We start from the raw sequence: 56,449 nt of genomic DNA, 5'->3' as shown, positions 1-56,449 counted from the left end.
GCGGTTGTCGTAGCGCAGGATGCGGAAGTCGTCGGCGAGCAGGGGTGCGACGCGGTCCCACAGGGCGTGGGTGTCGGGCCAGCCGTGGACGAGGACGAGGGTCGGTCCGTGCGGGTTGCCTTCTTCGACGACGTGGAGTCGGACGGGCCCGTTGGTGACGGTGTGGGTGGTCATGGTCGTCCTGTGGTCATGGTTGTCCTGGCGTCTCGGGGGCCGGTGGGTGGTCGCCGGTGGGCCGGGTGAACAGTGTGCGGCGGCGCAGGCTGCTGGCGATGGCGAAGAGGGATTCGGAGACGGAGGTGGGCCGGCCGTGGCGGCGCTGGACGAGATGTCCGAGGGCGGACAGCAGTCCGGCGCCGAGGGGGACGGCGAGGACGAACAGGATCCGATGTCGGAGTGGGCTGCCGCGCAGCATCGACATGGGAGGCCTCCTTCGATACCGGCCACTGTATTTGTGACCAACGGTAACACTATTTCCGGTGATGGGAACCACTCCTGATGTTTCGCGACGGTCCCGCGCGTGCATCCCTCCCGAAGGCGACAAGGGACGGGACAGCGCATGAGAGTTCTCGTGATCGGTGCCTCCGGCTACGTCGGCAGCCGGGTCGTCCCCGCCTTCCTCGCTATCGGCTGCACCGTGCGCGCCGCCGCTCGGAACCCGACGGCCTTGCGACGCTTCTGGTGGCACGACCAGGTCGAGACCGCGCGAGTGGACGTCACCGCCGCGCACACTCTCCCACCGGCGTTCGACGATGTCGACGTCGTGGTCTATCTCGTGCACGGGATGCGCTCGGCGCACTTCCGGGACCTCGACCTGGCAGCGGCCCGCACCGTCCGGCACGCGGTCGATGCCTCTCCGGTGACGCGTGTCGTCTACGTCTCCGGGTTCGTCCCCGAGTGTGCGCCGGACGCGCTGTCCGAGCATCTGCTCTCGCGTTGGGAGGTCGAGCAGGAACTGTCCCGCTCCCGCCGCACGGTGATCACGCTGCGAGCCGGGATGGTGCTCGGCTCCGGGTCGACGAGCTTCGAGGTGCTCGGCCAACTCGCGGGGCGCCTACCCGTCACCGTGGTACCGGATTGGATGGAGTCGCGGGTCGAGCCGATCGCGGTCGTCGACCTGGTCGCCGCGGTGCTCGGGGCGGCCGTCGCGGACACTCCCACGGACTCGTTCGATGTGGGCTGCGGACAGTCGCTGCGTTATCCCGAGTTGCTCCGCCTCTACGGGCAGGTCACCGGCATGCCGCGCGCCCAGGTCACCGTCGCCGGATTGCCGGGCGCGGTGATCCGCCGGTTCGGCTCGTGGTTGACGGAGGTGCCGTCGGGAACCGTGGCGGCGTTGATGGAGAGCCTGCGGCACGACATGACGGCCCGCGATCGTCGGTGGATCGGCCGCCTGGCCCCGGCTGCTCATCGGCCGTTGGGGATCGTGCAGGCGTTGCAGCGCGCGGTGCTGCCCACCGATGCGGGTGTGCCGTGCGCGCAGCGGGACCCGATGGGTGCGCTGCCCGGAGACCCGGAGTGGGCGGTCGCCGCCGCGGAGGCGCGCCGATACTCCGCCGTGGGGATCCCCCCACGCCGCCGTCCGTCGGTGTAGCTTCACGACATGCCCCGTCCGGATCCGGCGTCACCGAACGATTCCCGCAGGCGGCACGAGGACCGCGAACCGCACACCGCCGGGTTGGCGAGCAAACTCAACTGGCTGCGGGCGGGTGTGCTCGGCGCGAACGACGGCATCGTCTCGACCGCGGGACTGGTCGTCGGTGTCGCGGCCGCGACGGCGAACGAGTCGGCGATCCTCACCGCCGGTGCGGCCGGGCTGGCCGCGGGGGCGGTGTCGATGGCGCTGGGCGAATACGTGTCGGTGAGCGCCCAACGCGACACCGAGCGCGCGGCGCTGTACACGGAACGTCGCGAACTCGCCGCCATGCCGGAGGCCGAACTCGCCGAACTGGCCGCGCTGCTCGAGGGGAAGGGCTTGTCGGCGGTCACGGCGCGTGCCGCGGCGGAGGAGTTGACGGCGCGGGACCCGCTGGCCGCGCACGCCGAAGTGGAGTTGGGGATCGACCCGACCGAACTCGCGAATCCGTGGGTGGCGGCGTTGTCGTCGGCCGTGTCGTTCACCCTGGGGGCGCTGGTGCCGCTGCTGATGGTGGTCGCGGCGCCCGACACGGTGCGTATCCCGGTGACGTTCGTGGCGGTGTTGTGTGCGCTGGCGGCGACGGGATCGATCAGTGCGTGGCTCGGCCGCGCCCGGCGGGGCCGGGCGGTGGTGCGGGTGGTGTTCGGTGGTGCGCTCGCGATGGTGGTGACCTACGGGGTCGGCCAGTTGTTCGACACCGTCGTGTAGCGGTGCGCAAGCCCGGCGTCCCCGCTCCGCGGCCCGTGCCGGTCCGCGGGGCGGGGTGTACCGAGCGGTGCGTCAGTCGACCGGGCCGAGCGCGGGAGCGGTCACGAAGCTCAGCGCGTCGTTGCCGGCGAGATGGTTGTCGATGATGCGCTCGATGGCCTGCCGCCATTCCTCCCGCACCGTCCCGGCGTCGTCGCCGGCATCGAGTCTCTGCAGGATGTTGTGCTGCGCAACGTGATAGGCCATGGGCGTGTCGATGTCGAAGGTCGGTAATGCCATGGCCCAGCACCCTACGTCCGAACCACCTGTGGCCCAAACCTCCGGTTCCGGCCGTGCACAACGGCCGGAACCGAACCCACCCCCGATCCATACCATCGGATAATCGACTATCCGATGGTATGTTCCGGGGATGGCATCGGTTGACGTCGCGTCCGGCTGGCCCGCGGTCACCTACGAACAGCACCCGTGGGTGAGCAGCGATGCCTACGGCTCGCGGCGGGAGAAACGCCTGACCACCGGCCCCTACCGCGCCGCGGTCCCCCCGCTCATCGCCCACCGGCCCCTCCCGCTCGACGGCGAACTGCAGGCCCTCACCGAGGAAGCCGCGACGGAACTGACCCGCTTCGATGTCGAGGTCGGGCACATCACCGCCCCGTTCGCCTCCATCTTGCTGCGCACCGAGAGCGCGTCGAGTTCGGAGATCGAGAACCTCTCCAGCGGGGCGCGGCAGATCGCGCTCGCCGAACTCGGCGAACACGCCTCCCGCAACGCTCGCCTGATCGTCGGCAACGTGCGGGCGATGCGCGCGGCGCTCGAGCTGTCCGATGCGATCGACGCCGCCGCGATCCTGCGGATGCACCACGCGCTGCTCGAGTACGACGATCCGACCATCGCGGGACGGTGGCGCACCCAGCAGGTGTGGATCGGCGGGGGCAGCCTGGGCCCGCACACCGCACAGTTCGTGCCCCCGCACCACGCGCGGGTGCCCGAGCTGATCGACGACCTGGTGGCCTTCGCCCACCGGGTGGATCTGCCGGTGGTCGCGCAGATCGCGGTCGCGCACGCCCAGTTCGAGACCATCCACCCGTTCCCGGACGGCAACGGCCGGGTGGGCCGCGCGCTGATCCAGGCGATGTTGCGCGGCGGGCAGCTCACCCGCAGTGTCGCCGTGCCGGTCTCGGCGGGCCTGTTGCACAACACCGGGGAGTACTTCGATGCGCTCGGCGCCTACCGCGCCGGGGACATCGGGCCGATCGTGCACTCGATCGTCGACGCGTCGTTCGCGGCGGTCGCCAACGGCCGCACGCTCGTCGCCGATCTCGAGGCGGTACGCGAGCTGTGGCGGTCCCGGGTGACGGCGCGGCGGGATTCGGCAGTGCACCGGCTCTCGGACGTACTGCTGCGCCAGCCGGTGATCGACAACCGGTCGGCCGCCGCGGCCTTGTCGGTGACCGGCGCCAACGCGCAGATCGCCATCGATCGGCTGGTGGACGCGGGGATCCTCACGCAGATCACCGAGGGGCGCCGCAATCGCATCTGGCAGGCCAAGGATGTGGTGCGGGTGCTCGACGAGTTCGCCGCGCGCGCCAAACGCCGCCGCGACTGACCTCCTCGGTATCGATCGCCCCGGCGACGGTCGGTTCGGGGTCGATCAGCCCGGGATGTCGCGCGGGTCGTGACCGTAGGTGTTGCGTTCGCCGATCGTCCCGTCGAGGTTGTGGACGAGGTGTTCGACCTTGCGGCGGCGCGCCTCCTCGCGGCCGGCGGCGACGGCCTCCTCGCGGGTGGGATAGGTGCCGAGCAGGTCGCTCGAGCCCTCGATGCGGTTGTGCCAGGATCCGTCCTGGTGGAACGTCTCGACATCGCCTGCGGGCATGGGGTGCTCCTCTCCACGAACGGTCGGTTGTCCATCGCGTACCCGGCGCCGGTCTCCCCGAATCCGGACGCGGTCCCTGCTGTCCCGTCGGTCCCTGCTGTCACACTGGACTCGCACATCTGTACGAGCGGATCTTCACGGGAGGGGCATCGTGGTGGGCAGCGCGACCGAGCCGGGATTGTCGGACTGGATCGGGTCGTATCTGGAGACCTTGCAGACCGCGAAACGGTCTCCGCACACCATCAAGGCCTACCGGCTCGACCTGCACGCGGTGCGCGCGCATCTCGCGGCGACTGCCGCCGTGCCGGAGGACGCGTTGACACTCGGGGACGTGACGGTACGCGGGCTGCGGTCGGCGTTCGCGGCGTTCGCCGCCGAGCGGCAGCCGGCGTCGGTGCGCCGCGCCTGGTCGGTGTGGAACAACTTCTGCAACTTCCTCGTCTCCGAAGGGGTGTCGGAAGGCAACCCGATGGCCTCGATCGCGCAGCCCAAGAAACCACAGCACACCCCGAAAGCGTTCTCCCCCACCGCGATCAACCAACTCGTCGACACCGTCACCGTGGAGGCGCAACGCCCCGCGGAGTCGGCGCGGGACTGGCCGCAACGCGATCTCGCGCTCATCGCGACCCTGCTGCTCACCGGGATCCGCTCCGACGAGTTGATCCGGCTCGATGTGGGCAGCATCCTCGGTGGCTGCCGGGCACCGGTGCTGCGGGTGCTCGGCAAGGGCGCGATCGAACGGGAGATCCCCCTCGAAGACAGCTGGACGGCGATCGTCACCGCCTATCTCGAGGAACGCTACGCCCGCTTCCCCGCCGCGCGGCGCCGCACCCGCGACCGCGACGAGTTGCCCGTGTGGGAGCGGCACGACCCGGCCGACCCGCTGTTCGTCGGCGCGGACGGCAAACGCATCACCCGCGGCACCCTGCAGTACCGGGTGCGGCGCATCTACCGCCGCGCGGGTATCGAGTCCGAACGCAAACGCGGTGCGCTCGCCCACGCGCTGCGGCACACCTTCGCGACGAGCCTGGCCGACAGCGGCGCAACGATGGTCGAGTTGCAGCAGCTGCTCGGGCACCGGTCGTTGCAGACCGTGCAGGTGTACACCTCGGCGACCAACGATGCGGTGCGGCACGCCGCCCGGCACAACCCCGTCTACGGGCTGCTCGGGTCGCTCGGCGACGGGCCGGGCTAGCTCGTCGGTTGCGCTGTGGGCGGGCGCGGCAACTGCAAGACTGGGGACAAGATCCATCCGGCAACGTGAAGGAGCATCCATGAGCGTCGAGCAGACCGAACCCCGCCGTCATCGTGTGGTCGTGATCGGATCCGGTTTCGGTGGGCTGTTCGGGACCCAGGCCCTGGCTCGTGCCGATGTGGACGTCACGCTCGTGGCGCGCACCACCCATCACTTGTTCCAGCCGTTGCTGTACCAGGTGGCCACGGGCATCCTGTCGGTCGGCGACATCGCCCCCGCGACCCGCATGGTGCTGCGCAAACAGAAGAACGCGCAGGTGCTGCTCGGGGACGTCGAGAGGATCGACCTGGAGAACCGGACGGTGACCTCCCGGTTCCTCGAGCGCTACACCACCACGCCCTTCGACAGTCTCATCGTCGCCGCCGGCGCCGGCCAGTCCTACTTCGGCAACGACCAGTTCGCCGAGTTCGCGCCGGGCATGAAGACCATCGACGACGCCCTCGAGCTGCGCGGCCGGATCCTCGGGGCGTTCGAGCAGGCCGAACTGTCCCACGATCACGACGAACGCGCCCGGTTGCTGACCTTCGTGGTGGTCGGTGCCGGTCCGACCGGGGTGGAGCTGGCCGGGCAGATCGCCGAGCTCTCACGCCGCACCCTCAAGGGCACCTTCCGCAACATCGATCCGACCGAGGCGCGGGTGGTGCTGCTCGACGGCGCCTCCGATGTGTTGCCGGTCTACGGCGGCAAACTCAGCCGCAAGGCCCGTAACACCCTCGAGCGGCTCGGGGTGGAGATCCAGCTCGGCGCGATGGTCACCGATGTCGACGCCGACGGTCTCGTCGTCAAGGAGAAGGACGGTTCGCAGCGGCGCATCGAGTCGCAGTGCAAGGTGTGGTCGGCGGGCGTGTCGGCCAGTCCGCTCGGCAAGCAGCTCGCCGAGCAGTCCGGGGCGCAGGTCGACCGGGCGGGGCGGGTGGAGGTGCTGCCTGATCTGACATTGCCGGGGCATCCGAACGTGTTCGTCATCGGCGACATGATGTCGCTGAACAAGCTGCCCGGTCTGGCGCAGGTGGCGATGCAGGGCGGCAAGTACGCGGCCCGGCAGATCATCGCCTCCCTCGACGGCGCCGACCCGACCCATCGGGAACCGTTCAAGTATTTCGACAAGGGCAGCATGGCGACCATCTCGCGGTTCAGTGCGGTCGCGAAGGTCGGCAAACTCGAGATCAGCGGGTTCCTCGGCTGGGTGGCGTGGTTGTTCATCCACCTGCTGTATCTGGTGGGGTTCTCGTCGAAGCTGTCGACGCTGTTGTCGTGGGCGCAGGCGTTCTTCTCCACCGGCCGCAACGAGATGGCCGCGACCGAACAGCAGGTGTTCGCGCGGATCGCGCTCGAGCACATGCGCGCGGACGAACCCGACGGCGACTCGCAGAACGGCGAGAGCGCGACGAAGGACGGGGACCGCTCCGCACAGGCGCCGGCCGGGCAGGGCCGCGGCGGGACGCAGGCTGCGGGCTGACCGTCGGCGCTCCGGCCGGGCGCGGTGTCCCGGCCGGAGCCGCCCGGCTACAGGGTCAGTGCCCGATGCGGTCCGCGTTCGTGATGTTCGCCAGGCGCACCTGTCCCTGCGCGACGAGACGGTCCTGCTCGTCGACGATCTCCACCCGCCACACCTGCTGGGTGCGGCCGCGGTGGACCGGGGTGCCGGTCGCGGTGAGGACCCCTTCGCGGGTGGCGCGGAGGAAGTCGGTGTTGTTGTTGACCCCGACGACGTTGCCCTTGTCCCCCAACCAGTTGGCGCCGGCGACGCTGGCGACGGTCTCGATCACCGCGCAGTACACCCCGCCGTGCACGATGCCGTAGGGCTGGTGCTGCGTGGGGGTGATCGTCCACCGGGCTCGCGCGAGATCGGGGCCGAGTTCGACGAACTCGAGGCCGAGGGCAGTGTTGAAGCCGGTGTCGTTGACGGCGTTGATCGCCTGCACGTCGTGCTGGGCCGGGGCGGAGGTGGACTGGTCGCTCATACGGGCTTCCCTTGTTCGTGCGTGGTCTCGACCGGCCGCCGGGACAGGTGGCCGTCGAACGATGGTAGGACATGGCGGTTTTCGGCCGGCCCACCTCCGACCGTGGCAAGCGGGGTGGTCACTGCAGGGTCACCAGCAGCGCGTAGGCGACGATCGAGTGGCCGTCGGGGATCGGCCCGAACCGGTGCACGGTCCGCGGGCCCTCGTACTCGACGCCGTACCAACCCGCGTCCGCGGTCGGAATCCTCCTGGTTCGTTGGATCACCGGATGCCGTTCGGCGACCCGGGCGCGCCCGTGCGGGCGGGTGCGGTACAGCATCCACAGATAGCGGTCCCACACCAGATGCCCCGTGAGCACGACGTCGCCGAGGGTGTCGAGCTGCGGTGGCAGCACGGTGGTGAAGCCGTGACCGAGATGGGCGAGCAGCTCGACCCGATCGTCGACGGTGACCTGCTCGACCCGGGCGGGCACGTGCCGCGCGAGTTCGCGGATGCAGTCGCTCGCGCCGGGGGTGGTCCAGGAGGTGGTCGGTTCACACACCTGGCCGGGAGCAGGCGGGTCGGGCCACGGTTCGAGGTCTTCGATCATCCACAGGGTGGTCATCTCTCGGTGCTTCCCAGGACGCGGTCGAGAAGATGCTCGACGAGTTCGAGCGGCGTCCGTGAGGTCGAGTATCCCTGCAGCATGCCCTGCGCCAGCCCTCCCGCTGCCATGACGACGAGATCGGCGTCCGCTTCCGGATCACCGGCGTCCTCGCCGGTGCGTGTCCGCCGGAGTTGGTCGGCGACGATGGTCGCCAGGGCGCGCGGCGCCGCGAAGGTGTCCTCGGCGGTGATGCCCTCGCCGGTGATCGCGGACCATCCGAACGCGCCGAGCACCGGGGTCTCCTCGCGTCGTTGCTCGTCGAGGGCAGCAGTTCCGTCAGGACCGCGCGGATCGCCTCACGGGGGGTGGCGTCGGGGCCGAGTTCGCTCCGGCGTCGTGTGAAGCGGGCACCGGCGTCGTCCATGACCGAATTGCCGTGCACGCCGGGCGCGGGGTGCTCCGGACACACGACGGCGGGCCCCACATGGATGTGAGGCCCGCCGCGGGAAGGGACCGGGAGTCACTGCAGCCCTCAGGACTCCGCTGCGGTCCGGCAGTCGGAACGGATTCGATTATAGGGAAGGCTGCCCTAATCCGGCAAGGCCTCGGACCGGATAGCCGGCGGCGACGAAGGCGTCGAGCAATGCCTGACCGCGGCGCGCGGCGGTACGGCGGGAGGCACCACCGAGCACGGGTAGCTGGGCGGCGCCGGTGACGACGGTGCGCCCGACGATCGCCCAGAAGCGGTTCCGGTCGAGCGGGACGAGGGACCGCAGCGCGAGATGGACGGCATCGAGAGCGGTCGCGGCGCGGTGCGCGGTCCACACCGCCATCGCCTGCTCGCACGGCAGCACCACCACGTCGCGTTCCCCGACGGCGCGGTCCTCGGGCAGCACCCGCAGGGTGTCGTCGGCGAGACCGGCCCAGTCGATGCAGCCGTCGCTGTCCTGGTGCAGCCACAGATTATCCAGACCCGGATCCCAGACGCGGCCCTCGAGGGCGTAGGGGGCGAGGACGCGGCCGACCACGGCGTGGATGAGGGCGCCGGCGACCTGCTCGACGGCGATGCGCGGGTCCTCGGTGTCGAGCAGGGCACGGTCGTAGAGCGCCTCGATGCGCTGCTGGCGTTCACCGCCGCCGAGGAACCACCAGCGGCGGCGGGGTTCTTCGTCGATACAGGCCACCGCATACACGCGCGGGGCTCCCGCAGCGAGTGCGCGCAGCCGAGCGCGCGTGTCCTCGAACGGGCGGACGGGTGCCGCCGTGGGCGGCAGCAGCAGCGTCGTCATCCGACACCTCCTGATCGACGGTGAATCTTGATTAGGTAAGCCTAACCATTGCATCCGGGGGTGGTGTGCGCAACCCCATCCCCTACTCCCGTCGGCACATAGGATTCCGTAACCTAACTCCGAAGGCCTTCGCGTTCCCCACGATCCGCGACGACCCGAACCGCACCACCGCCTTCCCGAGGAGCACCCCGCGCCCGTGACCGTCACCCCACACGCCCCACCGGACGCCGACCCGACCGCTCCGCCCCGCCCGGGACGCCGGATCGCCGCCGTCCTGTGCGACCTCGCGCTCCTCGCCATCCCCCTGCTCATCGGCGCCCTCGTCGTCGACACCCTCGCCGACGCCAACGGCGGCGGCCAGACCGACCGCATCGTCTTCGGCGGCGCCGCCCTGGCCGCCGCCGCCGGACTGCTGTGGTGGAACCACGGCTACCGCGCCGGCCGCACCGGCCAAAGTCTGGGCCTGCAGTGGACCGGGCTCGTGCTGCGCGACCGCGCCACCACCGGACCGGCCGGCACCCGCCGTGCCCTGCTGCGCCGCGGCACCGAGATCGTCACCGAACGCCACGCCCGCCACGACGAGTTCACCCCGCGCCCCACCGACGGCAACGTCGCCGCCCTGCGCCGCCGGCGCCTGCTCGGCCTGGCCGCGCTGCTCGTACTGCTGGTGCTCGGCGCGCTCGCCAGCATCGCCGTCGGCGCCCGCCCGATGACCTTCGCGGAGGTCTTCCACGCCCTCGTCGTCAACGACGGCTCCGAAACCGACGTGATCGTGCATTCGCTGCGCATCCCCCGCACCCTGCTCGCGCTGCTGGTCGGCACCGCGCTCGGCGTCGCCGGCGCACTGATCCAGGGGCACACCCGCAACCCGCTCGCCGACGCCGGTCTGCTCGGCATCAACGCCGGCGCCGCCTTCCTGGTGGTGCTGTCGATCTACCTGTTCGGGCTCTCCACCCCGGCGCAGTATCTGTGGTTCGCCTTCGCCGGGTCCGCGCTCGCCAGCATCGTGGTGTTCGGATTCGCGTCCATCGGCAACGGCGGCTCGAGTCCGCTCAGTCTCGCGTTGGCGGGCGCGGCGGTGGCGTTCTTCCTGCAGGCGATGATCCAAACCATCGTGCTGCTCGACCAGACCAGCCTCGACGGCTACCGCTTCTGGGTGGTCGGCTCCGTCGCCGGCCGCGGCATGGACGTCTTCTGGCAGGTGTTGCCGTTCATCGTCGTCGGACTGCTCGTCGCGCTCGCCTCCACCCCGGCCCTGAACCTGCTCAGCCTCGGCGAGGACGTCGCCCGCTCGCTCGGCACCAACGTCGTCACCACCCGGGTGATCGGCATCGCCGCGATCACCGTGCTCACCGGCGCCGCCACCGCCGCCTGCGGACCCATCGCCTTCGTCGGATTGATCGTCCCGCACATCGCCCGCGCGGTCACCGGCCCCGACTACCGCTGGCTCGTGCCCTATGCCGGGCTGCTCGGCGGGGCACTGCTCGTCCTCGCCGACGTCGTCGGCCGCATCGTGGTGCGCCCCGGCGAACTGCAGGTCGGCATCGTGCTCGCCCTCATCGGCGCCCCCTTCTTCATCGCCCTCGTCCGTCGCCGGAAGCTGGTGGCCTTGTGAACGACACCCCCACCCCGTCCCTCGACACGAACGAGCCGACGACGGACAAGCGCCGCTCACCCGTGCAGGTCTCCACCCGCGTCCCGGGCCGGCCCGCCTTCCGGCTCGGCTCCGTCTCCGTCGTCTGGCGTGCCCGCATGGTCATCGTGTGCGCGCTGATCGTCGTCGCCACCGCGGTGCTGCTGTCGATCTCCCTCGGCCGCGGCGACTACCCGCTCAGCCCCCTGCAGGTCGTCGAGGTGCTCCTCGGCGGCGGGGAACGACTCGACCGGTTCATCGTCTTCGACCTGCGCCTGCCGCGCGGGATCGCCGCCGTGGTCGTCGGCGCCGCCCTCGCGGTCTCCGGCGCCATCACCCAATCGGTGTCCCGCAACGCCCTGGCCAGCCCCGACATCCTCGGCATCACCGCCGGCGCCTCCGCTGCCGCCGTGGCCCTGATCGTCGTCACCAGCGGCGGTTCCATCGTCGGACTGCTCGCCACCCTCGGATTGCCGATGTCGGCGCTGCTCGGCGCGCTGCTCACCGCCACGGTCATCTATCTGCTGGCCTGGCGGCGCGGCGCCGACGGCTTCCGGCTCGTGCTCATCGGCATCGGCATCAACGCCATGCTCATCGCCCTGACCCAGTGGATGCTCGTCTCCGCCGACATCAACGACGTCAGCCGCGCCCAGGTGTGGCTGACCGGCTCGCTCAACGGTGTCTCCTGGAGTCAGGTGGTGCCCGCCGCGATCGCGCTGCTGCTCGTCGGCGGCTGGGCCGCGACCGCCTCCTTCACCGTCGGGGCGCTGCGCCTCGGCGACGACACCGCCCGCTCCCTCGGCGTGAAGCTGCAGACCCAGCAGGCGCTGCTGCTCGTCGCGGCGTGCGCGCTCGCCGCCGTCGCCACCGCCGCCGCCGGCCCCATCGGCTTCGTCGCCCTCGCCGCCCCGCAGATCGCCCTGCGCCTCGTCGGCTCGGCGGGCAGCCCGATCATCGCCTCCGCCCTGACCGGGGCGCTGTTCGTCGTCGCCGCCGACCTCATCGCCCGCACCATCCTGCCGGTGCCGCTGCCCGTCGGCCTGGTCACCTCCGCACTCGGCGGCCCCTTCCTGCTGTACCTGCTGGTGCGTTCCAACCGAAAGGTCTCCCGATGACCGACACCCATCTGCCTGCCGTCCCGGCCCCCGGCCCGATCGAGCACGCGGCGCCGCGACTGGTCGCCGAGCACATCAGCCTCGGCTACGGCGAACGGCTCATCGTCGACGACCTGGACCTGTCCATCCCCACCGGGGTCGTCACCACCGTCATCGGCCCTAACGGCTGCGGCAAATCCACCCTGCTGCGCGCGCTGAGCCGGCTGCTCAAGCCCCGCACCGGCACCGTGCTGCTCGACGGGCACGACATCACCACCATGCGCACCCGCGAGGTCGCCCGGGTGCTCGGCATGCTGCCGCAGGCCCCCGTCGCGCCCGAAGGGCTCACCGTCGCCGATCTGGTCTCCCGCGGCCGGCACCCGCACCAGTCGTGGTTCCGGCAGTGGTCCTCCGACGACGAGGACGAGGTCGCCATCGCCCTCGAACGTACCGGCATCGCCGACCTCGCCGACCGGCCCATCGACGAACTGTCCGGCGGGCAACGGCAACGCGCCTGGATCTCCATGGCGCTCGCACAGGGCACCGACATCCTGCTGCTCGACGAACCGACCACCTATCTCGACCTGGCGCACTCGGTGGAGGTCCTCGACCTCGTCGACCGGCTGCACAGCGAACTCGGTCGCACCGTGGTGATGGTGCTGCACGACCTGAACCTCGCCGTGCGCTACAGCGACCACCTCGTGGTGATGAAGGACGGCCGCGTCGTCGCCTCCGGGGTGCCCTCGGAGGTGATCTCCGTGGAACTGCTGCGCGAGGTGTTCGACCTCGACGCCTCGGTCATCGACGATCCGGTGTCCGACCGGCCGCTGATCGTGCCCATCGGCACCCGCCACGTCTACGGCGCCGCCGGAGGTCCCCACCGGAGGTGACGATGGTCCCACCGCAGGTCAGAACCTACGACTAGGGGTAGTACGCACATTCGTCGGAGAAATCCGTAGAATCGACCCATGGCAGCACTCGGCGAACTCGAACGCGCAGTGATGGACCACCTGTGGTCCACCCCCGAACCACAGACCGTCCGGCAGGTCCACGAAGCCCTCTCGGCTCGACGCAACCTCGCGTACACCACCGTCATGACGGTCCTGCAGCGCCTCGCCAAGAAGAACCTCGTCATCCAGCAACGCGACGACCGCGCCCACCGCTACCTGCCGGTGCACGGCCGCGACGAACTCGTCGCCAGCCTCATGGTCGACGCCCTCGACCAAGCCGACGAGACCGCCGGCCGCGCCGCCGCCCTCGTCCACTTCGTCGGCCGCGTCGGCGCCGACGAAGCCGCCGCCCTGCGCGCGGCGCTGGCGAAACTCGAAGCGCAACACGGCGACGACAGCACCGGCCACGACACCGAGCGGGCCGGCTGACACACTCGATGTCATGAACGCGACCACGGCGCTGTTCTTCGGAACCACAGCGCTTCTCCTCGCCGGTCCGGTGCCGGGGCTGCTCGCCCGCGCCACCTGGCCGCACCGCAACCCCCGGGCCGCCCTCGTGCTGTGGCAGTCCGTGGCCCTGGCGGCGGTGCTCTCCGCGTTCTCCTGCGGCCTGGCCATCGCCGCCCGCCTCCTCGCACCCGGCGCCGACGGCCGACCCACCACCGGGCCCCTCGAAGAGATCGACGCCCTCGGTCTGCCCCTGTGGCTGACCTACGTCATCGTCTTCGCCCTGACCGTGTTCATCGGTGCCCGCCTGACCTTCTCCATGCTGCGCGTCGCGGTACGCACCCGCCGCCGCCGCTCCCGCCACCGCATGCTCGTCGACCTGCTCGACCGCCGCGAGAGCGGCGCCGCCGTCCGCCACCACCCGCACGTGCGGATCCTCGACACCGCCGACCCCATCGCCTACTGCCTGCCCGGGCTGCGGCACCGGGTGGTGCTCAGCGAAGGCACCCTCGACAACCTCGGCGACGACGAACTACGCGCGATCCTGCGCCACGAACACTCCCACCTGCGCGCCCGCCACGACCTCATCCTCGAGGCGTTCACCGCCGTCTACGAAGCGTTCCCCCGCGTCGTGCGCTCCGGCTCGGCGCTCGGCTCGGTCAAACTGCTCGTCGAGCTGCTCGCCGACGACTCCGCCGTCCGCAAGACCGGCCCCGCACCGCTGGCCCGCGCCCTCGTCGCCTGCGCCGGCGCCCACACCCCCACCGGCGCCCTCGCCGTCGGCGGACCGAGCACCGTGCTGCGCGTGCAGCGCCTCACCGGACCGGGGCCCAACCTCGGCATTTCCGCCGCCGCCTACACCGCCGCCGCCGCCATCCTCGTCGTACCCACCATCGCCGTGGCGGTGCCCTGGCTCACCGAACTGTCCCTGCTGCTCGGCCTCTGAGCCGCGACACGCCGCGCCGTTCGGCCCGCCCCGATTTCGATCGGCCCCCGTTTCGGGGGAAGCTGTAGACCATGACCGTCGAACGCACCGAAACACCGCAGGCCCAGATCGGCGTGACCGGACTGGCCGTGATGGGCTCGAACATCGCCCGCAACTTCGCCCGCCACGGCTACACCGTCGCCCTCCACAACCGCAGCATCGCCAAGACCGACGCGCTGCTCGCCGAGCACGGCAGCGACGGCACCTTCGTCCGCACCGAAACCATCGACGAATTCGTCGCCTCCCTCGAAAAGCCGCGCCGCGTCCTGATCATGGTCAAGGCAGGCGACGCCACCGACGCGGTCATCAACGAGCTCGCCGACGCGATGGAACCCGGCGACATCATCATCGACGGCGGCAACGCCCTCTACACCGACACCATCCGCCGCGAAGCCGCCCTGCGCGCCCGCGGCCTGCACTTCGTCGGCGCCGGCATCTCCGGCGGCGAGGAAGGCGCCCTCAACGGCCCGTCCATCATGCCCGGCGGCCCCGCCGAATCGTACGAGGCGCTCGGCCCGCTGCTCGAAACCATCGCGGCCCAGGTCGACGGCACCCCCTGCTGCACCCACATCGGCCCCGACGGCGCCGGCCACTTCGTGAAGATGGTGCACAACGGCATCGAATACGCCGACATGCAGCTCATCGGCGAGGCCTACCACCTGCTGCGCGACGCCCTCGGCTACGACGCCGGGCAGATCGCCGACGTCTTCGCCGACTGGAACACCGGCACCCTCGAGTCCTACCTCATCGAGATCACCGCCGAGGTGCTGCGCCAGACCGACGCCGCCACCGGCAAACCCCTCGTCGACGTCATCGTCGACGCCGCCGAACAGAAGGGAACCGGCCGCTGGACCGTCAAGGCCGCCCTCGACCTCGGCGTCCCCGTCACCGGCATCGCCGAAGCGGTCTTCGCCCGCGCCCTGTCCGGCTCCCGCGACCAGCGCGCCGCCGCCCGCGGCCTTGCCGCCGGCAACCTCGGCGCCGCCCCCACCGACGCCGCGCAGTTCACCGAGGACATCCGCGCCGCCCTGTACGCGTCGAAGATCGTCGCCTACGCGCAGGGCTTCGACCAGATCGCCGCCGGCAGCGCCGAATACGGCTGGAACGTCGACCGCGCCGCGCTCGCAACGATCTGGCGCGGCGGCTGCATCATCCGCGCCCAGTTCCTCAACCGCATCAAAGAGGCCTACGACGCCGACCCGGCCCTGCCCAGCCTGATCCTCGCACCGTACTTCCGCGACGCCATCGAGATCGGCATCGACAGCTGGCGGCGCGTCGTGGTCACCGCCACCCAACTCGGCATCCCCGTCCCGGCCTTCGCGTCGTCGCTGTCCTACTACGACGGGCTGCGCGCCGACCGGCTGCCCGCCGCCCTCACCCAGGGCCAGCGCGACTTCTTCGGTGCCCACACCTACGAGCGCACCGACAAGCCCGGCAAGTTCCACACCCTGTGGAGCGGGGACCGCTCCGAAGTGCAGGCCTGACCCGATGACGGGCACGGCAGTCGCCGTCCTGTGCGCACTCGCCGCCGCCGCGCTCATCGCGGTCGGCAGTGTCGCGCAACAGACCTCGGCCGCTGCCGTGCCCGACACCGACTCCTTCGTCGGCTCGCTGCTGCGCAGCCCCCGCTGGTGGGCGGGCATCCTCGGCGACGGCGGCAGCTACGTACTGCAGGTGATCGCGCTCGTGTTCGGGTCGGTGCTGCTCGTCCAGCCCCTGCTCGTCGCGTCGCTGCTGTTCGCGTTGCCGCTCGCCGCCGCCACCACCGGCCGCCGCGTCACCCGCACCACCTGGCTACTCGCCGGCGCACTGTGCGCGGCGCTGGCGATCTTCCTGCTCGTCGGCAACCCCAACGAAGGCACCGGAGATGCCGCCGCCGTCCGCTGGGCGCTGCCGCTCGGGGCGGTACTCGCCGTCACCGCCGCCGCCGTCGTCGTCGCCCTGCTCTCACCGCGGTTACGGGCGCTGTCGTTCGGGATCGCCGCCGGCATCCTCTACGGGGTGACCAGCGCGTTCACCAAACACGTCACCGACCTCGCCGAAGGCGGCATCGGCCCACTGCTCACCTCGTGGCAGACCTGGACGCTCGTCGCCGCCGGCGCCGCCGCGATCTACCTGCAGCAACGCGCCTTCCAGGCCGGATCGCTCACCGCATCGCTGCCCGCCCTGACGGTCGGGGAACCGCTCGCCGCGATCGTGCTCGGCATGACCGTGCTCGGTGAACACCTGCGCACCGACGGCCCCGGACGGATCCTCGTCGGCGCCGCGGTCGTCGTGATGCTCGTGACCACCGTGGCGCTCTCGCGCGCCCAGGCCGCCGACACCCCCGCCGAGACCGCGGCTACGCCCGACCCAGCACCGCCACCAGAAACTCCGCGTCGTCGCTGAACGGCCGCAGATCCCAGGTCGAGAGCCGCACCTGCACCGCCAGACCCGCCTGCTGCGCGTCGGCGAAGAACTCCTCGAACGGATACTCGCGGCCCGCCCCGAAACCGATCACCGCCCGGCCCTGCGGCGCCAGATGCGCCGCGAAATTGCGCAGCACCGCCACTCGGGTCGACGGCGCCACGAAGGTCATCACATTCCCCGCGCACACGATCACATCGAAGTCGGCGTCGACACCGCGGGCCGGCAGATCCAGCTCGGCCAGATCCCCGACCAGCCATTCCGGCCCCGGATGATCCTCCTCCGCCGCCGCGATCAGCACCGGATCGACATCCACCCCCACCACACGGTGCCCGGCCCGGTGCAGATAGCCGCCGAGCCGGCCCGGTCCACACCCGGCATCGAGGATCCGTGCCCCGCGCGGCACCATCGCATCGATCAACCGGGCCTCCCCGACGGTGTCCTGCCCCTGAGCGACCATCGTGCGGAACCGTTCGACGTACCACGACGAATGCGCCGGATTCTCCGCCACGATCTCCTCCCACCGGCTCGGCACCCGCTCGCCGCTGCCGCCGTGTTCCGGACCCTCGCCGCCGCTCATCCACGCTCCTTCGTTCCACTGCCACACCTGCTCGACCCCCACCGTAGGCGCCGCGCCGTCGCCTGCACCGCGACACACGGCAACCCCGCTCAGTAGAATCGGTACCCGTCGAAACCACTTCCGGCAGGCGGACACCGTCCGCGACCGGACCCGACGAGAGGACACCGGTGCCCGCGGCACCCACCACCAGCCCACCACCCGACACCAGCTCCCCCTGCCCGGAGTGCGACTCCGGGCCGGAAGGATCCTCTAGCGGGCCGGGTCACCACCCCGGCCACCACCCCGCCCGGCAGGACCGCCCCTGATGTCCGTCCTGCTCGATATCGCCGCCCTCCTCGGCTTCGTGGCGCTCACCGCAGGCACCGCCCTGTTCGTCGCCGCCGAGTTCTCCCTGACCGCCCTCGAACGCAGCGCCGTCGACGCGCACGCCCACGACGGCGACCGACGCGCCCGGCAGGTCCAGCACGCGCACCGCACCCTGTCGTTCCAGCTGTCCGGCGCCCAGCTCGGCATCACCATCACCACACTGATCACCGGCTATCTCGCCGAACCGATCCTCGCGCAGTTCTTCACCCCGCTGTTCGACGCGATCGGCCTGAGCACCTCCGTCGCCGCAACCGTCTCGCTGGTCCTCGCGCTGCTCATCGCCACCTCCTTCTCCATGGTCTTCGGCGAACTGGTCCCCAAGAACATCGCCATCGCCCGGCCCATGGGCACCGCCCGCGCCACCGCCGGCCTCCAACTGGCGTTCTCGCTGCTGTTCCGCTGGGCCATCCTCGGACTCAACGGCGCCGCCAACCACATCGTGCGGCGCCTCGGCATCGAACCGGCCGAGGAACTGCGCTCGGCGCGTTCCCCGCAGGAACTCGGGTCGCTGGTGCGCGCCTCGGCCCGCAGCGGCACCCTCGACGAGCACACCGCCCGCCTGGTCTACCGCTCCCTGCAGTTCGGGGACCGCACCGCCGAGGACCTCATGACCCCGCGCAGCACCGTCGAGAGCCTCGACCGCAACGCCACCGTCCTCGACCTCATCGAACTGTCCGCCCGCACCGGCTACTCACGCTTCCCGATCGTCGACGGCGACCTCGACGCCCCGCTCGGCGTCGTGCACGTCAAGCACGCATTCACCGTGCCCGGCCCGGCGCGCGGCACCACCGCCGTCGGCGCCCTCGTCCGCCGCGTGCCCACCGTGCCGTCCAGCCTCGACGGCGACACCGTCATGGAACGGGTGCGCTCGGACGGCATGCAGGTCGCGCTCGTCGTCGACGAATACGGCGGCACCGCCGGCCTGATCACCATGGAGGACCTCGTCGAGGAGATCGTCGGCGACGTCCGCGACGAACACGACGAGACCGAACTCGACGCCCACCGCGAGGGGGACGGCTGGTCGTGCACGGGTCTGCTGCGCACCGACGAGCTCGCCCAGCTCACCGGCTACCGCGCCCCCGACGGCGACTACGAGACCCTCGCCGGACTGATCCTCACCGAACTCGGCCGCATCCCCGAGGTCGACGACGAGATCCAGCTGCCGCTGCGCCGCGGCGAACGCGACCTCACCTGGTACGCGCGCATCCTCGAGATGGACGGGCACCGCATCGACCGGGTGCTGCTCGTCCCCGGCGCCGCCCCCGACCCCGAGAACCCCGACGGCGACAGCGATGGGGACAGGGACGACAGCGACGACGCCCCCGCTGCCGACGAGGGTGGTGAGCGTCGATGAGCGACTGGTTCGCGATCGTCCTCGCCGTGCTGCTGCTCGCCGGCAACGCCTTCTTCGTCGGCGCCGAGTTCTCCCTCATCACCGTCCGCCGCGACCGGCTCGAGACACTGCTCGCCCAGGGCAAGACCCGCGCCCGCACCGTCATCCACGCCGGCGAACACCTCTCGCTCATGCTCGCCGGCTCCCAGCTCGGCATCACGATCTGCTCGATCCTGCTCGGCCGCGTCGCCGAACCGGCCATCGCGCACCTGATCGAGGTGCCGCTGCATGCGGCCGGGGTGCCCGACGCGCTGCTGCACCCCATCGCGTTCACCATCGGGCTCACGATCGTGGTGGTGCTGCACATCCTGCTCGGCGAGATGGTGCCGAAGAACATCGCCATCGCCGGCCCGGAACGCGCCGCGATGCTGCTCGTGCCGATCCACCTGCTGTTCATGCGACCCGCCCGGCCGGTCATCGCGTTCTACAACCTGTGCGCCAACGCCACCCTGCGCGCGGCGCACATCGACCCGAAGGACGAACTCGACACCTCCGTCTCCGCTGTGGAGCTCACCGAGATGATCGGTGAATCCCGCTCCGAGGGGCTGCTCGACGCGGAGGAACACAAGCGCCTCACCCGTGCTCTGGCCACCGGCGACCGCACCGTCGCCGACGTGATGATCCCGCTCGCCCGGGTGCGCACCGTCCCGCACACCGGCGCGGGCCCGACCCTCGGCGACGTCGAGCACGCGGTCACCACCACCGGCTTCTCCCGGTATCCCACGCGCCGACCCGACGGCACGATCACCGGCTATGTGCACATCAAGGACGTGCTCGATCTGGTGCGGGAACAGTCCACCGGTCCCGAGACCGTCATCCCTACCGCGGTGATCCGGAAGCTGCCGACCATCGGGATCGGTGACGGTCTCGACGAGGCGCTGGCCGCGCTGCGCCGCAACAACGCGCATCTGGCCGGGGTGACCGACACCACCGGAACGCTGCGGGGCATCGTCGCGCTCGAGGACCTCGTGGAAGAGTTCGTCGGGACGGTCCGCGACGCCACCCACCGGGTCGCGGATCCGCTGGGCAACCGCCCCCGCACGACCGCACCCCGATCGACCGAACGAGAACCATGACCCACTCCCCGTCCGTGACCGACCGCCCGGCGATCCTGGCCGAGACCGAATGGACCGCGCGGCGCGACGCCCACCACGCCGTCGTGGACGAGCTGCTCGCCGGGCATCTCGAACGACGCGCCGCCGGCCGCACCCATCCCGTGCACGACTTCCTGTTCACCTACTACAGCCTGCGGCCGAGTCAGCTGCGGCGCTGGCATCCCGGCTACGGCACCGTGCTGCTCGGCGCGGCCGCGGTGCGCGGCTACCGCGACCATCCCGGCTACGAACGGGCCACCGTCGACGGGCAGCCGGGGGTGCGGGTGAGCCGGGAGGTGCTCGACCGACGCGCCGACACCGTCGACTTCGTCGCGGGGCTGCTCACCGCGACCTCCTCCCGGCCGCCGCAGCTCGGCTGCTTCGGATTGCACGAATGGGCGATGGTGTACCGGGCGGGAGCCGACGGGGTGCGGCACTCGTCGGTGCCGTTGCGGCTCGGCCATACCGGAACCGACACAGTGGTGGAATCAATGCAGCTCCGATGTACCCATTACGATGCGTTCCGGTTCTTCACCCCCGACGCCGTCCCACGCAACGCCACCGAACTGACCCGCGACCAGCAGGTACGCACCGAGCAACCCGGCTGTCTGCACGCCGGCATGGATCTGTACAAGTGGGCGTACAAGCTGCTGCCCCTGACGGATTCGGAGCTGACGGTGCGGTGCCTGCGACACGCGTCCGCAGCCCGTGAATTGGACATGCGGGCGAGCCCGTATGATCTCGAGGACTACGGCTACTCGCCCATCAGGATCGAGACTGCCGCAGGACGCGCACAGTACGTCCGCGAGCAGTCGGCGCTCACCCGTCGCGCCGCAGCTCTGAGAGAAGAGCTGGTGAATCGATGTACCGTCCTACAGACGCACAGAACCACTGCGTCCGTTACTACCGGCGGGTAACATAATCGACGATTCCGTGTGGCCGGAACGTTTCCGGCCGCACAGCAACCGGAAAGAGTGAGGGTGATGACAGAACGCGTGCAGGTCGGCGGACTCCAGATCGCGCAGGTTCTCTACGACTTCATCAACAACGAGGCCATCCCCGGCAGCGGGGTCGACGCGGACACCTTCTGGGCGGGTACCGACAAGATCGTCCACGACCTCGCCCCCAAGAACCGGGCACTGCTCGCCAAGCGTGACGACCTCCAGGCCAAGATCGACGGCTGGCACCGCGACCGCGCCGGACAGCCCCACGACCCCGTCGCCTACAAGGCCTTCCTCGAAGAGATCGGCTACCTCGTCCCCACCCCCGAACCGTTCACCATCGGCACCGAGAACGTCGACACCGAGATCGCCGAGACCGCCGGCCCGCAGCTCGTCGTGCCCGTCCTCAACGCCCGCTTCGCGCTCAACGCCTCCAACGCGCGGTGGGGATCGCTCTACGACGCGCTCTACGGCACCGACGTCATCCCCGAAGAGGGCGGCGCCGAGAAGGGCACCGGCTACAACAAGGTCCGCGGCGACAAGGTCATCGCCTGGGCCCGCGACTTCCTCGACAAGGCCGCACCCCTCGCGCAAGGCTCGCACGCCGACTCCACCGGCTACAGCATCGACGGCACCGAACTGAAAGTCACCCTCGGCGACGGCACCGTCACCGGACTCGCCCAGCCCGACAAGCTCGTCGGCTACCTCGGCGACAAGGCCACCCCCTCCTCGGTGCTGCTGCGCAACCACGGCCTGCACATCGACATCCAGATCGACCCCGAATCCCCCATCGGCAGCACCGACGCCGCCGGCGTCAAGGACGTCGTCCTCGAATCCGCCGTCACCACCATCATGGACTTCGAGGACTCCGTCGCCGCCGTCGACGCCGACGACAAGGTCGTCGGCTACCGCAACTGGCTCGGCCTCAACCGCGGCGACCTGTCCGAGTCCTTCGACAAGGGCGGCAAGACCCTCACCCGTAAGCTGAACCCGAACCGCGTCTACACCGCCCTCGACGGCAGCGACCTCGAACTGCACGGCCGCTCCCTGCTGTTCGTCCGCAACGTCGGGCACCTCATGACCAACCCCGCCATCCTCGACCGCGACGGCAACGAGATCCCCGAAGGCATCCTCGACGCGCTCATCACCAGCCTGTGCGCCATCCACGGCCTGCACATCGACGAGGACCACGGCCCGCTCGCCAACAGCCGCACCGGCTCGATCTACATCGTCAAGCCCAAGCAGCACGGCCCCGAGGAATCCGCCTTCACCACCGAACTGTTCGGCCGCGTCGAAGAGGTCCTCTCCCTGCCCACCAACACCCTCAAGGTCGGCATCATGGACGAGGAGCGACGCACCACCGTCAATCTCGCCGCCTGCATCAAGGCCGCCTCCGACCGCGTGGTGTTCATCAACACCGGCTTCCTCGACCGCACCGGCGACGAGATCCACACCTCCATGGAGGCCGGACCCGTCGTCCGCAAGGCCGCCATGAAGCAGCAGCGCTGGATCGCCGCCTACGAGGACTGGAACGTCGACACCGGCCTCGCCTGCGGCCTGCAGGGCAAGGCCCAGATCGGCAAGGGCATGTGGGCCATGACCGACCTCATGCGCGACATGGTCGAGCAGAAGATCGGCCAGCCCAAGGCCGGCGCCAACACCGCCTGGGTGCCCTCACCCACCGGAGCCACCCTGCACGCCACCCACTACCACGAGGTCGACGTCTTCGCGGTCCAGAACGAGCTCCAGGGCAAGAGCCGCGCCACCGTGGACGACATCCTCACCATTCCCCTCGCCGAGAACCCCAACTGGTCCGCCGAGGAGAAGCGCGAAGAACTCGACAACAACTGCCAGTCCATCCTCGGCTACGTCGTGCGCTGGATCGACCAGGGCGTCGGCTGCTCCAAGGTCCCCGACATCCACGACGTCGCGCTCATGGAGGACCGCGCCACCCTGCGCATCTCCAGCCAGCTCCTCGCCAACTGGATCCGCCACGACGTCGTCACCGCCGACGACGTCGTCGCCTCCCTCGAGCGCATGGCCCCCGTCGTCGACCGGCAGAACGAAGGCGACCCCGGCTACCGGCCGCTCGCCCCGAACTTCGACGACAGCATCGCCTTCCAGGCCGCCAAGGAACTCATCCTCGAAGGCACCACGCAGCCCAGCGGCTACACCGAGCCGATCCTGCACCGCCGTCGCCGCGAGTACAAGGCCAAGTACGCCTGACCCGCACACCGACACCACAGGGCCCCGATCCACACGGATCGGGGCCCTGCCCGTCCCCGCACCGCGCGGCGGAGCCGGATCACATCCCGCCCCTCACTAGACTCGACCATCGGATCGACGAACGAAACGAGGCGGACACGACGTGAGCGGGCGACATCGCGGTAGCGGACGACGAGGAATCAGCACCAGCGTCATCGTGGTCACCCTAGGCGTAGTACTCTCCCTGCTCGCCGTCCTCGGCTGGTTCCGCCTCCGCGACAACATCGACAACCAGGCCACCGCCGCCGCCGAAACCTGCGTCGAAGGCGACACCGTCCTGCACATCGCCGCCGACCCCCTCATCGCCCCCGCCCTCACCGAACTCGCCGAACAATGGACCGACGGCGGCGTCCGCGTCATCCGCGACCACTGCGTCACCGCCGAGATCACCGCCGTCGACAGCCTCGCCGCCGCCGACACCCTCGGCACCGACGCCTGGGATCCGACGCTCGGCCCCGAACCCGCCCTGTGGGNAGCCGTCACCGCCGCCACCACCGGCATCGGCGCCGGACCGGTCACCCTCGAACAGGCCGCCACCCCCGCCGCCATCACCGCCGTGAGCACCCTCGCCCTCGGCGCCGACACCCTCGGCGCGGTCGGTACCACCGCCGACACCCTCGCGGCGCTCGGCACCCACCCCGACACCGCGGCCCCGATCCACGCCGTGCCGGTCATCGAACAGCAACTGCACCGCGCCCTCACAGATGGACAGGTCCGCGGCCTCACCGGCCACCTGCCGATCGGCGTCGCGCCCGTCGTCGACTTCCCCACGGCCGTCGTCGACGCCCCCTGGGTCGACGAGACGCTCGCCCGCGCCGCCGCGGAGTTCACCGACTACGCGCGGCGCCCCGAGCAGGCCGGCATCCTCACCGCCCACGGTTTCCGCACCGCCGACGCCGTCCCCGAACCCGCCGGGGAACTTCCGCTGCCCCGCGTCGACACCGTCCTCGCCCCCGCCGACCCCACCGTCGACGACGTCCTCGTCGCACTGCGTCTCGCCCCGGTGTCCCCGCGCAAGGTCACGATGGTGGTCGACACCTCCACCTCCATGGGCACCCCCGCCGGCGACGGCACCCGCCTCACCGCGACCGCAGGCGCCGTACGCGAGGCCATGCGTCGCGCGTCCATCAACTCGGTGATGGGCATGTACGTCTTCGCCGACACCCCCGAGGGACACCGCGTCGCCGTCATCCGCGACGGGCTCACCGCAGCCAAGCGCGCGGCGATGTCCTCGATCCTCGACGACATCGATCTCGTCGACCGCGAACCCGTCTACGCCACTCTCACCGCCGCCTACCGCGACGCCGTCGACAACTACGACCCGGGCCGACCGAACTCCGTACTCGTCGTCGTCGACAGCGACGACCCCGACGAAGCAGCCGCCCGCGACCTGCGCGCCGCGATCGATGAACTCTCGTCCCCCGACACCCCCGTGCGGATCGACGTCGTCGTCCTCGGCGACCGAGCCGACCTCGTCCTCGAACAGGCCGCCGAAGCCACCGACGGCAGCCTCACCGTCGTCGACACCACCGACCCCGCCGATCTCACCGACCTCCTCCGAAAGCTGACGTCCTGACGTGCTCCGACTTCTCGTCGTGGGGGTCTTCCTTGCCCTCCTCACCTACCTGCTGCATCGACGACTCGTCCGGGCACCCGGCCTGCCGCGACCTGCCGCACTCGCCGCCGACCTCGTCCTCGTCGTCCTGTTCGTGCTCACGCTCGGCGCCTCCGGGGTGGGCACGGTGCTCGATCCTGCCTGGGCCCGCCCCATCGGGTTCCTCGGCTGGAGTTGGTTGGCGGTGGTGCTGTACCTGATGCTCGGGCTCCTGCTCATCGGAGTCGCGTTGTTCGTCGCCCGCCTCGCCCGACGCGGGCAACCCCGGCCGATCACCGACGACGGCACCGTCGAGACCCCGCGACGGGGGCTGCGTATCGCGACCGCCGTGCTCGTCGTGGCCGCGGTCGCCGCCGTCGGATACGGCACGATCGAGGCCGACCGGCCGCAGATCGTCACTGTGCCCGTCGCCCTGCAGGACCTGCCTGCCGGCTTCGACGGTGCCCGCATCGCGCTCGTCACCGACCTGCACGTCGGACCCTCCCGCGGAGCCGACTTCGTGCAAGGTGTCGTCGACCTCGTCGCCGAGGAGCAACCCGACCTGATCGTGCTCGGCGGCGACCTCGCCGACGGCACCGTCGAACTCGTCGGCTCCGATCTCGAACCGCTCCGGCAACTGCAGGCCCCGCTCGGGGTGTACGGCGTCAGCGGCAACCACGAGTACTACTCCGACGACGCCGAATCGTGGCTGAACCACTGGGAGACGCTCGGTGTACGCACCCTGCGGAACGACCATGTCGTCCTCGAGCGGGACGGCGACGTCGTCGCGCTCGCCGGCGTCCACGACTACACCGCCCCCGAACCGCACCACCCCGACATGCCCGCCGCCCTCGCCGGCATCGCGGACGGTACCCCGGTGATCCTCGCCGCCCACCAGCCGCGGCACGTCGACGAGGCACGCGAGCTCGGAGTCGACCTGCAACTGTCCGGGCACACCCACGGCGGACAGATGTGGCCGCTGCGGCCGTTCGTCTCCCTGTCCAACCCGACCGTCACCGGACTCGACCGCTTCGGCGACACGCAGATCTACACGTCCCAGGGCACCGGCGCGTGGGGACCGCCCGTGCGGGTCGGCACTCCACCGGAGATCTCCGTCCTCGAGCTGACCGCCGCGAACTGACGGCCTTGTCTTAGTGGCTCGGTGAGTTTCGTTGTAGGCAGGGAGACAATTCTGGTTTTCTATGATTTCCGTATCGTTCGGAGTTATCTCATCGATGATGATGGCCGACGGACGTGTCCGTCGGCCATCCCCGGCATCAGCCGCTGTACGCCTCCAGGGGCGGGCACGCGCACACCAGGTTCCGGTCGCCGTGTGCGCCGTCGATACGCCGCACCGCCGGCCAAACCTTGGCTCGGCTCTTCCCCATCGGGAACACCGCGATCTCCCGCGAATACGGGTGGTTCCACTCGCCCACCAGGCATTCCGCGGTGTGCGGAGCGCCGCGCAGCGGATTGTCGTCCACCGGCCACTCCCCTGCCCCGACCCGGTCGATCTCACCGCGGATCGAGATCATCGCGTCGATGAACGCGTCGAGTTCGGCGATGTCCTCGCTCTCGGTGGGCTCGACCATGAGGGTGCCGGCCACCGGGAAGCTCATCGTCGGCGCGTGGAAGCCGTAGTCGGCCAGACGCTTCGCGACGTCGTCGACCGTCACCCCCGTCGCCTTCGTCAGCGGACGCAGATCGAGGATGCACTCGTGGGCGACCATGCCGGTCTCCCCCGTGTACAGCACCGGGAAGTACTCGTCGAGACGACGCGCGATGTAGTTGGCCGACGCGATCGCCGTCAGCGACGCGCGACGCAGCCCCTCGGCACCCATCATCTTGATGTACGCCCAGGTGATCGGCAGGATCGACGCCGATCCGTAGGGCGCCGCCGAGACCGGTCCCGCTCCCCCGAGTCCCGGCTCCGCCGGATGGCCCGGCAGGTACGGGGCCAGATGCGAACGGACGCCGATCGGGCCGACACCCGGACCGCCGCCACCGTGCGGGATGCAGAACGTCTTGTGCAGGTTCAGGTGGCTCACATCGCCCCCGAACTTGCCCGGCCGCGCCAGACCCACGAGAGCGTTGAGGTTGGCACCGTCGATGTACACCTGACCGCCGGCGTCGTGCACGGCACCGCAGATGTCGGCGATGTCGTGCTCGTACACACCGTGCGTGGACGGATAGGTGATCATGATCGCGGCCAGGCGCGCACCGTGGTCGGCGATCTTGGCGCGCAGGTCGTCGAGATCGACATCCCCGTTCGGGCGGCACGCGACGACCTCGACACGCATGCCCGCCATCACGGCGGATGCGGCATTGGTGCCGTGCGCGCTCGACGGGATCAGGCAGATGTCCCGATCGGTGTCGCCGCGATCGAGGTGGTAGTGACGGATCGCGAGCAGACCCGCGTACTCGCCCTGGCTGCCGGCGTTGGGTTGCAGGCTCACGGCGTCGTATCCCGTCACCGCGGCGAGCCAGCCTTCGAGGTCGGCGATGAGGCGGCGGATCCCCGCCGTCTGATCCGCCGGAGCGAAGGGGTGCAGACCCGCGAACTCGGGCCAGGTGATGGCTTCCATCTCGGCGGCGGCGTTGAGCTTCATCGTGCACGAGCCCAGCGGGATCATCGTCCGGTCGAGGGCGAGGTCCTTGTCGGACAGGCGCCGCAGGTAACGCATCATCGCGGTCTCGGTGCGGTAGCGGGTGAACGCCGCATGCTGCAGGAACTCGCTGGTGCGGGCAAGGGCCTGCGGCAGCGCCGTTCCCTCGGCGGCGTCCCCGGCGGTGACGCCGAAGGCGCGCAGGACCGCGTCGACGTGCGCCGCGGTGGTGGCCTCGTCGCACGAGATCGACACGTGATCGTCGTCGACCCGGTGCAGGTTGATGCCGGCCTCGAGGGCGGCGGCGAGCACGGCGTCGACACGCCCCGGGACGCGCACGAGGACGGTGTCGAAGAACTCATCGTGGACAACCTCGACGCCACCGGCGCGCAGACCGTCGGCGAGGCGGCGGGCGTGCCCGGCGACGCGGCGGGCGATGCCGGTGAGGCCTTCGGCGCCGTGGTACGAGGCGTACATGGCCGCGAGCACGGCGAGGAGCACCTGGGCGGTGCAGATGTTGCTGGTGGCCTTCTCACGGCGGATGTGCTGCTCACGGGTCTGCAACGCGAGGCGGTAGGCCGGGTTGCCGTCCGCGTCCACCGAGACACCGACGAGGCGTCCGGGCAGGGTGCGGCTGTGGGCGCTACCGACGGCGAGGTAGCCGGCGTGCGGCCCGCCGAAGCCCATCGGCACACCGAACCGCTGGGTGGTGCCGAAGCACGCGTCGGCACCCTGCTCCCCGGGCGGGGTGATCAAGGTCATGGCCAGCAGGTCGGCGCCGATAGCGACGAGCGCGCCGCGGCCGTGGGCCGCCGCGATGATCGGAGCGGCGTCGATGATGCGGCCCGAAGCGCCGGGCACCTGGAGGATCACGCCGAAGAACTCGCCCTCGGGAAGTCCGTCGGCAGCGAGGTCGACGGTGACGATCTCGATACCGAGCGGTTCGGCGCGGGTCGCCAGCACCGCGGCGGTCTGCGCGAACAGGTCGACGTCGACGACCAGGCGCGGGCTCTTGGACTTGCGGTTTGCGCGGCGCAGCAGGGTCATGGCCTCGGCAGCGGCGGTGGCCTCGTCGAGCATCGACGAGTTCGCGATCTCCATGCCGGTCAGGTCGGCGACCATGGTCTGGAAGTTCAGCAGCGCCTCGAGGCGTCCCTGGCTGATCTCCGGCTGGTAGGGGGTGTAGGCCGTGTACCAGGCGGGGTTCTCGATGATGTTGCGCAGCAGCACGGGCGGCGTGAGCGTGTCGTAGTAGCCGTGGCCGATCATCGACGTCGCCACGGTGTTCTGCGACGCGAGTGCCTTCAGTTCGGCGAGTACGTCGTGCTCGGAGCGGGGCGCGTCGAGGACGTCGAGGCCGGTCGGCACGTTGTCTGCACGGTCGTCGAGGATGGCGGCCGGCACCGCGGCGGTGGCGAGGGCGTCGAGGGAATCGACTCCCACGACGTCGAGGATCCGGTTCAGGCCGGCGGTGTCGGGGCCGATGTGGCGATCGGCGAAGTTCGAGGTGACGGCATCTGTCATCGCAGCTCCCGGGCTGGTCGGCGAGGTCCACATGCGCGCGGTCGCGCGAGGTGGTTCCTCCCCCTCTGTCGTGAGCTCGCGGAGCGAGCGCCTGAGAGATTCGGCCGGCCAGAGCCTTTCCCCGTGGGCGGGCGGGTGCTCCCGCCACTTTCCAGAGACGTCGGAGCTCACGCGGTCCCGGTTGCCTGAGAGATTGACGGGGAGGTGCTGCTCCTTCGGCGCCCGGCTCGGTGTCCGGGTCTCTCCCGCGTGATGGCGACGCGTCTTCGAGTCTAGTTCACGTCGCGGGGGTCGAAATACCGCAGGTGCGGAAAGTGCCGCCGGCGGTGGAGTGGAGCGGTCATGTGGTCGGCCGATGCGACATCAGTGGTGTGGTCAGCCGATGCGGCGGTTGATGCGTTCGCGGCGACGCGACGCCAGTTCGTCCTCGGGGCGTTCCTCGACGCCGCCGCCGTCGGCGCGTTCGGCGGGGAAATCGGCGATGCTGCCGGTGAGCTCGCGCATCGCGCCGCTCACCGCGATCCCGAAGACGCCCTGCCCGCCCTGCAGCAGGTCGACGACCTCTTCGGGCGACGTACATTCGTAGACGGTGGTGCCGTCGGAGAAAAGAGTGATCTTCGCGAGGTCGCCCACCCCACGGCTGCGGAGATGGTCGACGGCGACGCGGATGTTCTGCAGCGAGACGCCGGTGTCGAGCAGGCGCTTGACGATCTTGAGGACGAGGATGTCCTTGAACGAGTACAGCCGTTGGCTACCGGAACCGGCAGCCCCGCGGATGGACGGTACGACCAGATTCGTGCGGGCCCAGTAGTCGAGCTGGCGGTAGCTGATTCCTGCGATCTGGCAGGCGATGGGCACGCGGTAGCCGACGAGCTCGTCGGGCGCCGAGTTGTCCGGAAACAGGCCCGGTTGGATCTCGTCGGTCTCGTTCGTCCGCGGCGCCGGATTCGAGCGATCGCCGGAATCGACGCCGAGTGGCTGTCCCTTCGTCCGATCTCGCACTACTGACTCCCTCTCGCGCGCCCAGTTCTGCCTCGCAACGATCGATTGGTGGATCCCCCGACCACATCCGATCATCGAGCCCTCCCAGGCTCACCGAGTCATCCCTGGCGGATCAACTCAGCGTACGCTCCGGTGTTGGGCGTCGGGCTGCGACACGCCGACCGGAAGGCAACGTTCGACATTACTACCGTCACGGCCGACGCGCGCGCCAACGCTCGTCGCCGTGCGACGGACGGCGCTCAGCCGTCCGTCGCCTTGAAATCGTCGGGCGAGACGGAGTCGAGGAACTCCTTGAACTTCTCGACCTCGTCCTCCCGTTCGTCGGGCATGACCAGTCCTGCCTCGGTGAGCACCGGTTCCTCGACGTGGACCGGCGCGCCGATGCGCAAGGCCACCGCGACCCCGTCGGAGGGCCGGCAGGAAACACGCATCCCTCCGTCGAAGACCAGATCCGCGTAGAACGTCCCTTCGCGCAGGTCGACGATGCGCACCTCGCGGAGGTTGCGACCGAACGCCTCGAGGAGGTTCTTGATCAGGTCGTGGGTCAGCGGCCGTGCCGGTTCGACCCCCTGCTGTTCGAGGGCGATGGCGGTCGCTTCGTTCTGCCCGATCCAGATCGGCAGATACCGATCGCCGTCGACCTCCCGCAGCAGGAGGACAGGCTGGTTCTGCGGCTGTTCGATACGAATCCCTACTATCCGCATCTCGCTCATCGCGATGCCTCCGTCCTGCTGCTCGTCGGTGGTGGGACCACCCGACAGGTACTGCCTGGAATTCTAGTGTCCTCCAGCGCATCCGTCAGGTGCCGTAGGTCACCACCTGACGGAGGGCCGTGGTCGCACTCGACGACGAATTCGTCGCCTAACGGTCGAGGGCTCCTTGCACCGCCGCTTTCACCAGGCAGGTGTGCAATGTCAACGACAGTGCGGCCAGTTCGCGCACCATCTCCTCGGCGCGCTGCCGTGCCCCGGCGTCGCGGCCCTTCGCGATCGGGCCGGCGATCTGAGCGACGAGCGCGGCCTCGCGGTCGGCGGCGAGCTTGAACGCCCGCAGGTGCCGAACCTCGAGGCCGAACTCCGCCATCGCCTTCGCCGTGCGAGCGAGCAGCACCGCGTCCTCGTCGAAGAAACCGGCCGGGCCCGGCTTGAGCAGGCCCGCCCCCACCAGCTCGGTGAGGAAGGCCGCGTCGATCCCGGCACGGGTGCACAGATCCTCGCGGCTCACCCGGATCTCGCGATCGGTGCGCAGATCCTCCGGCGAGACCTCGCCGCGGGCCACCGCCAGCGGACGCGGCCGGGTGATCCGGGTCTCGACCGATCCCACCGTGGCGGCGCCGCGGTCGATCGCCTCGAGCTGCTCCTTGATCACCTTGAGCGGAAGGTACTGATCGCGCTGCGCGGTGAGCACGTACCGCAGACGCTCGCAATCGGCGATCGAGAAGCGGCGGTAGCCCGAGGGTGTGCGTTCCGGGCTGATCAGTCCCTCGGCCTCGAGGAACCGGATCTTCGAGATCGTCACGTCCGGAAATTCCGGACGCAGGCGGTCGAGCACCGACCCGATCGACATTCCGGCCGGCGCCGGCTGGCGGGCCGCGGTCATCAGCTACCTGCGCCCTGGTTACCTCGCGGACCGGTCAGGAACACCAGCCGGAACTTGCCGATCTGCACCTCGTCGCCGTTCGCGAGAACGGCGGAGTCGACCGGCTCGCGGTTGACGTAGGTGCCGTTGAGGCTTCCCACGTCGACGACCTGGAATTCGCCCTCGTCCTGGCGGAACTCGGCGTGCCGACGGCTGACGGTCACGTCGTCGAGGAAGATGTCGCTGTCGGGATGCCGACCCGCCGAGGTGGTGGGCTGGTCGAGCAGGAAGCGCGATCCTGCATTGGGCCCCCGCTTGACGACCAGCAGCGCCGATCCGGCGGGCAGGCCCTCGACACCCGAGACGGGCGCTTCGGTGGTGGCCGAACCCGCGCCCTCCACTTCGTTCAGGAAGTCGGCGCGAAATACCGAAGTGGTCTCTGCAGGAGTCTCCTCGTAACCCGCGTTGCCGTTCTCGCTCACCGTTTCTCCTTATCCGTTCGACCACCCGGGTGATCCCGGACGGTCGCTGATTCGTTCGCCCCGTTCAGGTCCGACACGGCACACGCCATATCCGACCGTACCCCGCTCGGGGGTACTGACGCAGACAGTCGCGGTCACGTTACCTGTCGGGTCCGTCAGCCTTCCGTGATCCCGCGGTAACCTTCCGCGTCGAGCGTCTCCGCGAGCGCCTCGTCGAGGTCGTTCTCGCTGCCCATCTCCACGTCGACGAGCCAGCCGTCCTCGTACGGGCTGCTGTTCACCAGTTCGGGATTCGCGTCGAGTTCCATGTTGACGGCGGTCACCTTCGCGGTCAGCGGCGCGAACACGTCCGACACGCTCTTGGTGGACTCGACCTCTCCGAAGGACTCGCCGGCGGCGATCTCGGCGCCCGCCTCGGGCAGCTGCACGAAGACCACGTCGCCGAGTTGGGACTGTGCGTAGTCGGTGATCCCGATGCGCACGGTCGTCGCGCCCGTCCTGCGCACCCACTCGTGCTCGGGGGTGTACCGCAGATCCTCGGGTGTCGCGAAATCGGTCAAGACTGGTCCTTTCGGAGACGACGTTCGACCGGAACGTCGGATTCAGTTACCGGGCTGAGAGTATTGGCGTGGCTCGATCTCCCGCAAGGCGGACACCTCCACCTGCGGAGACTGTTCTACGGACAATGATCCGCCCGCACGGGCGACCGTGTCGACCACTCCGCCGGGAATGTTCAGCGCGGCGGCGAGAGTCGGTCCGTCACCGATGGCGGTGACGGTGTACGGAGCATCGAGTCGGCGGTCGTCGACGACGATGTCGCCGCCCGGTCCGGTGACCCACGAATCGACCCCGATGCGCACGGTCTCACCGTTCGCCCCGGCGATCTGCATCGTGTCGGCACCCGCCGCGCGCAGCTCCTGGATCATGTCGAGCAGCACCTCCGATCCGACACCCTCGCGCGGATCGTCGACGGTGAGAACCACTCCGGGCCCGGTGGCGGGTTCGGTGCCGAGTTGCGCCGACAGCGTGTACAGGCGCGTGCGGGCTTCCTCGAGTGCCGCTTCCGAGCCTTCCTGTTCGAGACTCGAGAGGGTGCGCTCGAGTTCGGTGATCTCCTGGCGGAGAGCGGCTTCGCGGCGATTGAGGTTGTCGAGCAGCACGAGCAGGTCCGCAGGGCGCGCCGAGTCGAGGTCGTCGCCGGTATCGGTCGTACGCACCTGGGTGGCGATGCCGGCGCCGAGCAGGACGACGAGAATCGCCGCGAGGACGAGAAAGACGCGTTGCGATCGGGTGGCGCGCGCAGTGCCGGTTTCGGGCGTTGCGCCGGTGTCGGGTGCGGGGCGGGGTTGTTGCGGTTCGGTCACGGTCAGGCCCCGAACAGGCGACGACGTAGGGCTGCAGCGTTTCCGAAGATACGGATGCCGAGGACGACGATGACCGCGGTCGACAACTGGGTGCCCACGCCGAGCTGGTCGCCGAGCCACACGATCAGGGCGGCGACGAGGACGTTGAAGACGAACGACACCACGAACACCTTCGCGTCGAAGATGTCGTCGAGATAGGCGCGTAGACCGCCGAAGACCGTGTCGAGCGCGGCGACCACCGCGATGGGCAGGTAGGGCTGCACGACATCGGGTACCTGTGGGCTGAACACGATTCCGGCGCCGATCCCGATCGCCAGTGCGAGCACCGCGTAGAGCGCGTGACCGTGTTCGAGTCGCTTCACCTGTACCCCGTTTCTCCACTGCTGCCGAGTTTCCGGACCGTGGCGGCCGGAAACTCGAGATCGTCCTCCTCTGCGAGGGTGAATCCCACCCCGTAGAGCTGCTGTATCCCCGCGATGCGCAGGTAGGCGTCGCTGACGACGAAGGTCGTCTGCAGTCGGGAGGGAGATCCCACCGCCGAGACCGTGTACGGGGAGAATACGGGCCGGTTGTCGACGAGCATCGCTCCCCCGGCCTGCCGGATGGTCACCCCGGGACCCACCCGCACGCCCCCGACCTCTACGGCCTCCGCACCGGCCGCCCACAGCGCGTTGACGACCGACTGCAGGTCGCGGTCGAGGACGAGCGCGGTGGGTCGGTCCTCGATTCGCGCCGCATCCGACAGGTTCGGTCGCGCGGTGGGTTCGGTGAGGGTGACCGTGATCCCCGGACCGCGCACCGGTGTTGCCGCGGCTGCGGCCTCGGCGTCGCGGAGTCGGTCGAGGATGGTCGCGCCGTCGCCTCCGTCGGAGAACAGGGCGGTGCGTCGTTCGTCGACCGCGGCACCGAGTTCGTCCCGCTGTGCAGTGAGCGCGGTGATGCGTTCATCCCCTGCCCGGAGGGAGTCGAGGATCTCGGCGCGGGTGCTGTCGGTGCCGGCCTGCACGTCGGCGTTGTGCGCGTACGCGATGCCGATCACGAGGCCGGCGAGGAGAACTCCGGCGCCGAGCCACGCGCGCGACGCGCTCGGAGAGGTGCTCGAGCGCCCCGCAGCCCGGTCCGCGGCGGACGCAGCGTAGCCGGGGTCGAGATGATCCTCGAGGAGCGACTTCAGGAGCGAGGGCACCGGATTGCGCCGGATGCGTTCCCACGCGCGGCTCATCGGATCACCGCCCGGCCGGCACGGTCCGTGCCGTCACGACGGCCTGCCCGAGGTACAGCAGGCCGGTCCACACGTACAGTACGGTCCCCCAGATCAGGGCGGCCCAGCCGAGCGGTCCGGTGATCGGCTCCGAGGCGGGCACGGCGACGGCCCCGAGCATCAGCGGCAGCGCGCACATGAGCAGGAAGGTGGCGCCCTTGCCGAGGTAGAGCACGTCCGGCGGGGACAGTTCCCGGCGCCGGTAGACGGCCAGGGTCGGCGCCAGGACGAGTTCGCGGCCGACGAGGATCACCGCGATCCACCAAGGCACGATGTCGCGCGCCACGAGGGCGACGAGGGTGGCCACGATGTAGAGGCGGTCGACGGCGGGATCGAGAAGGGCTCCGAGGCGGGAGGTCTGGTCGAGCAGCCTGGCGAGTTTGCCGTCGGCCCAGTCGGTGATGCTACTCGCGGCCAGCAGGATCAGCGCCCAGACGTCGGCGTGGGCGACGAGGATGAGATAGAGGAAGACGGGCACACCCAGCAGCCGGACGAAGCTGAGGACGTTCGGCACGGTGAGGATGCGGTCCGATCCGCGCGCGTCGGCGGTTCCGGTCGCATCGGTCATGGTGAGGCCGCTCCGTGTTCTCGTGAGGTCGTTCTCGTGATGCCCCGCCGGCGTTCCGTTCGGGCGCGGAGTCCAGCCTTCCACAGCCGCGCGAGCGGAGATTCCGGGGTGTCAGCGCCAGGCGAAGACCGGCTGCTCGAGACCGTCGATGCGGGTGGCCCGCCGGCGCAGCACGACTTCGCGGAATTGGTAGACCACCGCGGCGGTCGGTGCGTGCACGAGGTGACCGCGGAAGGGCCACTGGATCACCGGCTTGTCGGATTCGGGGATGGTGACGAAGCGCGGGTCGACGTCGAGTTCGTCGGTGGTGACTGCGAAGAGCACGTCGACCTCGTCGGGGCTGGGCTTCAGATCGCTCACCGCGGTGTCCGACCACACGACGAACGGTGACATGACGTAACCGGAGCGGGTGATGTAGTCGTCGAGCCGGCCGAGGACGGACTCGGGGCCGAGGTCGATTCCGAGTTCCTCGTGCAGCTCGCGCAGGGCGGCCTCCTCGGGCTGCTCCCCCTCGTCCAGACGTCCGCCCGGCAACGCGAACTGGCCGGGATGTGCCCGCAGACGGGTCGGTCGCCGTGTGAGGGGCATGACGGGGTTACCGTTCCCGTCGTCGAGCACCGCCACGACGACGGCTGCGTGCCGGCGGCCGTCGAGCGGCAGTCGGCGCGAATCGAACGCGTCCAGCGCGTCGCGGACGTTGTCTCTGTCGAGAGGGTGAGCAGCGGGCATGGGTCGACAGTAGTTCGTCACAACTGCCCCGGCGGCTAGGCGCATGCCCTGGCCGGTATCGGTGACACCGGCCTCGAAGGGGGAGTTCTGAATATTTATAGTTTCCGTGCAGTCCGGATTATCTGCGTGGGGTGGGAGTTCTCCGAACACGGATCCCCACCCGCGGTCATAGTGGGAGCCGACGGAAAGGAGCTCGATGAACGACGTGCCCGCCGGCCTCGACCTCGATGCGCTCGATGCCTATCTGCAGACCTCCGCCCCCGACCTGTTCTCCGGTCCCCTCCGCGCGCGCCTGATCAGCGGCGGACGCTCGAATCTCACCTACGAGGTGACCGACGGCGATCGGCGGCTGGTGTTGCGCCGTCCCCCACTCGGACACGTCCTCGCGACCGCACACGACATGGCTCGCGAGTACCGCGTCATCTCCGCGCTCGCCGGCACCGCGGTACCGGTCCCCCGCTCGCATCTGCTGTGCGAGGACGATTCGGTGCTCGGCGCGCCCTTCTATCTCATGGATCTGGTCGTGGGGACGCCCTATCGCACCGCGGAGCAACTCGAACCGCTCGGCGCCGAGCGCACGCGCGTGATCTCCGAGCGGATGGTCGACACCCTGGCCGCCCTGCACGCGGTGGACCCGGAGACCGTGGGACTCGAGGACTTCGGCCGCCCCCAGGGCTTCCTCGAGCGGCAGGTGCGGCGCTGGACCACCCAGCTCGAGAACTCGCACAGCCGGGACCTCGACGGCGCCGACGAGCTGCACCGGCTGCTCGTCGACAATCTGCCGGGCGACGGCGAGGTGCGCATCGTGCACGGCGACTACCGGCTCGACAACGTTCTCGTCGTCGACGACGACAAGGTGGTCGCGGTGCTGGACTGGGAGATGGCCACGCTCGGCGATCCCCTCACCGATGTGGCGTTGCTGCTGGTGTACCAGCGGCTGGCGCGGGAGAACACGGAGTTCCCCGTGTCGACGGTGTCCCGCGCTCCGGGCTTCCTCGGCGACGACGAACTGCTTGCCCGGTACGAGGCCGCCGGTGGACGCGACCTGTCGGACATGGCGTTCCACCTCGCCCTGGCCTACTACAAGCTCGCGGTGATCCTCGAGGGCATCTACTTCCGGTTCCGTCAGGGCAAGACGGTCGGCGACGGGTTCGAGGAACTCGGCCGCGGCGTCGAGCCGCTGTTGCACGCCGGTATCCATGCGCTGACGAGTCGGAAGAGTTGATCTCGCGACCGTTGTCGTAGTCGCTCGGTACGCTCCGCTCATGCCGCATCCGGTGATGTTCGACGAGGCGGATCCCCTGCTAGCTCGTGTGCGCTCGCTCGCGCTGGCCCTGCCCGGCGCCTCCGAGAAGATCTCGCACGGCCGTCCGTTCTTCTCCACCCGGACGGCCTTCGCGGTCTACGGAGGCGGCGAGAAGGGCACCCGCGCACCGTTTCCCCGCTCCCTCATCGTCAAGCCCGACGAGGAGGAGCGCCGCGCGCTGCTCGAGGAACCCCACACCTATGTGCCGATGTATTTCGGGCCGTCCGGGTGGGTCGGGTACGACCTCGCCCGTCCGGAGGTGGACTGGGACGAGGTCGCCGAACTGCTCGACATGTCCTATCGGCAGACCGCGCCACCGAAACTGGTGCGCGAGCTCGACGCCCGCCTCGGCTGACGGGCGCCGAGCGGCGCGGGTTCAGCCCTGCTGGTCGCCGATGCTGACCATCCACGACACGCCGAAGCGATCGGTGCACATGCCGAACAGATCGCCCCAGGGGGCACGCTCCAGCGGCATGTCGACGCGACCGCTCTCGCTCAGCGCGTCCCACCAACCCCGGAGCACGCTCTCGTCGTCCCCGCTGAGCGACAGCGAGAAGTTCGTGCCGGGCGTGTAGTCCATGCCGTTCGGGGTGTCCGAGGCCATGAGCACGAAGCCGCGGTCGGTGGTGAGCATCGAGTGCATCACCTTGTCGTCCTCGCTCGGATCCTGCGAGGCGTTCATGTCCGCGAATCTGCTCACCGTCAGTTCGCCGCCGAACACCGACCTGTAGAACTCCATGGCCTCGCGCGCGGAATCGCGGAATGCGAGATAGGGATTGAATCGTGTGGTCATCGTGGTCCTTTCGCGGGTGCCGCAGGGCACGGATGGTGCCGCACGAAGAATGACCGTCTGCCGACGCATTTCTCATCGTGGACGGTGCGCACCCCGCTCCGGGAGCGTTCGGCGCGATCCGTGTCAGGAGACCGCCACTGTGGCGCGGGCGTACTCGGGTCGGTCGACCAGATCGGCCAGCACGCGCCCGACCGCACGTCGCGGGACCGCCCACGACGAGACGTCGCCGTCGGACACCGTTGCCTCGGCGTCGTCGCCCTTCGGGCAATCTCCGATCGCGTACCCGACGATGCTCCGGACCGAGCGAACGGCAGCATGTCTGCGCACCACGGCTGCGCCGATCACGACGATCGCTGAGCGGGTGGGGTGGGGCGATCCGAACTTCGCTGCCCGTCAGTTTCGCCGTAGCGTGGGCGTCACTCCTAGTGGCTGTCGGGCGTTGAGCCGCGCGAAGGCTCCGCAGGTGACCGGGCAAAGCTCTCGTATCTGGCATTGAGGGTTGCCGCCCGGTCGCGGAGGGCCGCACGCAGCGACTCGGGTGCGAGGACTTCGGCGGCGGTGTCGAGCTGCCAGATCGCCCAGACAGCGTGCCTCAGGTCCTCGAAGGTCACGTCGAGACGCACCCAGCCGTCTTCCTCCGGTTCCTCGGCGCGGACAGCTCGCGCGGTGTTCAGCAACTCCTCACGTCGCGTGGGTTCGACCCTGACCAGCACAGGGATGTGGTTCGTCGACAAGAACTGGGCGCTGCGCTCGGCCCAGATGCGGTCGAGGTCAACCTGCGCGGGACGCTCGGCCAGTTCCGGAAGCTCCTCGGCGGTCACCATGCACGAGAGCCGGTACGTCCGATCCTCTCCCGACTTGGTGGCCAGCAGGTAGGTGCGGCCGCGAACGGTGACCAGACCGATCGGATCGACGGCGTGCCAGCGGGGTGCCTTGTCCGGTGCGGTGTACTGGAAGCGAAGCTTGTGCCCGGTGAGCACGGCATGGCGGACTACGCCCATCACGCCACTCGCCACGTCCTCGGTGACCAGCCGTCGTGAGAGCAGGTCGGTGTCGGGCTCGACCAGGAACCGCCGAGCCGCATCGTCCAGGCTGGTGCGGTGGCCTTCGGGCAGCGCATCGACCACCTTGCGCATCGCGGAAGCGAGCGCGGTGCCGAGGCCGAAGACCTTCTCGCCGCGGCCCGACCCGGCGGTCAGCAGCGCGAGGGCTTCATCATGGTTCAGTCCGGTCAGCTCCGTGCGGAAGCCGGGAAGCAGGGAAAACCCGCCGTGTCGCCCGCGATCGGCGTAGACCGGGACGCCGGCAGTGGACAGCGCCTCGATGTCGCGCAGCACCGTGCGGGCGGAGACCTCCAGCTCGCCGGCGAGCTCGTCCGCGGTCATCCGACCCCGCTGGCGCAGCAGCAGCACCAGTGAGACCAACCGATCGGCTCGCATAGTTTCATTCCTATCAAAAATCATGACACAAGATGTCGCGTTTTGTTGGGAGGCTGAGTTTGCGGGCGTTGAGGACGGCGACCACCCGGCCGCCGGGCGCTCGCAGTCGCAACGATTGGAGTGGCAATGGAACGAACAGCGGTCAACCCGGTGACATGGTCGCAGGAGATGGGATTCAACCAGGGCGAGGTCGTCGCAGGGCACACCCGGACCCTCTACATCTCCGGGCAGACCGCGATGAGCAAGGACGGCCGGCCCGAGCACGACGGGGACATCGCGGCCCAGCTCGCGCTGGCCGTGGACAACCTCGAAGCCGTGCTCGCCGAGGCCGGCATGTCCCTAACAGACCTCGTCAGGCTCAACGTGTACACCACCGACGTGGACGCGCTGTTCCCGCACTACGGCGTGCTCGCCGGGCGGCTCGGCGCCGCGGGCGTCGCGCCCACAACCACGATGCTCGGGGTGACGCGGCTGGCGATCCCCGGTCAGATGATCGAACTCGAAGGAACCGCTGTCGCGTAACGCGGCCTTGCCACTCCTGCTGCTCGTGCCGGTCTCGCCGGCGCGAGCAGCAGGAAGATGGGGAGCATACGATGCTCACGATCATGACGATCGGGGTCTATGGCTGCGATATCGGCGCCTTCTTGGAGCGGCTGCGGGAAGCGAACGTCCGCCTGTTGCTGGAGTGCGCCGGCGCCGGGGTGCCCGGGACCCGAGTACGCCTGGACCAACTCGCTCAGGCTCCAGGCCGCCCTCGCCCAGGTGAAAATCGACTACCGGCAGGCCAACGCCCTGNGCAGATCGTCTCGCGGTGCCGCGAAGTCCAAGGCACCGCGAGCCCGGCAGGGGCGCAGGCTGTGACCGCCGATCGACCGCTTCGCTGCGGCTCTGGTCCCCTTATCCACAGGAAGCCGCCGAGCCAACGTCGCGCACCGCACCGACGCGGCTGCTCGGCCGGCCGGGGGACCAGGCAAAAACGCCCCCGGGACATGACGAAGCCCAGGCGAGAAACTTACTCTCACCTGGGCGTTTACGTCGGGCTGACAGGATTTGAACCTGCGACCACTTGACCCCCAGTCAAGTGCGCTACCAAGCTGCGCCACAGCCCGTCCGCGCTCTCTCCGAGCGCTCTCAGAGATTACAACAGGAACGGACCGAAACACTAATCGGCTGGTCAGCGCGTTTTCACGACCGGACGTCGGGAGCTCACTTGCGGCGGTCGCGCTTCTCCCGCACGCGCACCGAGATCCGCACGGGACTGCCGTCGAAGTTGAACTCCTCCCGCAGGCGACGCTCGAGGAAGCGGCGGTAGCCGGCCTCGAGGAAGCCCGTGGTGAACAGCACGAAGGTCGGCGGCCGCGTGGCCGCCTGGGTGGCGAACAACACCCGGGGCAGGCGACCGCCGCGCATCGGCGGCGGAGTCGCGGCCACGACCTCCTTGAGCCACGAGTTCAGGCGTCCGGTCGAGATGCGCTTGTCCCACGACTCGAGGGCCGTCTCCATGGCCGGGACGAGCTTCTGCACGGCGCGACCGGTCTTGGCGGAGATGTTCACCCGCGATGCCCACGGCACCCGCAACAGGTCGCGGTCGATCTCGCGGCCGAGTTCGTAGCGGCGATCCTCGTCGACGAGATCCCACTTGTTGAACGCGATCACCAGGGCGCGCCCGGACTCGACGACCATCGTGATAACCCGCTGGTCCTGCTCGGTGATGGGCTGCGAGGCGTCGATGAGCAGCACCGCCACCTCGGCCGCGTCGATCGCACCCCGCGTGCGCAGGGAGGCGTAGAACTCGGCGCCGGACGCACTGTTGACGCGCTTGCGCAGACCGGCGGTGTCGACGAAGCGCCACGGCTTGCCGCCGAGCTCGACGATCGAGTCCACCGGGTCGACGGTGGTGCCGGCGATGTCGTGCACCACCGACCGTTCGTCGCCGGCGAGCTTGTTGAGCAGGCTCGACTTGCCGACGTTCGGCTTGCCCACCAGCGCGACGCGGCGAGGCCCTTCCCCACCGGTACCCTCGCGGGGCGTGGCCGGCAGCTTGGCGAGCAGCTCGTCGAGCAGATCACCGGTGCCGCGACCGTGGGTGGCCGATACCGAATAGGGCTGGCCGAGTCCGAGGGACCACAGTGTCGCGGCTTCGGATTCGACACGGTCGTCGTCTACCTTGTTCGCCACGAGCAGCACCGGAGTCTTCGACCGACGCAGCACCTTCGCGACGGCCTCGTCCACGCTGGTGGCGCCCACGGTGGCATCGACGACGACGAGGATCGCGTCGGCGGTGCGCATCGCGACCTCCGCCTGGCGGGCCACGGACTGCTGCATGCCCTTCGCGTCGGGTTCCCATCCGCCGGTGTCCTGCACCATGAACCGGCGGCCGTTCCACGACGCCTCGTACGAGACGCGGTCGCGGGTGACGCCCGGGACGTCCTCGACGACGGCTTCCCGTCGGCCGATGATGCGGTTGACCAGGGTGGATTTGCCGACGTTCGGTCGGCCGACCACGGCGACGGTCGGGACCGGGACGAACTCCTCGAGGTCGCCGCCCTCGGCGAATTCGATGTCCCAGTCGCCTTCTTCCGACCACGTGCCGTCGCCGTCGAACCCGGTGTAGTCGGTACTCAGGTCGTCGCTCACAGCTTCGCTCCAGTCTGCTCGGCGACCACCGCGAGCAGCGCGGCGATCACCTCGTCGATGTTCATGTCGCTGGTGTCCACGACGACCGCGTCGTCCGCCGCGCGCAGCGGGGACACCGCGCGGGTGGAGTCGAGGTGGTCGCGGCGCTGCACCGCGGCGAGGACCGCCTCGTAGTCGTCGCCGCGACCCTCGGCGATGTTCTGGTTGTTGCGCCGGTGCGCGCGGGCCTCCGCCGAAGCGGTGAGGAAGATCTTCACGTCCGCGTCGGGGAAGACGACGGTGCCGATGTCGCGTCCTTCGATCACGACGCGGTGCTCGGCGCGGCCGAGCCGCTGCTGGGCCTCGACGAGCAGGGTGCGCACCTCGGGCACGGCGGAGACCGCGGAGACCGCGGCCGTGACCTCGGCGCCGCGGATGACCTCGCGCACGTCGTCCCCGTCGAGGCGGATGTCCTCGACGGTGGGGTCGGTGCCGATCGACCACGGCAGGCCGGCGGTGACCGCGGCGATCGCGGCCGGATCGGTCAGATCGGTGCCGCGGCGCAGGGCGTGCAGCGTCGCGATGCGGTACATCGCGCCGGTGTCGAGATAGGCGGCACCGAGATGCTGCGCGAGACGCTTGGAGACGGTGGACTTGCCCGTGCCGGACGGCCCGTCCATCGCGACGACCAACGCGTCGGCCGGTGCGCCGGTCACAGCATCACCGCCTGGTACAGGCCCCCGACCTCGTTGCGGCCGAGGACACGGAGGGTGCCGGGACGCTGGTCGCCGAGCGCCACGGGACCGATGTTGGTGCGCACGAGCCGGATCACGGGGAACCCGACCGCATCGAGCAGACGTCGCACGATGTGCTTGCGCCCCTCGTGCAGCACGAGCCGCACCAGCGACTGGCCCTCGTGGACCTCGAGCAGCGAGAACTCGTCGACGGAAGCGGGTCCGTCCTCGAGTTCGATGCCTGCCTTGAGCTGCTTGCCGACACCGCGGGCGAGCACACCCTTGACGGTCGCCAGATAGGTCTTGGGCACCTCGAAGGACGGGTGCATCAGCCGATGGGCCAGTTCGCCGTCGTTGGTGAGCAGCAGCAGCCCTTCGGTGTCGGCGTCGAGACGACCGACGTGGAACAGGCGCTGCCCGGCGGCGACGCGTTCGGAGACGATGTCGCCGACGCACGGACGGCCGAGATCATCGGACATCGTGGACTGCCAGCCGCGGGGCTTGTTCAGCACGAGGTGCACGAGATCCTTGTTGATGACGACGCGGACGCCGTCGACCCGGATCACGGCGTTCTCCGGGTCCACGCGCAGGCCCTGCTCGACGACGATGTTGCCGTCGACCTCGACGCGACCCGCGGCGATGAGTTCCTCGGCGGCGCGGCGCGAGGCGACGCCGGCCTGGGCGAGCACCTTCTGCAGCCGCACGCCTTCACCGGCGGGCAGCTGGGCGGGGCCGGCCTCGCGATGCTGGTGCCGCGCGGGACGGGCGTTGCTCACGGTCGGAACGACGCGCTGCGCGACGCGCTTGGCGGCAGGCTTGGAGGGCTTACCGGTCGAGGTGCCCTTGCGGTGCGGTTTGCGACCGGCGGCCGACTGTGCCGGTTTGCGACCTCCGGCCGACTGTGCCGGTTTGCGACCTCCGGCCGACTGTGCCGGATTGCGACCTCCGGCCGACTGGCCGGGAGTGGCCCGGCGATCGGAGCGGGGTGAGTCGGTGTGCTCCCCCGAACGGGGAGCCCCTGCGCGCCCCGAGCGGGGAGCTTCGGTGCGTCCTCCGGAACGCGGTGCTTCCGCGCGTCCCGAGCGGGATCCCCCGGTGTTGCGCGTGTTCGCGCTACGGGGATTGTCTCTTCTACGGTCCGGTGTGCCATCACGGCGAGCGGGTGTATTCACTTGGTTCCTGTCAGTTCTCTGGATCGAACTCCGCGGGCGAGAGAGTCTCGGGACGCGCGTTCCTACCCATTCTCTCAAATCGTGGGTCCGACTCGAGACTGTCGGCGATGTCGTCGATCACATCGACATCGGGCAGAAGCGGCGCAACGGGCGGCAGATCCTGCAGAGATGCCAGGCCGAGGCGTTCGAGGAACAGCTCCGTGGTGACGTAGAGCGTGCCGCCGGTCTCCGGATCGGTGCCCGCCTCGGCGATCAGATCCCGCGCGAGCAGGGTGCGCATCACCCCGTCGACGTTGACGCCACGCACGGCACGGACACGGCTGCGCGTGACCGGTTGCCGGTAGGCGATCACGGCGAGCGTCTCGAGTGCGGCGCGGGTGAGCTTGGTGCGCGCGCCACCCTGCAGCAGCTTCTCGACGTAGGGCGCGAAATCGCGGCGCGTGTAGAAGCGCCAGCCGTCGCCCGCGAACCGCAGGTCGATGCCGGATCCGCGCGCGGTGAGGTCCTGTGCGAGACGCCGCAGTGCGGCCTCGGCGTGGTCGGCGGTGACCCCGATGGCGGTCGCGAGCTGCTCGGTCGGCGCGGGGGTGTCGACGACGAGCAACAGTGCCTCGAGTGCCGCAGTGAGTTCGTCGGCGGCGATCTCGAGAAGTTCACCGTCCCACGCGCGTTCCGGCGCAGCAGCGTCTTCGTCACGTTCCCGCGCGGTGTGGTCCGCGCTCCCCGGCGCAGCGTCACTCTCGGGCGCAGCGTCACTCTCGGGCGCAGCGTCGTCCGCGTGCTCCCGCGCGACGGTGTCGTCCGCGTGCTCCCGCGCAACGGTGTCGTCGTTCACCCGTAGTCCTCCTCGAAATCGATGGCCTCCCCGTCGGTCTCCCCTGTCCACGCGACCTGCAGATGTCCGAGTGGGTCGGGTTGTTCGAAGGTGACGGCACGTTCGCGGTAGAGCTCGAGCAGCGCGAGGAACCGGGCGACGACGAGCAGTCCGAGATCGCAGTCGGCGACGAGTTCGTCGAATCCGACCCAGACGCCGGCGCCGCGGGCGCGCAGCAGGCCGAGGATGTGGGCGGCCTGTTCGGGAACCGACACCTTCGGGGTGTGCAGGTGGTCGAGGCCGACGGTCGGTGGTGGTTTCGGCCGGAACGCCGCGGCCGCGATCTCGGCGAAGCGGTGCGCGTCGACACCGAGCACGACCTCCGGTACGAGATTCTCGTAGCACTCCTCGAGCGACACCGCGCGCGGATAGCGGCGCAGGGCGGCGGCCTCGAGGGCGGCGAACTGTTCGGCGATCTGCTTGTAGGCCCGGTACTGCAGTAGACGCGCGAACAGCAGGTCGCGGGCCTCGAGCAAGGCGAGATCCTCGGGGTCGTCGACCTCGCCGGCGGGCAGCAGCCGGGCGGCTTTGAGGTCGAGCAGGGTCGCGGCGACGACCAGGAACTCGGTGGTCTGATCGAGGCCGAGTTCGGGACCGAGTTTGCGGGTGTAGGCGATGAAGTCGTCGGTGACCTCGTGGAGAGTCACCTCGGTGACGTCGAGGCGACGCTGCGAGATGAGGGTGAGCAGCAGGTCGAACGGCCCCTCGAAGTTGCGCAGGCGCACATGGAAGCCCGAGGTGGTCTCCTCGACCTCCGGCCGGTCCGGTTCGGTGGGTTCCTCGAGGACCACCGCGTCGACCTCCACATCGGGCGCCGTGCCGGTGTCCGCAGAGTCCTGGACGGGAGCGTGCACGGGGCTCAGCGACCGCTCCGGTGGATCACTTCCCGCGCGAGTGCGCGGTACGATTCGGCGCCGGCAGAGGTGGGCGCCCAGCGGGTGATGGGTTCGCCGGCGACGCTGGTCTCGGGGAACTTGACGGTGCGGTTGATGACGGCGTCGTAGACGAGATCGCCGAAGACCTCCACGACCCGCGACATCACCTCACGACCGTGCAGGGTGCGCTGATCGAACATGGTGACGAGGATGCCGGCAACGGTCAGCTTCGGGTTGAGCCGGTCGCGGACCTTGGCGACGGTGTCGTTGAGCAGCGCCAGGCCGCGCAGGCTGAAGAACTCGCATTCCATGGGGATGAGCACCGAGTCGGCGCAGGCGAGCGCGTTGACGGTGAGCAACCCCAGCGACGGCTGGCAGTCGACGAGGATGTAGTCGTAGCGGTCGAGCACCGGGTACAGGGCGCGGCCCAGGGCCTGTTCGCGGCCGACCTCGGAGACGAGCTGGATCTCGGCCGCCGACAGGTCGATGTTGCTCGGCAGCAGGTCGAGGCCCTCGACGTGGGTGCGCACGAGCACGTCGTCGGTGGACACCCGCGGTTCGACGAGCAGGTTGTGCACGGTGAGATCGAGATCGTGGTGGGCGACACCGAGTCCGGCGGACAGTGCGCCCTGCGGGTCGAGGTCGACGAGCAGGACGCGGCGCCCGTACTCGGCGAGGGACGCCCCGAGGTTGATGGTCGAGGTGGTCTTGCCGACCCCGCCCTTCTGGTTGCACATCGCGATGATGCGGGCCGGTCCGTGGGTGGACAACGGCACCGGTTCCGGGACGGGACGGCGTGGCCGGCCGGTCGGTCCGAGATCGGACTCGGCAGCGGTTCCGGAGGTGGTGGAAGGCTCGGTGGTGGACATTCTGTCGGTGTCCTCGCGGCCGTGTGCGTCGACCGGGACGGTGTTCGACCGGAGGTGCTCCGGCTCCGTGTACGTGGCGGGTGGCCGAGGTGTGCCCACGTTCGGTACTCCCCCTGTCTTGCGACCCGGATGTCTTCTCGTCGACCCGTCGGGTGACCCGGCGGCTCGTCCCCAGAACGCTACCGCTTCGTCGGCAGGATCACCGCACGGACACGCGTCCCCTGCGGAGTCGGTCATCGTGCCCGCGGATGCGCCTGCGCCCATACCTCGCGGAGGGCACCGGCGGTGACCAGGGTGTATATCTGCGTGGTCGTCACAGAAGCATGCCCCAGTAACTCCTGTACCACGCGTACGTCGGCGCCACCGTCGAGCAGGTGCGTCGCGAAGGAGTGCCGCAGCGTGTGCGGCGACACCCCGACGTCGACTCCGGCGCGCTCGGCGGCGGTCTGCAGCACCTTCCACGCGCTCTGCCGCGACAGGCGGCCGCCGCGCGCGTTGAGGAAGACCGCGGCGGTGCGGCCGGTTGTCAGGGCGGGTCGTCCCCGCACGAGATAGGCGTCGAGCGCGCCGAGCGCCGGGCGTCCGACCGGGACGAGTCGCTGTTTGCCGCCCTTGCCGCGCAGCAGCACGGAGCGTGATTCGGTGTCGATGTCGTCGACGTCGAGCCCGACGGCCTCGGAGATGCGGGCGCCGGTGGAGTACAGCAGTTCGAGCAGGGCGCGGTCGCGCATGCTGCGGGGTCCGTCGGCGTCGCGGCCGGCGGCGTCGCGGCCGGCGGCGTCGAGGATCGCGGTGACCTGGTCGACGGTCAGCGCCTTGGGCAGGCGACGCCCGGCCGCCGGGGGTTTGACGGTGCGGGCGACGTCGACCGGGGTCTGTCCTTCGGCCGCGGCGAAGCGGTGCAGGCCGCGCACGGCGATCAGGGCGCGGGCGGCCGAGCTCGCTGCCAGCGCCGGGCGGTTGCGTTCCGGGTCTCCGCGGCGCAGGCTCGCGGCGAAGTCGCTGATGTGGTGTTCGTGCACGTCGGCGAGGTCACCGATGTGGATGTCGGTGAGGTGTTCGACGTAGCGCAGCAGGTCGCGGCGGTAGGAGGCGAGGGTGTTCGTCGCGACCCCCCGTTCGACGGTCAGGTGCGCGAGATAGGCGTCGAGTTGCCCGGTGAGTGTCGGGGACGGCTGCGGAGCGACCTGCGTGGCGGGACGCTCCTCACCGGGCAGCACTGCTCACCCCTCCGCGCGCGTGCGAGCGAAGGTGGTGGGCCGGTCCGGCCACGGCGCGTCCGGTGCGCGGGTCGCGGTGCCCGTCGCGCGGGCGGTTGCGAACGCGAGGAGACCGGACACCGCGGTGGCGTTGACGATCTCCCCGCGCAGCACCATCGCCACGGCCTCGTCCACCGGGACGCGGCGGACCTCGAGATCGGCCTCCTCGTGCTCGGGTTCGGGCCGGTCGACCTCGCTCAAGCCGCGGGCGGCGAAGACGCGCACGGCTTCGTCGGTGAATCCGGGTGAGAGCGCGAGGTCGACGAGGAGTTCCCAGTCGGCGGCGGCCAGGCCGGTCTCCTCGGCGAGTTCGCGGCGGGCGGTGTCGAGGGGGTCCTCGCCGGGTGCGTCGAGCAGCCCGGCGGGCAGTTCCCACAGTCGCCGGCCGAGCGGGTGCCGGTACTGGTGCACGAGCACCACCCGGTCCTTCTCGTCGACGGCCACCACCGCGACCGCACCGTGGTGTTCGACCACTTCGCGTTCGGCGGTGTGCCCGTCGGGCATCGCCACGTTGTCGACGCGCAGCGACACGATGGCGCCCGTGTAGATCCGCCGGCTGTCCAGGGTGCGGAAGTCGTGTCGCTGCGCCATGTCGACTACTCGGCGTCGCCGGCGGTGGACGTCGACGCGGTCGAGCCGACCGATTCCTCGGAGGTGCTGCTCTCGCCGTGGATGTCGACCGGGAGTCGCTCAGCCGCCTTGTACTGCAGTGCCGCGGCAACGAGGCCGGAAAACAGCGGGTGCGGGCGGGTGGGCCGGCTCTTGAGTTCCGGGTGCGCCTGGGTGGCGACGAAGAACGGATGCTGCTCGGCCGGGTACTCGACGAACTCGACGAGCCGCCCGTCCGGGGAGGTGCCGGAGAACACCAGACCGGACTTGGCGATCTTGTCGCGGTAGGCGTTGTTGACCTCGTAGCGGTGCCGGTGCCGTTCGGAGACCTGCTCGCTGCCGTAGGCCCTGGCCACGACCGAGCCCTTCTTCAGCGTGGCCGGGTAGGCACCGAGACGCATGGTGCCGCCGAGATCGGCCTCACCGGCGACCGCCTGTTCCTGGTCCGCCATCGTGGAGATCACCGGGGCGGTGGTGTCGGGATCGAACTCGGTGGACGACGCGTCCTCGATGCCGACCGACCGCGCGGCCTCGATGACGACACACTGCAGGCCCAGGCACAGGCCGAGCAGCGGGATCCGGCGGGTGCGGGCGAACCGGATGGCGCCGAGCTTGCCCTCGATACCGCGGATGCCGAAGCCGCCGGGGATCAGGACGGCGTCGACGTCGCCGAGGTGCTTCTCGGCACCGGCCTCGGTCTCGCACTCGTCGGAGGCGACCCAGCGGATCTTGACCTTCGCGCGGTGCGCGAAACCGCCGGCGCGCAGCGCCTCGGTGACCGACAGGTAGGCGTCGGGCAGGTCGATGTACTTGCCGACGAGCGCGACCTCGACGGTCTCGCGGGGGTTGTGGACCCGCTCGAGCAGGTTGCCCCACACGGTCCAGTCGACGTCCCGGAAGGGCAGGCCGAGCTGGCGCACGACGTAGGCGTCGAGTCCCTCGCTGTGCAGCACCTTCGGGATGTCGTAGATGCTCGGCGCGTCGGGGCAGGAGATGCAGCCGGCGACGTCGACGTCGCACATCAGCGAGATCTTCGCCTTGAGCGAGGCCGGCACGTCGCGGTCGCAGCGCAGTACGAGCGCGTCGGGCTGGATACCGATGTTGCGCAGCGCGGCCACCGAGTGCTGGGTGGGCTTGGTCTTCAGCTCACCGGACGGCCCGAGATAGGGCACGAGCGAGACGTGCAGGAAGAAGCAGTTGTCGCGGCCGACCTCGTGGCGCACCTGGCGGGCGGCCTCGAGGAAGGGCTGCGACTCGATGTCGCCGACGGTGCCGCCGATCTCGGTGATCACCACGTCGGGGGTCTGGCCCTCGGAGTCGGGTGCGGCCATCGCGAGGATGCGGCGCTTGATCTCGTCGGTGATGTGCGGGATGACCTGCACGGTGTCGCCGAGATATTCGCCGCGGCGTTCCTTGGCGATGACCGTGGAGTACACCTGGCCGGTGGTGACGTTCGCGTCGGCGGACAGGTCGCGGTCGAGGAAGCGCTCGTAGTGGCCCACGTCGAGGTCGGTCTCGGCGCCGTCCTCGGTGACGAAGACCTCACCGTGCTGGAACGGGTTCATCGTGCCGGGGTCGACATTGAGGTACGGGTCGAGCTTCTGCATCGTCACGCGCATGCCGCGTGCGGTGAGCAGAGTGCCCAGGCTCGACGCTGTGAGCCCCTTGCCGAGAGAGGACGCGACGCCCCCGCTGACGAAGATGTGCTTGGTAGGGGTACGCGAGTGGCGTGACTGTGGCAAAGAAGCTCCCGTGACGTCAGGTGCAGGACTTTTGGACTGATGCGATACAGCTGGGGCCTGCCGACCCACGGAACTTCACGGTAACACCTCCGTGGGCGGGCGCGTACCCGACTCGCGATTGCCGACCCTCGGTGCAATCGACGTCACAGGCGGCGACGCTCAGCGGGCCGGGGAGCCGACTGTGACGGCGGTGGCGCTCGGCCCCGTCCCGTACCGGCCGGTGCCCCCGTCGTACTGCTCGCGCAGCGCCAGAACCGTCGTCAGGCGCCCCGATTCGCGGTCGAGATTGTCGACCGTGGACAGGCCCGCGGCGAGCGCGGCGTCGGCCCGCACGACGGCGATCGGTCCGTTGCCCTCCGCTGCCCCCGTGCGGCCGGCGAGCACCGCGCCGGCGCCGCGGCCGTCGACGACCCCGGCGAAGCGCGCGATGAGCGACCCGCGATTGCCGGCGCGTTCGGCGTTGCCGCTGTGGTCGCCGGTGACAACGAGGGCGCTCTGGGCCGGTTCGACCTGACCGTCCTCGTAGGTGACGAAACCGCCGCTGCGCAGCGTGGTCAGGGCGAGGGCGCGTTCCTCGGGGGTGCTGCGCGGTTGCCCGGTGCCCGGGTCGACGAGCAGCACCGCGCCGAGCAGATCCCCGGCGAGGCTGCCCGGGTCGACGGCGCCGGTCTGCAGTTCCACGCCGGCGGGCACGACGTTGGTGACGGTTGTGCGGAGCTGGTCGGTGCCGGAGGCGTCGACGAACGAATCGGTCAGCGCGATCCGGGCGGTGACCCGGCCGCCGGCATCACCGACGGACCGCACGACGGCGTCGACGTCCTCGGGTGCGGCGTCCGGGGTGGTCACGAGAAGGACGGTGCGGTCGAGGAGTTCGTCGCGCACGATCCGCGGGCCGACGGTCGAGTCGAACCCGTCGGCGGCGAGCAGTTGTGCCTCGAGCCGGCTGCCGTGGTCCTCGGCCTCCTGGATCTCGCGGCGCAGCTCGGCCTTGTCGTCGCGCAAGCCGGAGACGACGCTGTCGGCCAGCAATCCGGAGCCGAGCACGATCCCGACCGCCAGGCCGAGGAACACCGCCACCAGGGAGACGGCGTGATGGCGCATCGAGATCACGCGCGCAGACCCCGAATCCACTCGACGGCGGAGTCCCACCACTGCCGGGCGAGTTCGACGACGTCGGCACCGAGATTGGACACGGCGAGTGCGGCGATCACGGCGATGAGGGCCGCGAAGACGAGCAGGGCGATCACGCCGCCCGAGACGCGGCTGCGGTAGAGGGTGGCCACCGCCTTCGCATCGACGAGTTTCGGCCCGACCTTCAGACGGGTCATCACCGCCGACGGATTGGTGTCGCGACGGCCGTGGTCGAAGAACTCGTCGAGCGAGACAGTGCTGCCGACGGTCACCACCAGCGCCGCACCGTGATGCTCGACGAGCAGCAGCGCCAGGTCGGTGGGGGTGCCGACGGCGGGGAAGGTCATCGCGCCGATGCCGAGATCCTGTATCCGCTCGAGACCCGGGGCGTGGCCGTCCGGGTCGGCGGGCAGCACCACTTCGGCGCCCGATTTGAGGGTGGAAGTGCCGATCTCGTCGGGGTCGCCGACGATGAGGTCAGGGCGATAGCCCGCCTTGGAGAGGGCGTCCGCGCCGGGGCCGACGCCCACCAGGATCGGTGAGTACTCCTTGATGAACGGCTTGAGATCCTTGAGGTCCTGCACATGCCCGGGGCCGTCGGAGACGACGACGACGTGCCGGTCGCGCAGGTCCAGGTCGATGTCGGGGATGCCGACGCCGTCGATGAGCAGCGGGCTCTCCGAGCGGATGAACTCGATGGTGTTGCCCGAGAACGCCTCGAGATGATCGACGAGCCCGGTTCGCGCCTCGATCATGCGGTCGGAGATCTCGATGTCGGTCTGCTCGTCGCCCTCGATGAGCAGCTTCTCCCCCGCGTACACGCCACCCTCGTGCACCCGGACCTTCGCGCCGTCCTTGATCTTCTTGAAGACCTCGGTGCCGACGTTGTCGACGAGCACGATGTCGTGCGCGACGATCACTTCGGGACCGAGATTCGGGTACCGGCCCGAGATCGACGGGGACGCGTTGATCACCGCGGTGACGCCCGCCTCGACGAGCGCGTCGGCGGTGACACGATCGAGGTCGATGGCGTCGAGGACGACCACGTCGCCGGGACCGATCCGGCGCAGCAGCTTCGCGGTGTTCCTGTCGACCCGGGCAATGCCACTCACTCCGGGCAACGTTTCGTTGTTACGGGACAGCAGCGCCGGCATCTTCATGCAAGAGATGATGCGCCGGTATACGAGTGAGGTTGTGGAGGCGCGCCGGTAGTCGTGTGAACATCACCCCGGCGCGCCGGGCGGGTCAGCCGGTGCGCTCGGCGTGGGCGACGGCCAGCAGTTCCTCGGCGTGCGCACGTCCGGTCTCGGTGTCGTCGAGACCGGCGAGCATGCGGGCCAGTTCGGTAACCCTCTCCTCCTCGCTGAGGGTGCGCACCCCGCTGCTGATCACCCCGGCCCGGTCGTCGACCTTGTCGACGACGAGATGGGTGTCGGCGAACGCCGCGACCTGCGGCAGGTGCGTGACCACGATGACCTGGTGGGTGCGCGACAGGCGCGCGAGACGCCGGCCGATCTCGACGGCGGCGCGGCCACCGACCCCGGCGTCGACCTCGTCGAAGACCATCGTCGCGCCGCGCTCGGAACCGGCGAGCACCACTTCGAGGGCGAGCATGACGCGGGAGAGCTCACCGCCGGACGCGCTGCGGGCGAGCGGGCGGGCCGGGGCGTCGCTGTGCGGAGCGAGCCGGAACTCCACCTCGTCGATCCCGGATTCGCCGGCGTGCAGGAGCCGGTCGCCGACCGACAGCGGGGCGGTGTCGCTCACGGTCGCCGCGCGGTCGGCGATGTGCACGTCGAGCACGGCGCGCCCCATCGCGAGGCCGGACAGTTCCTTGCTCACGGCCTTCGCGAGTTTGCCGGCGACCTTGTGCCGCGCCGCCGACAGCGCGGTGGCGGTCTCCGCGGTCGCGGCGGCCTCCGCGTCGACCTCGGCGGCGAGCTTGTCGATCGCCTCCGCGGAGACGTCCAGTCCGGACAGGCGTTCGCGGGCCTCGCGCGCCCACTCGAGCACGCCGTCTATGTCGGCGGCGTACTTGCGGGTGAGGTTCTTCAGTTCCGCCTGCCGGTTGAGCAGGGTCTCGAGCGCGCTCGGGTCGGACGGCAGGTCGGACAGATAACCGGAGATGTCGCCGGTGACGTCGGTGACCACCGCGATCGCCTCGCCGAGGCGGGGCCCGAGCTCGCGCAGGGCGGGATCGTCGCAGCCCTCGAGGCGGGCGCGGGCCTCGCCGAGCAGGTCGAGTGCCGCCGAGTACGCGTCGGCGTCGCCGCTGTCGTCGCCGGCGAGGGCGTTGTGCGCGACGGTGGCCGCCTCGCGCAGCGAGTCGAGGTCGGACAGGCGCCGCACCTCGTCGACGATGCGGGTGTCCTCCCCCGGTTCGGGTGCGACGCGGTCGATCTCGTCGAGACCGAAGTGCAAGCGATCGGCCTCCTGCGCGAGCTCACGCGACCGTTCGGTGCGTTCCTGCAGTTCGGCGCGGGCCTCGAGCCAGCGGCGTCGCCGGGTTCGGTAGCGGTCGAGCAGACCGGCGACGGTCTTGCCGCCGAACCGGTCGAGCGCGGCGCGCTGCTCGTCGGGACGCAGGAGCCGCAGCTGGTCGTTCTGGCCGTGCACGGTCAGCAGCGGCCCGGTGAATTCGGACAGCACCCCCACCGGCACGCTGCGTCCGCCGAGGTGGGCGCGGGAGCGGCCGTCGCTGCCGACGGTGCGCACGGCGATGATGCTGCCGTCCTCGTCCCGCTGGGCGCCGGTGGCCTCGAGCAGTTCGGCGATCTGCTGTTCGATGTGGCTGGGCGCCGGTTCGATCTCGAAGCGTCCTTCGACCACGGCGCGGTTGGCGCCGACCCGTACCCGGGAGGGGTCGGCGCGCACCCCGGAGAGCAGATGCAGGCTCGTGACGACCATCGTCTTGCCGGCACCGGTCTCGCCGGTGAGCACCGTCAGTCCCCCGTGGAAGCGCGCGTACGCCTCGGAGATCACACCCAGGTTGTCGATCCGGATCTCTGCGAGCATCTCAGAGTTTCCTTCCCCGCCAGCCCTTCACCGGAAGTTCGAACTTGCGCACCATCCGATCCGCGAACGGTGCCGAATCGAGCCGCACCCAGCGGACCGGATCGCATCCTCGCACCACTTCGAGCCGGGCCCCGGCCGGGACGTCGATGATGCGGCGACCGTCGCAGAAGACCACCCCGTCGTGGCCGCCGGCGAGGGTCTCGACGGCGATGATCGACTCGGGGCTGGTTACCAGCGGGCGCGCGAACAGAGCGTGTGCATTGCTCGGGATCACCAGCAGCGCTTCGAGTTCGGGCCAGACGATCGGTCCGCCGGCCGAGAAGGCGTAGGCCGTCGATCCCGTCGGGGTGGCGACGAGGACACCGTCGCAGCCGAACGACGAGACCGGACGACCGTCGACCTCGAGCACCACCTCGAGGACCCCGAGCCGCGACTTGTTCTCGAGACTCGCCTCGTTGAGCGCCCACCCGCGGTCGAGGACCTCGGCGTCCATGCGCACCGTCACGTCGAGCGTCATGCGTTGTTCGACGCGGTACTCGCGGCGCACCACCTGCATGAGCGCTTCCTCGAGGTGTTCGGCCTCGGACTCGGCGAGGAAACCGATGCGACCGAGGTTGATCCCGAGGACGGGCACCGCCGAGTACTGCGCGAGTTCGGCGGCCCGCAGGAAGCTGCCGTCGCCCCCGAGGACGATCACCATCTCGCAGCCGGCGGCCGCCTCCGGTCCCGGTTCGACGACGCTGATGAAACTGCCCGGCAGGGCGAGGACGCCGAGTCCGTTGCTCACCGCCTCGTCGTCGAGGGTGCGCAGACCGATACCGGCCTCACCGAGCATCTTGGCGACCCGCAGCGCGGTGCCGGCGATCTCGTCGCGCCCCGAATGGGAGACCAGCAGGATCTCCCGGCCCGATCGCACCGCGCCCTCCGCGGCGGTCTCTTCGCTCACTGTGGTCCTTCCTGCACCGCACGCTCGATCAGTTCGACCACCGCAGGGTCGAGTTCCGCCGGCCCCGGCTCTCCGGCCCGCAGCCACAGGAAGTACTCGACGTTCCCGGACGGTCCGGGCAGCGGACTCGCCACCGCTCCGAGGGTGAGCAGACCCTGGCGTTGCGCTTCGCGCGCGACGTCGAGCACCGCCTCGGTGCGCAGCGCCGGATCGCGCACCACGCCACCGCTGCCGACCCGGTCCTTGCCCACCTCGAACTGCGGTTTGACCATCGGCAGCAGGTCGCCGCCGGGGGCGACGCAGGCGACGAACGCCGGCAACACCAACTTCAGCGAGATGAACGACAGGTCCGCGACCACCAGGTCGACACGCCCGTCGATCGTCTCCGCGTCGATGCTACGCACATTCGTTCGATCGATCACGTGGACACGCTCGTCGGACTGCAGGCGCCAGATCAGCTGGCCGTAGCCGACGTCCACTGCGACGACCTCCGCGGCACCCTCGTGCAGCAGGACATCGGTGAAACCGCCGGTCGACGCGCCGGCGTCGAGGCAGCGACGCCCCGACACCTGCAACCCCTGCGGTGCGAACGCTTCGAGGGCGCCGAGGAGCTTGTGGGCACCGCGGGACGCCCAGGAGACCTCGTCGCTCCCCTCGGTGACGATCAGCGGCGTGTTCGGTTCGACGGCGGTCGCCGGTTTGGAGGCCACGGTGCCGGCGATCAGCACCCGACCTGCGGCGATCAGTTCGCTGGCGTGCTCGCGGGAGCGCGCCAGACCCCGCCGCACCAGTTCCGCGTCGACGCGTGCCCGGCGTGCCACGTCAGATCTTGTCCACGGTCGACAAAGCGGCTCTTCGCACTTGGTAGGGGCGGGTGTCGATCGACCCCG

The 56,449-nt window shown here is 70.1% G+C and carries 58 protein-coding genes, 1 tRNA gene and 1 riboswitch (1 of these 60 cut by a window edge); of the genes, 21 read left to right on the top strand and 38 right to left on the bottom strand.

Features of this window, described 5'->3' with window-relative positions:
- Both QR64_RS14950 and QR64_RS14945 read right to left on the bottom strand, forming a co-directional pair.
- On the bottom strand, window positions 1-174 hold the start of the coding sequence (locus QR64_RS14950) for an alpha/beta fold hydrolase (protein WP_039585968.1). 711 nt of this gene lie to the left of the window's left edge; only the first 174 of its 885 coding nucleotides appear in the window; it begins with the start codon at window positions 172-174; the stop codon falls past the left edge of the window.
- A 13-nt stretch (window positions 175-187) separates the two neighbouring features.
- Window positions 188-421 carry a hypothetical protein gene (locus tag QR64_RS14945; RefSeq protein WP_019289588.1) on the bottom strand — a complete coding sequence of 78 codons (234 nt, stop codon included), beginning with the start codon at window positions 419-421 and terminating at the stop codon, window positions 188-190.
- A 138-nt stretch (window positions 422-559) separates the two neighbouring features.
- Between QR64_RS14945 and QR64_RS14940 the strand changes: the two genes are divergently transcribed.
- On the top strand, window positions 560-1,594 hold the full coding sequence (locus tag QR64_RS14940; protein WP_039585965.1) for an NAD(P)H-binding protein: 1,035 nt from the start codon (window positions 560-562) through the stop codon (window positions 1,592-1,594).
- Window positions 1,595-1,603: 9 nt separating this feature from the next.
- Window positions 1,604-2,347 carry a VIT family protein gene (locus QR64_RS14935; protein ID WP_039585962.1) on the top strand — a complete coding sequence of 248 codons (744 nt, stop codon included), beginning with the start codon at window positions 1,604-1,606 and terminating at the stop codon, window positions 2,345-2,347.
- A 72-nt stretch (window positions 2,348-2,419) separates the two neighbouring features.
- Here the strand turns inward: QR64_RS14935 and QR64_RS14930 are convergent, their stop codons facing one another.
- Window positions 2,420-2,626, bottom strand: coding sequence for a hypothetical protein (locus QR64_RS14930; protein WP_006552774.1), 207 nt, complete (start codon window positions 2,624-2,626; stop codon window positions 2,420-2,422).
- Window positions 2,627-2,756: 130 nt separating this feature from the next.
- Between QR64_RS14930 and QR64_RS14925 the strand changes: the two genes are divergently transcribed.
- Window positions 2,757-3,953, top strand: a complete 1,197-nt coding sequence (locus QR64_RS14925; protein WP_039585960.1) for a Fic family protein — start codon at window positions 2,757-2,759, stop codon at window positions 3,951-3,953.
- 45 nt (window positions 3,954-3,998) lie between these two features.
- Here QR64_RS14925 and QR64_RS14920 read toward each other — a convergent pair whose 3' ends face one another.
- A complete protein-coding gene (locus QR64_RS14920; RefSeq protein WP_039585957.1) occupies window positions 3,999-4,223 on the bottom strand; it encodes a DUF2188 domain-containing protein in 225 nt (74 codons plus the stop codon).
- Window positions 4,224-4,377: 154 nt separating this feature from the next.
- Here QR64_RS14920 and QR64_RS14915 point away from each other — a divergent pair, with 154 nt between their 5' ends.
- Window positions 4,378-5,418 (top strand): tyrosine-type recombinase/integrase, encoded by a 1,041-nt coding sequence (locus tag QR64_RS14915; RefSeq protein ID WP_039585992.1) that lies wholly within the window; start codon window positions 4,378-4,380, stop codon window positions 5,416-5,418.
- 79 nt (window positions 5,419-5,497) lie between these two features.
- Window positions 5,498-6,937 (top strand): NAD(P)/FAD-dependent oxidoreductase, encoded by a 1,440-nt coding sequence (locus QR64_RS14910; RefSeq protein ID WP_019289593.1) that lies wholly within the window; start codon window positions 5,498-5,500, stop codon window positions 6,935-6,937.
- Window positions 6,938-6,992: 55 nt separating this feature from the next.
- On the opposite strand, the gene QR64_RS14905 is transcribed toward QR64_RS14910, so the two are convergent.
- From QR64_RS14905 to QR64_RS14890, 4 genes are all read right to left on the bottom strand, one after another.
- Window positions 6,993-7,442 carry a PaaI family thioesterase gene (locus QR64_RS14905; RefSeq protein ID WP_006552769.1) on the bottom strand — a complete coding sequence of 150 codons (450 nt, stop codon included), beginning with the start codon at window positions 7,440-7,442 and terminating at the stop codon, window positions 6,993-6,995.
- A gap of 118 nt (window positions 7,443-7,560) precedes the next feature.
- Window positions 7,561-8,046, bottom strand: a complete 486-nt coding sequence (locus QR64_RS14900) for a hypothetical protein (RefSeq protein ID WP_039585954.1) — start codon at window positions 8,044-8,046, stop codon at window positions 7,561-7,563.
- Complete coding sequence (locus tag QR64_RS14895; protein WP_052227316.1) at window positions 8,043-8,321, bottom strand: hypothetical protein; 279 nt, start codon at window positions 8,319-8,321, stop codon at window positions 8,043-8,045. Before QR64_RS14895 ends, QR64_RS14900 begins: the two co-directional genes overlap by 4 nt.
- Before the next feature lie 279 nt (window positions 8,322-8,600).
- Window positions 8,601-9,317 carry a hypothetical protein gene (locus tag QR64_RS14890; protein WP_006552766.1) on the bottom strand — a complete coding sequence of 239 codons (717 nt, stop codon included), beginning with the start codon at window positions 9,315-9,317 and terminating at the stop codon, window positions 8,601-8,603.
- A gap of 196 nt (window positions 9,318-9,513) precedes the next feature.
- Here QR64_RS14890 and QR64_RS14885 point away from each other — a divergent pair, with 196 nt between their 5' ends.
- The 7 genes from QR64_RS14885 (at window position 9,514) to QR64_RS14855 (ending at window position 16,814) form a co-directional block, all read left to right on the top strand.
- Window positions 9,514-10,932, top strand: coding sequence for a FecCD family ABC transporter permease (locus tag QR64_RS14885; RefSeq protein ID WP_006552765.1), 1,419 nt, complete (start codon window positions 9,514-9,516; stop codon window positions 10,930-10,932).
- Window positions 10,929-12,065, top strand: coding sequence for a FecCD family ABC transporter permease (locus QR64_RS14880; RefSeq protein ID WP_039585951.1), 1,137 nt, complete (start codon window positions 10,929-10,931; stop codon window positions 12,063-12,065). The genes QR64_RS14885 and QR64_RS14880 overlap by 4 nt, the downstream gene beginning before the upstream one ends.
- Window positions 12,062-12,934: an ABC transporter ATP-binding protein gene (locus QR64_RS14875; protein WP_006552763.1), complete on the top strand. Its 873-nt coding sequence runs from the start codon at window positions 12,062-12,064 to the stop codon at window positions 12,932-12,934. Before QR64_RS14880 ends, QR64_RS14875 begins: the two co-directional genes overlap by 4 nt.
- A gap of 78 nt (window positions 12,935-13,012) precedes the next feature.
- The gene (locus tag QR64_RS14870) at window positions 13,013-13,423 is read left to right on the top strand and encodes a BlaI/MecI/CopY family transcriptional regulator (protein WP_006552762.1); all 411 of its coding nucleotides are present in this window, start codon (window positions 13,013-13,015) and stop codon (window positions 13,421-13,423) included.
- Between the two features lie 13 nt (window positions 13,424-13,436).
- Window positions 13,437-14,387, top strand: coding sequence for a M56 family metallopeptidase (locus QR64_RS14865; protein WP_006552761.1), 951 nt, complete (start codon window positions 13,437-13,439; stop codon window positions 14,385-14,387).
- Window positions 14,388-14,458: 71 nt separating this feature from the next.
- Complete coding sequence (gndA, locus tag QR64_RS14860; RefSeq protein WP_039585949.1) at window positions 14,459-15,910, top strand: NADP-dependent phosphogluconate dehydrogenase; 1,452 nt, start codon at window positions 14,459-14,461, stop codon at window positions 15,908-15,910.
- Window positions 15,911-15,914: 4 nt separating this feature from the next.
- Window positions 15,915-16,814: a DMT family transporter gene (locus QR64_RS14855; RefSeq protein WP_039585947.1), complete on the top strand. Its 900-nt coding sequence runs from the start codon at window positions 15,915-15,917 to the stop codon at window positions 16,812-16,814.
- Here the strand turns inward: QR64_RS14855 and QR64_RS14850 are convergent.
- Complete coding sequence (locus QR64_RS14850) at window positions 16,768-17,412, bottom strand: class I SAM-dependent methyltransferase (protein ID WP_052227319.1); 645 nt, start codon at window positions 17,410-17,412, stop codon at window positions 16,768-16,770. The genes QR64_RS14855 and QR64_RS14850 overlap by 47 nt on opposite strands.
- A 304-nt stretch (window positions 17,413-17,716) precedes the next feature.
- Here QR64_RS14850 and QR64_RS14845 point away from each other — a divergent pair, with 304 nt between their 5' ends.
- The 5 genes from QR64_RS14845 to QR64_RS14820 all read left to right on the top strand — a co-directional run bounded on the left by QR64_RS14845 (window position 17,717) and on the right by QR64_RS14820 (window position 26,206).
- Complete coding sequence (locus QR64_RS14845) at window positions 17,717-19,132, top strand: hemolysin family protein (protein ID WP_039585945.1); 1,416 nt, start codon at window positions 17,717-17,719, stop codon at window positions 19,130-19,132.
- Entirely contained in the window at window positions 19,129-20,247 is a 1,119-nt protein-coding gene (locus tag QR64_RS14840; RefSeq protein WP_033098307.1) for a hemolysin family protein, read from the top strand. Before QR64_RS14845 ends, QR64_RS14840 begins: the two co-directional genes overlap by 4 nt.
- Window positions 20,244-21,182, top strand: coding sequence for a hypothetical protein (locus QR64_RS14835; protein WP_039585942.1), 939 nt, complete (start codon window positions 20,244-20,246; stop codon window positions 21,180-21,182). Before QR64_RS14840 ends, QR64_RS14835 begins: the two co-directional genes overlap by 4 nt.
- Window positions 21,183-21,248: 66 nt before the next feature.
- Complete coding sequence (locus QR64_RS14830; RefSeq protein ID WP_039585939.1) at window positions 21,249-23,432, top strand: malate synthase G; 2,184 nt, start codon at window positions 21,249-21,251, stop codon at window positions 23,430-23,432.
- 1,616 nt (window positions 23,433-25,048) lie between these two features.
- On the top strand, window positions 25,049-26,206 hold the full coding sequence (locus QR64_RS14820) for a metallophosphoesterase (RefSeq protein ID WP_039585934.1): 1,158 nt from the start codon (window positions 25,049-25,051) through the stop codon (window positions 26,204-26,206).
- Between the two features lie 136 nt (window positions 26,207-26,342).
- On the opposite strand, the gene gcvP is transcribed toward QR64_RS14820, so the two are convergent.
- The 11 genes from gcvP to QR64_RS14765 form a co-directional block, all read right to left on the bottom strand.
- The gene (gene gcvP, locus QR64_RS14815) at window positions 26,343-29,195 is read right to left on the bottom strand and encodes an aminomethyl-transferring glycine dehydrogenase (RefSeq protein ID WP_039585932.1); all 2,853 of its coding nucleotides are present in this window, start codon (window positions 29,193-29,195) and stop codon (window positions 26,343-26,345) included.
- Between the two features lie 162 nt (window positions 29,196-29,357).
- A riboswitch (glycine riboswitch) is annotated at window positions 29,358-29,453 on the bottom strand.
- A gap of 117 nt (window positions 29,454-29,570) precedes the next feature.
- A complete protein-coding gene (locus QR64_RS14810; RefSeq protein ID WP_006552749.1) occupies window positions 29,571-30,197 on the bottom strand; it encodes a MerR family transcriptional regulator in 627 nt (208 codons plus the stop codon).
- 239 nt (window positions 30,198-30,436) lie between these two features.
- Window positions 30,437-30,910: a bifunctional nuclease family protein gene (locus tag QR64_RS14805; RefSeq protein WP_006552748.1), complete on the bottom strand. Its 474-nt coding sequence runs from the start codon at window positions 30,908-30,910 to the stop codon at window positions 30,437-30,439.
- 148 nt (window positions 30,911-31,058) lie between these two features.
- Window positions 31,059-31,796 carry a MerR family transcriptional regulator gene (locus QR64_RS14800; protein WP_006552747.1) on the bottom strand — a complete coding sequence of 246 codons (738 nt, stop codon included), beginning with the start codon at window positions 31,794-31,796 and terminating at the stop codon, window positions 31,059-31,061.
- Window positions 31,796-32,257, bottom strand: a complete 462-nt coding sequence (gene garA / locus QR64_RS14795) for a glycogen accumulation regulator GarA (RefSeq protein WP_006552746.1) — start codon at window positions 32,255-32,257, stop codon at window positions 31,796-31,798. The genes QR64_RS14800 and garA overlap by 1 nt, the downstream gene beginning before the upstream one ends.
- Window positions 32,258-32,412: 155 nt before the next feature.
- Window positions 32,413-32,817: a glycine cleavage system protein GcvH gene (gene gcvH, locus QR64_RS14790; protein WP_006552745.1), complete on the bottom strand. Its 405-nt coding sequence runs from the start codon at window positions 32,815-32,817 to the stop codon at window positions 32,413-32,415.
- Between the two features lie 42 nt (window positions 32,818-32,859).
- The gene (locus QR64_RS14785) at window positions 32,860-33,621 is read right to left on the bottom strand and encodes a DUF881 domain-containing protein (RefSeq protein WP_006552744.1); all 762 of its coding nucleotides are present in this window, start codon (window positions 33,619-33,621) and stop codon (window positions 32,860-32,862) included.
- Between the two features lie 2 nt (window positions 33,622-33,623).
- Window positions 33,624-33,983 (bottom strand): small basic family protein, encoded by a 360-nt coding sequence (locus QR64_RS14780; RefSeq protein WP_006552743.1) that lies wholly within the window; start codon window positions 33,981-33,983, stop codon window positions 33,624-33,626.
- Window positions 33,980-34,843 carry a DUF881 domain-containing protein gene (locus tag QR64_RS14775; RefSeq protein WP_024101102.1) on the bottom strand — a complete coding sequence of 288 codons (864 nt, stop codon included), beginning with the start codon at window positions 34,841-34,843 and terminating at the stop codon, window positions 33,980-33,982. The genes QR64_RS14780 and QR64_RS14775 overlap by 4 nt, the downstream gene beginning before the upstream one ends.
- Before the next feature lie 4 nt (window positions 34,844-34,847).
- Complete coding sequence (locus tag QR64_RS14770; protein WP_024101103.1) at window positions 34,848-35,450, bottom strand: CDP-alcohol phosphatidyltransferase family protein; 603 nt, start codon at window positions 35,448-35,450, stop codon at window positions 34,848-34,850.
- 111 nt (window positions 35,451-35,561) lie between these two features.
- Window positions 35,562-36,179 (bottom strand): NUDIX hydrolase, encoded by a 618-nt coding sequence (locus tag QR64_RS14765; RefSeq protein ID WP_019289607.1) that lies wholly within the window; start codon window positions 36,177-36,179, stop codon window positions 35,562-35,564.
- Window positions 36,180-36,375: 196 nt separating this feature from the next.
- Between QR64_RS14765 and QR64_RS14760 the strand changes: the two genes are divergently transcribed.
- Window positions 36,376-37,404 (top strand): phosphotransferase family protein, encoded by a 1,029-nt coding sequence (locus QR64_RS14760; protein ID WP_039585930.1) that lies wholly within the window; start codon window positions 36,376-36,378, stop codon window positions 37,402-37,404.
- 40 nt (window positions 37,405-37,444) lie between these two features.
- Window positions 37,445-37,840 carry an MmcQ/YjbR family DNA-binding protein gene (locus tag QR64_RS14755; RefSeq protein ID WP_024101105.1) on the top strand — a complete coding sequence of 132 codons (396 nt, stop codon included), beginning with the start codon at window positions 37,445-37,447 and terminating at the stop codon, window positions 37,838-37,840.
- Between the two features lie 21 nt (window positions 37,841-37,861).
- Here the strand turns inward: QR64_RS14755 and QR64_RS14750 are convergent, their stop codons facing one another.
- Both QR64_RS14750 and QR64_RS27345 read right to left on the bottom strand, forming a co-directional pair.
- Window positions 37,862-38,278, bottom strand: a complete 417-nt coding sequence (locus QR64_RS14750; protein ID WP_006552737.1) for a VOC family protein — start codon at window positions 38,276-38,278, stop codon at window positions 37,862-37,864.
- A 123-nt stretch (window positions 38,279-38,401) separates the two neighbouring features.
- Window positions 38,402-38,623: a hypothetical protein gene (locus tag QR64_RS27345; protein ID WP_006552736.1), complete on the bottom strand. Its 222-nt coding sequence runs from the start codon at window positions 38,621-38,623 to the stop codon at window positions 38,402-38,404.
- Between QR64_RS27345 and QR64_RS28890 the strand changes: the two genes are divergently transcribed.
- On the top strand, window positions 38,568-38,774 hold the full coding sequence (locus tag QR64_RS28890; protein ID WP_200886509.1) for a hypothetical protein: 207 nt from the start codon (window positions 38,568-38,570) through the stop codon (window positions 38,772-38,774). The genes QR64_RS27345 and QR64_RS28890 overlap by 56 nt on opposite strands.
- Here the strand turns inward: QR64_RS28890 and QR64_RS14740 are convergent.
- Window positions 38,701-39,717, bottom strand: a complete 1,017-nt coding sequence (locus QR64_RS14740; protein ID WP_039585927.1) for a helix-turn-helix transcriptional regulator — start codon at window positions 39,715-39,717, stop codon at window positions 38,701-38,703. The genes QR64_RS28890 and QR64_RS14740 overlap by 74 nt on opposite strands.
- A 126-nt stretch (window positions 39,718-39,843) precedes the next feature.
- Here QR64_RS14740 and QR64_RS14735 point away from each other — a divergent pair, with 126 nt between their 5' ends.
- Window positions 39,844-40,239, top strand: coding sequence for a RidA family protein (locus QR64_RS14735; RefSeq protein ID WP_006552734.1), 396 nt, complete (start codon window positions 39,844-39,846; stop codon window positions 40,237-40,239).
- A 513-nt stretch (window positions 40,240-40,752) separates the two neighbouring features.
- On the opposite strand, the gene QR64_RS14730 is transcribed toward QR64_RS14735, so the two are convergent.
- The 15 genes from QR64_RS14730 to QR64_RS14660 form a co-directional block, all read right to left on the bottom strand.
- A tRNA-Pro gene (locus QR64_RS14730) sits at window positions 40,753-40,826 on the bottom strand.
- A gap of 97 nt (window positions 40,827-40,923) precedes the next feature.
- The gene (der, locus tag QR64_RS14725; RefSeq protein WP_019289613.1) at window positions 40,924-42,354 is read right to left on the bottom strand and encodes a ribosome biogenesis GTPase Der; all 1,431 of its coding nucleotides are present in this window, start codon (window positions 42,352-42,354) and stop codon (window positions 40,924-40,926) included.
- A complete protein-coding gene (gene cmk / locus QR64_RS14720) occupies window positions 42,351-43,013 on the bottom strand; it encodes a (d)CMP kinase (protein ID WP_039585988.1) in 663 nt (220 codons plus the stop codon). The genes der and cmk overlap by 4 nt, the downstream gene beginning before the upstream one ends.
- Before the next feature lie 32 nt (window positions 43,014-43,045).
- Window positions 43,046-44,239 (bottom strand): pseudouridine synthase, encoded by a 1,194-nt coding sequence (locus QR64_RS14715; protein WP_235367154.1) that lies wholly within the window; start codon window positions 44,237-44,239, stop codon window positions 43,046-43,048.
- A gap of 10 nt (window positions 44,240-44,249) precedes the next feature.
- Window positions 44,250-44,882 (bottom strand): SMC-Scp complex subunit ScpB, encoded by a 633-nt coding sequence (scpB, locus tag QR64_RS14710; RefSeq protein WP_052040140.1) that lies wholly within the window; start codon window positions 44,880-44,882, stop codon window positions 44,250-44,252.
- Window positions 44,883-45,070: 188 nt separating this feature from the next.
- Window positions 45,071-45,967 (bottom strand): segregation and condensation protein A, encoded by an 897-nt coding sequence (locus QR64_RS14705; protein ID WP_039585924.1) that lies wholly within the window; start codon window positions 45,965-45,967, stop codon window positions 45,071-45,073.
- A 5-nt stretch (window positions 45,968-45,972) separates the two neighbouring features.
- A complete protein-coding gene (locus QR64_RS14700; RefSeq protein ID WP_006552728.1) occupies window positions 45,973-46,956 on the bottom strand; it encodes a ParA family protein in 984 nt (327 codons plus the stop codon).
- A 134-nt stretch (window positions 46,957-47,090) separates the two neighbouring features.
- Window positions 47,091-48,077: a site-specific tyrosine recombinase XerD gene (xerD, locus tag QR64_RS14695; RefSeq protein ID WP_052227315.1), complete on the bottom strand. Its 987-nt coding sequence runs from the start codon at window positions 48,075-48,077 to the stop codon at window positions 47,091-47,093.
- Between the two features lie 3 nt (window positions 48,078-48,080).
- Window positions 48,081-48,707 (bottom strand): NUDIX domain-containing protein, encoded by a 627-nt coding sequence (locus QR64_RS14690; RefSeq protein WP_019289619.1) that lies wholly within the window; start codon window positions 48,705-48,707, stop codon window positions 48,081-48,083.
- A gap of 5 nt (window positions 48,708-48,712) precedes the next feature.
- Complete coding sequence (locus tag QR64_RS14685; RefSeq protein WP_082331809.1) at window positions 48,713-50,467, bottom strand: CTP synthase; 1,755 nt, start codon at window positions 50,465-50,467, stop codon at window positions 48,713-48,715.
- A 159-nt stretch (window positions 50,468-50,626) separates the two neighbouring features.
- Window positions 50,627-51,577 carry a copper transporter gene (locus QR64_RS14680; protein ID WP_039585922.1) on the bottom strand — a complete coding sequence of 317 codons (951 nt, stop codon included), beginning with the start codon at window positions 51,575-51,577 and terminating at the stop codon, window positions 50,627-50,629.
- Entirely contained in the window at window positions 51,574-52,758 is a 1,185-nt protein-coding gene (steA, locus tag QR64_RS14675; protein WP_006552723.1) for a putative cytokinetic ring protein SteA, read from the bottom strand. Before steA ends, QR64_RS14680 begins: the two co-directional genes overlap by 4 nt.
- Window positions 52,759-52,843: 85 nt before the next feature.
- On the bottom strand, window positions 52,844-54,613 hold the full coding sequence (recN, locus tag QR64_RS14670) for a DNA repair protein RecN (RefSeq protein WP_006552722.1): 1,770 nt from the start codon (window positions 54,611-54,613) through the stop codon (window positions 52,844-52,846).
- Between the two features lies 1 nt (window position 54,614).
- A complete protein-coding gene (locus QR64_RS14665; protein ID WP_006552721.1) occupies window positions 54,615-55,559 on the bottom strand; it encodes an NAD kinase in 945 nt (314 codons plus the stop codon).
- Entirely contained in the window at window positions 55,556-56,380 is an 825-nt protein-coding gene (locus tag QR64_RS14660; RefSeq protein WP_019289624.1) for a TlyA family RNA methyltransferase, read from the bottom strand. Before QR64_RS14660 ends, QR64_RS14665 begins: the two co-directional genes overlap by 4 nt.
- Between the last annotated feature and the right edge of the window lie 69 nt (window positions 56,381-56,449).

Origin of the sequence: Rhodococcus sp. Chr-9 (assembly GCF_000801125.1) — a bacterium.
Lineage (GTDB): Bacteria > Actinomycetota > Actinomycetes > Mycobacteriales > Mycobacteriaceae > Rhodococcus > Rhodococcus pyridinivorans.
The sequence above is the reverse complement of the archived record's forward strand: the minus strand, read 5'-3'. Positions and strand labels throughout refer to the sequence as shown.

What these genes read in the sequence shown, in the direction of transcription:
- QR64_RS14945 (WP_019289588.1), bottom strand. Translation starts at nt 421, where the DNA reads ATGTCGATGCTGCGCGGCAGCCCACTCCGACATCGGATCCTGTTCGTC.
- QR64_RS14940 (WP_039585965.1), top strand. Translation starts at nt 560, where the DNA reads ATGAGAGTTCTCGTGATCGGTGCCTCCGGCTACGTCGGCAGCCGGGTC.
- QR64_RS14935 (WP_039585962.1), top strand. Translation starts at nt 1,604, where the DNA reads ATGCCCCGTCCGGATCCGGCGTCACCGAACGATTCCCGCAGGCGGCAC.
- QR64_RS14930 (WP_006552774.1), bottom strand. Translation starts at nt 2,626, where the DNA reads ATGGCATTACCGACCTTCGACATCGACACGCCCATGGCCTATCACGTT.
- QR64_RS14925 (WP_039585960.1), top strand. Translation starts at nt 2,757, where the DNA reads ATGGCATCGGTTGACGTCGCGTCCGGCTGGCCCGCGGTCACCTACGAA.
- QR64_RS14920 (WP_039585957.1), bottom strand. Translation starts at nt 4,223, where the DNA reads ATGCCCGCAGGCGATGTCGAGACGTTCCACCAGGACGGATCCTGGCAC.
- QR64_RS14910 (WP_019289593.1), top strand. Translation starts at nt 5,498, where the DNA reads ATGAGCGTCGAGCAGACCGAACCCCGCCGTCATCGTGTGGTCGTGATC.
- QR64_RS14905 (WP_006552769.1), bottom strand. Translation starts at nt 7,442, where the DNA reads ATGAGCGACCAGTCCACCTCCGCCCCGGCCCAGCACGACGTGCAGGCG.
- QR64_RS14900 (WP_039585954.1), bottom strand. Translation starts at nt 8,046, where the DNA reads ATGACCACCCTGTGGATGATCGAAGACCTCGAACCGTGGCCCGACCCG.
- QR64_RS14890 (WP_006552766.1), bottom strand. Translation starts at nt 9,317, where the DNA reads ATGACGACGCTGCTGCTGCCGCCCACGGCGGCACCCGTCCGCCCGTTC.
- QR64_RS14875 (WP_006552763.1), top strand. Translation starts at nt 12,062, where the DNA reads ATGACCGACACCCATCTGCCTGCCGTCCCGGCCCCCGGCCCGATCGAG.
- QR64_RS14870 (WP_006552762.1), top strand. Translation starts at nt 13,013, where the DNA reads ATGGCAGCACTCGGCGAACTCGAACGCGCAGTGATGGACCACCTGTGG.
- QR64_RS14865 (WP_006552761.1), top strand. Translation starts at nt 13,437, where the DNA reads ATGAACGCGACCACGGCGCTGTTCTTCGGAACCACAGCGCTTCTCCTC.
- gndA (WP_039585949.1), top strand. Translation starts at nt 14,459, where the DNA reads ATGACCGTCGAACGCACCGAAACACCGCAGGCCCAGATCGGCGTGACC.
- QR64_RS14855 (WP_039585947.1), top strand. Translation starts at nt 15,915, where the DNA reads ATGACGGGCACGGCAGTCGCCGTCCTGTGCGCACTCGCCGCCGCCGCG.
- QR64_RS14850 (WP_052227319.1), bottom strand. Translation starts at nt 17,412, where the DNA reads ATGAGCGGCGGCGAGGGTCCGGAACACGGCGGCAGCGGCGAGCGGGTG.
- QR64_RS14845 (WP_039585945.1), top strand. Translation starts at nt 17,717, where the DNA reads ATGTCCGTCCTGCTCGATATCGCCGCCCTCCTCGGCTTCGTGGCGCTC.
- QR64_RS14840 (WP_033098307.1), top strand. Translation starts at nt 19,129, where the DNA reads ATGAGCGACTGGTTCGCGATCGTCCTCGCCGTGCTGCTGCTCGCCGGC.
- QR64_RS14835 (WP_039585942.1), top strand. Translation starts at nt 20,244, where the DNA reads ATGACCCACTCCCCGTCCGTGACCGACCGCCCGGCGATCCTGGCCGAG.
- QR64_RS14830 (WP_039585939.1), top strand. Translation starts at nt 21,249, where the DNA reads ATGACAGAACGCGTGCAGGTCGGCGGACTCCAGATCGCGCAGGTTCTC.
- gcvP (WP_039585932.1), bottom strand. Translation starts at nt 29,195, where the DNA reads ATGACAGATGCCGTCACCTCGAACTTCGCCGATCGCCACATCGGCCCC.
- QR64_RS14805 (WP_006552748.1), bottom strand. Translation starts at nt 30,910, where the DNA reads ATGAGCGAGATGCGGATAGTAGGGATTCGTATCGAACAGCCGCAGAAC.
- QR64_RS14800 (WP_006552747.1), bottom strand. Translation starts at nt 31,796, where the DNA reads ATGACCGCGGCCCGCCAGCCGGCGCCGGCCGGAATGTCGATCGGGTCG.
- QR64_RS14775 (WP_024101102.1), bottom strand. Translation starts at nt 34,843, where the DNA reads ATGAGCCGCGCGTGGGAACGCATCCGGCGCAATCCGGTGCCCTCGCTC.
- QR64_RS14770 (WP_024101103.1), bottom strand. Translation starts at nt 35,450, where the DNA reads ATGACCGATGCGACCGGAACCGCCGACGCGCGCGGATCGGACCGCATC.
- QR64_RS14765 (WP_019289607.1), bottom strand. Translation starts at nt 36,179, where the DNA reads ATGCCCGCTGCTCACCCTCTCGACAGAGACAACGTCCGCGACGCGCTG.
- QR64_RS14760 (WP_039585930.1), top strand. Translation starts at nt 36,376, where the DNA reads ATGAACGACGTGCCCGCCGGCCTCGACCTCGATGCGCTCGATGCCTAT.
- QR64_RS14755 (WP_024101105.1), top strand. Translation starts at nt 37,445, where the DNA reads ATGCCGCATCCGGTGATGTTCGACGAGGCGGATCCCCTGCTAGCTCGT.
- QR64_RS14750 (WP_006552737.1), bottom strand. Translation starts at nt 38,278, where the DNA reads ATGACCACACGATTCAATCCCTATCTCGCATTCCGCGATTCCGCGCGC.
- QR64_RS28890 (WP_200886509.1), top strand. Translation starts at nt 38,568, where the DNA reads ATGCTCCGGACCGAGCGAACGGCAGCATGTCTGCGCACCACGGCTGCG.
- QR64_RS14740 (WP_039585927.1), bottom strand. Translation starts at nt 39,717, where the DNA reads ATGCGAGCCGATCGGTTGGTCTCACTGGTGCTGCTGCTGCGCCAGCGG.
- QR64_RS14735 (WP_006552734.1), top strand. Translation starts at nt 39,844, where the DNA reads ATGGAACGAACAGCGGTCAACCCGGTGACATGGTCGCAGGAGATGGGA.
- cmk (WP_039585988.1), bottom strand. Translation starts at nt 43,013, where the DNA reads ATGGACGGGCCGTCCGGCACGGGCAAGTCCACCGTCTCCAAGCGTCTC.
- QR64_RS14690 (WP_019289619.1), bottom strand. Translation starts at nt 48,707, where the DNA reads ATGGCGCAGCGACACGACTTCCGCACCCTGGACAGCCGGCGGATCTAC.
- steA (WP_006552723.1), bottom strand. Translation starts at nt 52,758, where the DNA reads ATGAAGATGCCGGCGCTGCTGTCCCGTAACAACGAAACGTTGCCCGGA.
- recN (WP_006552722.1), bottom strand. Translation starts at nt 54,613, where the DNA reads ATGCTCGCAGAGATCCGGATCGACAACCTGGGTGTGATCTCCGAGGCG.